The 54,983-nt window shown below is 75.7% G+C and carries 56 protein-coding genes and 2 pseudogenes (2 of these 58 cut by a window edge); 23 read left to right on the top strand and 35 right to left on the bottom strand.

Annotated features, from left to right (window positions below; all coding sequences use genetic code 11):
• A protein-coding gene (locus O7628_RS24415) for a hypothetical protein (RefSeq protein ID WP_278133990.1) crosses the window boundary here: on the bottom strand, positions 1–954 show its 5' portion. 60 nt of this gene lie to the left of the window's left edge; 954 of the gene's 1,014 nt are visible here — the first part of the coding sequence; the start codon lies at positions 952–954; its stop codon lies beyond the left edge, outside the window.
• 182 nt (positions 955–1,136) lie between these two features.
• Between O7628_RS24415 and O7628_RS24410 the strand changes: the two genes are divergently transcribed.
• Both O7628_RS24410 and O7628_RS24405 read left to right on the top strand, forming a co-directional pair.
• Complete coding sequence (locus O7628_RS24410) at positions 1,137–1,478, top strand: PadR family transcriptional regulator (protein WP_074475975.1); 342 nt, start codon at positions 1,137–1,139, stop codon at positions 1,476–1,478.
• The gene (locus tag O7628_RS24405; RefSeq protein ID WP_278133986.1) at positions 1,475–2,428 is read left to right on the top strand and encodes a permease prefix domain 1-containing protein; all 954 of its coding nucleotides are present in this window, start codon (positions 1,475–1,477) and stop codon (positions 2,426–2,428) included. Before O7628_RS24410 ends, O7628_RS24405 begins: the two co-directional genes overlap by 4 nt.
• A gap of 69 nt (positions 2,429–2,497) precedes the next feature.
• Here the strand turns inward: O7628_RS24405 and O7628_RS24400 are convergent, their stop codons facing one another.
• The 7 genes from O7628_RS24400 to pgsA all read right to left on the bottom strand — a co-directional run bounded on the left by O7628_RS24400 (position 2,498) and on the right by pgsA (position 8,566).
• Positions 2,498–3,247, bottom strand: coding sequence for a YebC/PmpR family DNA-binding transcriptional regulator (locus O7628_RS24400; protein WP_178064271.1), 750 nt, complete (start codon positions 3,245–3,247; stop codon positions 2,498–2,500).
• A gap of 239 nt (positions 3,248–3,486) precedes the next feature.
• The gene (gene pdxT / locus O7628_RS24395) at positions 3,487–4,092 is read right to left on the bottom strand and encodes a pyridoxal 5'-phosphate synthase glutaminase subunit PdxT (protein WP_178064270.1); all 606 of its coding nucleotides are present in this window, start codon (positions 4,090–4,092) and stop codon (positions 3,487–3,489) included.
• An 83-nt stretch (positions 4,093–4,175) separates the two neighbouring features.
• Entirely contained in the window at positions 4,176–5,093 is a 918-nt protein-coding gene (pdxS, locus tag O7628_RS24390; RefSeq protein ID WP_043962916.1) for a pyridoxal 5'-phosphate synthase lyase subunit PdxS, read from the bottom strand.
• 131 nt (positions 5,094–5,224) lie between these two features.
• Complete coding sequence (locus tag O7628_RS24385) at positions 5,225–5,725, bottom strand: hypothetical protein (RefSeq protein ID WP_278133982.1); 501 nt, start codon at positions 5,723–5,725, stop codon at positions 5,225–5,227.
• Between the two features lie 87 nt (positions 5,726–5,812).
• A complete protein-coding gene (locus O7628_RS24380) occupies positions 5,813–6,973 on the bottom strand; it encodes a glycosyltransferase family 4 protein (RefSeq protein WP_278133980.1) in 1,161 nt (386 codons plus the stop codon).
• Positions 6,974–6,989: 16 nt separating this feature from the next.
• A complete protein-coding gene (locus O7628_RS24375) occupies positions 6,990–7,937 on the bottom strand; it encodes a phosphatidylinositol mannoside acyltransferase (RefSeq protein ID WP_278133977.1) in 948 nt (315 codons plus the stop codon).
• Positions 7,934–8,566 (bottom strand): phosphatidylinositol phosphate synthase, encoded by a 633-nt coding sequence (pgsA, locus tag O7628_RS24370; protein ID WP_074475966.1) that lies wholly within the window; start codon positions 8,564–8,566, stop codon positions 7,934–7,936. The genes O7628_RS24375 and pgsA overlap by 4 nt, the downstream gene beginning before the upstream one ends.
• A 250-nt stretch (positions 8,567–8,816) precedes the next feature.
• Here pgsA and O7628_RS24365 point away from each other — a divergent pair, with 250 nt between their 5' ends.
• Positions 8,817–10,940 carry an elongation factor G-like protein EF-G2 gene (locus O7628_RS24365; RefSeq protein WP_278133974.1) on the top strand — a complete coding sequence of 708 codons (2,124 nt, stop codon included), beginning with the start codon at positions 8,817–8,819 and terminating at the stop codon, positions 10,938–10,940.
• A 4-nt stretch (positions 10,941–10,944) separates the two neighbouring features.
• Here the strand turns inward: O7628_RS24365 and O7628_RS24360 are convergent, their stop codons facing one another.
• The gene (locus O7628_RS24360) at positions 10,945–12,003 is read right to left on the bottom strand and encodes an aldo/keto reductase (protein ID WP_178064267.1); all 1,059 of its coding nucleotides are present in this window, start codon (positions 12,001–12,003) and stop codon (positions 10,945–10,947) included.
• Between the two features lie 74 nt (positions 12,004–12,077).
• A complete protein-coding gene (locus O7628_RS24355; protein ID WP_278136395.1) occupies positions 12,078–12,590 on the bottom strand; it encodes an HIT domain-containing protein in 513 nt (170 codons plus the stop codon).
• Between the two features lie 149 nt (positions 12,591–12,739).
• Between O7628_RS24355 and O7628_RS24350 the strand changes: the two genes are divergently transcribed.
• Positions 12,740–13,480, top strand: a complete 741-nt coding sequence (locus tag O7628_RS24350) for a D-Ala-D-Ala carboxypeptidase family metallohydrolase (RefSeq protein WP_246384553.1) — start codon at positions 12,740–12,742, stop codon at positions 13,478–13,480.
• A 120-nt stretch (positions 13,481–13,600) separates the two neighbouring features.
• On the opposite strand, the gene thrS is transcribed toward O7628_RS24350, so the two are convergent.
• Complete coding sequence (thrS, locus tag O7628_RS24345; RefSeq protein WP_278133970.1) at positions 13,601–15,604, bottom strand: threonine--tRNA ligase; 2,004 nt, start codon at positions 15,602–15,604, stop codon at positions 13,601–13,603.
• 258 nt (positions 15,605–15,862) lie between these two features.
• Between thrS and O7628_RS24340 the strand changes: the two genes are divergently transcribed.
• On the top strand, positions 15,863–17,056 hold the full coding sequence (locus O7628_RS24340) for a YcnI family protein (RefSeq protein WP_278133967.1): 1,194 nt from the start codon (positions 15,863–15,865) through the stop codon (positions 17,054–17,056).
• 102 nt (positions 17,057–17,158) lie between these two features.
• On the opposite strand, the gene O7628_RS24335 is transcribed toward O7628_RS24340, so the two are convergent.
• Positions 17,159–18,076 (bottom strand): ADP-ribosylglycohydrolase family protein, encoded by a 918-nt coding sequence (locus O7628_RS24335; protein WP_278133965.1) that lies wholly within the window; start codon positions 18,074–18,076, stop codon positions 17,159–17,161.
• A gap of 73 nt (positions 18,077–18,149) precedes the next feature.
• Between O7628_RS24335 and O7628_RS24330 the strand changes: the two genes are divergently transcribed.
• Positions 18,150–18,839 carry a response regulator transcription factor gene (locus O7628_RS24330; protein ID WP_043962905.1) on the top strand — a complete coding sequence of 230 codons (690 nt, stop codon included), beginning with the start codon at positions 18,150–18,152 and terminating at the stop codon, positions 18,837–18,839.
• Positions 18,840–18,868: 29 nt separating this feature from the next.
• Positions 18,869–20,272, top strand: coding sequence for a HAMP domain-containing sensor histidine kinase (locus tag O7628_RS24325; protein ID WP_176734928.1), 1,404 nt, complete (start codon positions 18,869–18,871; stop codon positions 20,270–20,272).
• Positions 20,273–20,493: 221 nt separating this feature from the next.
• Here O7628_RS24325 and O7628_RS24320 read toward each other — a convergent pair whose 3' ends face one another.
• Together O7628_RS24320 and O7628_RS24315 are read right to left on the bottom strand one after the other, a co-directional pair.
• Entirely contained in the window at positions 20,494–21,519 is a 1,026-nt protein-coding gene (locus O7628_RS24320) for an adenosine deaminase (protein ID WP_278133959.1), read from the bottom strand.
• Complete coding sequence (locus O7628_RS24315; protein WP_278133958.1) at positions 21,516–22,322, bottom strand: trans-aconitate 2-methyltransferase; 807 nt, start codon at positions 22,320–22,322, stop codon at positions 21,516–21,518. The genes O7628_RS24320 and O7628_RS24315 overlap by 4 nt, the downstream gene beginning before the upstream one ends.
• 85 nt (positions 22,323–22,407) lie before the next feature.
• Between O7628_RS24315 and O7628_RS24310 the strand changes: the two genes are divergently transcribed.
• Complete coding sequence (locus tag O7628_RS24310) at positions 22,408–23,391, top strand: aldo/keto reductase (RefSeq protein ID WP_278133955.1); 984 nt, start codon at positions 22,408–22,410, stop codon at positions 23,389–23,391.
• Between the two features lie 91 nt (positions 23,392–23,482).
• Complete coding sequence (locus O7628_RS24305; protein ID WP_043962901.1) at positions 23,483–23,680, top strand: hypothetical protein; 198 nt, start codon at positions 23,483–23,485, stop codon at positions 23,678–23,680.
• Positions 23,681–23,793: 113 nt separating this feature from the next.
• Here O7628_RS24305 and O7628_RS24300 read toward each other — a convergent pair whose 3' ends face one another.
• The 7 genes and pseudogenes from O7628_RS24300 to O7628_RS24270 form a co-directional block, all read right to left on the bottom strand.
• Positions 23,794–23,997: a cold-shock protein gene (locus tag O7628_RS24300; RefSeq protein WP_007075740.1), complete on the bottom strand. Its 204-nt coding sequence runs from the start codon at positions 23,995–23,997 to the stop codon at positions 23,794–23,796.
• A gap of 293 nt (positions 23,998–24,290) precedes the next feature.
• The gene (locus O7628_RS24295; RefSeq protein WP_278133952.1) at positions 24,291–24,563 is read right to left on the bottom strand and encodes a DUF4235 domain-containing protein; all 273 of its coding nucleotides are present in this window, start codon (positions 24,561–24,563) and stop codon (positions 24,291–24,293) included.
• On the bottom strand, positions 24,560–24,913 hold the full coding sequence (locus O7628_RS24290; RefSeq protein WP_278133950.1) for a DUF3618 domain-containing protein: 354 nt from the start codon (positions 24,911–24,913) through the stop codon (positions 24,560–24,562). The genes O7628_RS24295 and O7628_RS24290 overlap by 4 nt, the downstream gene beginning before the upstream one ends.
• A complete protein-coding gene (locus O7628_RS24285) occupies positions 24,910–25,344 on the bottom strand; it encodes a phage holin family protein (protein WP_278133948.1) in 435 nt (144 codons plus the stop codon). Before O7628_RS24285 ends, O7628_RS24290 begins: the two co-directional genes overlap by 4 nt.
• 357 nt (positions 25,345–25,701) lie before the next feature.
• Positions 25,702–26,883: pseudogene (locus O7628_RS24280) on the bottom strand (mechanosensitive ion channel family protein); the annotation flags it as partial.
• Between the two features lie 109 nt (positions 26,884–26,992).
• Entirely contained in the window at positions 26,993–27,817 is an 825-nt protein-coding gene (locus O7628_RS24275) for a DUF1206 domain-containing protein (protein ID WP_278133946.1), read from the bottom strand.
• A 64-nt stretch (positions 27,818–27,881) separates the two neighbouring features.
• Positions 27,882–28,247 carry a hypothetical protein gene (locus tag O7628_RS24270; protein WP_074475953.1) on the bottom strand — a complete coding sequence of 122 codons (366 nt, stop codon included), beginning with the start codon at positions 28,245–28,247 and terminating at the stop codon, positions 27,882–27,884.
• Positions 28,248–28,444: 197 nt separating this feature from the next.
• Between O7628_RS24270 and O7628_RS24265 the strand changes: the two genes are divergently transcribed.
• On the top strand, positions 28,445–28,732 hold the full coding sequence (locus tag O7628_RS24265; RefSeq protein ID WP_278133943.1) for a GNAT family N-acetyltransferase: 288 nt from the start codon (positions 28,445–28,447) through the stop codon (positions 28,730–28,732).
• Positions 28,733–28,794: 62 nt separating this feature from the next.
• Here the strand turns inward: O7628_RS24265 and O7628_RS24260 are convergent, their stop codons facing one another.
• Entirely contained in the window at positions 28,795–30,480 is a 1,686-nt protein-coding gene (locus O7628_RS24260) for a glycoside hydrolase family 3 N-terminal domain-containing protein (protein ID WP_278133941.1), read from the bottom strand.
• Positions 30,481–30,627: 147 nt separating this feature from the next.
• Here O7628_RS24260 and O7628_RS24255 point away from each other — a divergent pair, with 147 nt between their 5' ends.
• From O7628_RS24255 to O7628_RS24240, 4 genes are all read left to right on the top strand, one after another.
• A complete protein-coding gene (locus O7628_RS24255; RefSeq protein WP_255699930.1) occupies positions 30,628–30,753 on the top strand; it encodes a hypothetical protein in 126 nt (41 codons plus the stop codon).
• Between the two features lie 135 nt (positions 30,754–30,888).
• A complete protein-coding gene (locus O7628_RS24250) occupies positions 30,889–32,520 on the top strand; it encodes a RecQ family ATP-dependent DNA helicase (protein WP_278133938.1) in 1,632 nt (543 codons plus the stop codon).
• A gap of 113 nt (positions 32,521–32,633) precedes the next feature.
• Positions 32,634–33,137 carry a hypothetical protein gene (locus O7628_RS24245; protein WP_074475950.1) on the top strand — a complete coding sequence of 168 codons (504 nt, stop codon included), beginning with the start codon at positions 32,634–32,636 and terminating at the stop codon, positions 33,135–33,137.
• A gap of 214 nt (positions 33,138–33,351) precedes the next feature.
• Positions 33,352–34,377, top strand: coding sequence for a helix-turn-helix domain-containing protein (locus O7628_RS24240; RefSeq protein ID WP_278133935.1), 1,026 nt, complete (start codon positions 33,352–33,354; stop codon positions 34,375–34,377).
• 213 nt (positions 34,378–34,590) lie between these two features.
• Here the strand turns inward: O7628_RS24240 and O7628_RS24235 are convergent, their stop codons facing one another.
• The 8 genes and pseudogenes from O7628_RS24235 to O7628_RS24200 all read right to left on the bottom strand — a co-directional run.
• Complete coding sequence (locus O7628_RS24235; RefSeq protein WP_278133933.1) at positions 34,591–35,574, bottom strand: DNA topoisomerase IB; 984 nt, start codon at positions 35,572–35,574, stop codon at positions 34,591–34,593.
• A complete protein-coding gene (locus O7628_RS24230; protein WP_278133931.1) occupies positions 35,558–36,532 on the bottom strand; it encodes a glycosyltransferase family 9 protein in 975 nt (324 codons plus the stop codon). Before O7628_RS24230 ends, O7628_RS24235 begins: the two co-directional genes overlap by 17 nt.
• A complete protein-coding gene (locus O7628_RS24225; protein WP_178064251.1) occupies positions 36,529–37,230 on the bottom strand; it encodes an SDR family oxidoreductase in 702 nt (233 codons plus the stop codon). The genes O7628_RS24230 and O7628_RS24225 overlap by 4 nt, the downstream gene beginning before the upstream one ends.
• On the bottom strand, positions 37,227–38,711 hold the full coding sequence (locus tag O7628_RS24220; RefSeq protein WP_278133927.1) for a PfkB family carbohydrate kinase: 1,485 nt from the start codon (positions 38,709–38,711) through the stop codon (positions 37,227–37,229). The genes O7628_RS24225 and O7628_RS24220 overlap by 4 nt, the downstream gene beginning before the upstream one ends.
• Before the next feature lie 12 nt (positions 38,712–38,723).
• The gene (locus O7628_RS24215) at positions 38,724–39,497 is read right to left on the bottom strand and encodes an SIS domain-containing protein (RefSeq protein WP_347405216.1); all 774 of its coding nucleotides are present in this window, start codon (positions 39,495–39,497) and stop codon (positions 38,724–38,726) included.
• Entirely contained in the window at positions 39,497–40,714 is a 1,218-nt protein-coding gene (locus O7628_RS24210) for a glycosyltransferase (RefSeq protein WP_278133925.1), read from the bottom strand. Before O7628_RS24210 ends, O7628_RS24215 begins: the two co-directional genes overlap by 1 nt.
• Positions 40,699–41,673, bottom strand: a complete 975-nt coding sequence (locus O7628_RS24205; RefSeq protein WP_278133923.1) for a glycosyltransferase — start codon at positions 41,671–41,673, stop codon at positions 40,699–40,701. Before O7628_RS24205 ends, O7628_RS24210 begins: the two co-directional genes overlap by 16 nt.
• Before the next feature lie 155 nt (positions 41,674–41,828).
• Positions 41,829–43,460: pseudogene (locus O7628_RS24200) on the bottom strand (HAD-IIIA family hydrolase); the annotation flags it as partial.
• Positions 43,461–43,658: 198 nt separating this feature from the next.
• On the opposite strand from O7628_RS24200, the gene O7628_RS24195 reads away from it, so the two are divergent.
• Both O7628_RS24195 and O7628_RS24190 read left to right on the top strand, forming a co-directional pair.
• Positions 43,659–44,087, top strand: a complete 429-nt coding sequence (locus O7628_RS24195; RefSeq protein ID WP_347405215.1) for an SRPBCC family protein — start codon at positions 43,659–43,661, stop codon at positions 44,085–44,087.
• A gap of 147 nt (positions 44,088–44,234) precedes the next feature.
• Positions 44,235–45,002, top strand: coding sequence for a polyprenol monophosphomannose synthase (locus O7628_RS24190; protein ID WP_074475942.1), 768 nt, complete (start codon positions 44,235–44,237; stop codon positions 45,000–45,002).
• 18 nt (positions 45,003–45,020) lie between these two features.
• Here O7628_RS24190 and O7628_RS24185 read toward each other — a convergent pair whose 3' ends face one another.
• Positions 45,021–46,658 carry an NAD(P)/FAD-dependent oxidoreductase gene (locus O7628_RS24185; protein ID WP_278133918.1) on the bottom strand — a complete coding sequence of 546 codons (1,638 nt, stop codon included), beginning with the start codon at positions 46,656–46,658 and terminating at the stop codon, positions 45,021–45,023.
• 72 nt (positions 46,659–46,730) lie between these two features.
• Here O7628_RS24185 and O7628_RS24180 point away from each other — a divergent pair, with 72 nt between their 5' ends.
• A complete protein-coding gene (locus O7628_RS24180; protein ID WP_278133916.1) occupies positions 46,731–48,164 on the top strand; it encodes an aldehyde dehydrogenase family protein in 1,434 nt (477 codons plus the stop codon).
• Positions 48,165–48,238: 74 nt separating this feature from the next.
• On the opposite strand, the gene O7628_RS24175 is transcribed toward O7628_RS24180, so the two are convergent.
• Positions 48,239–48,643, bottom strand: coding sequence for a ChaB family protein (locus tag O7628_RS24175; RefSeq protein ID WP_178064242.1), 405 nt, complete (start codon positions 48,641–48,643; stop codon positions 48,239–48,241).
• Between the two features lie 174 nt (positions 48,644–48,817).
• Between O7628_RS24175 and O7628_RS24170 the strand changes: the two genes are divergently transcribed.
• The 4 genes from O7628_RS24170 (at position 48,818) to O7628_RS24155 (ending at position 51,151) form a co-directional block, all read left to right on the top strand.
• Positions 48,818–49,801, top strand: coding sequence for a YihY/virulence factor BrkB family protein (locus O7628_RS24170; protein WP_278133912.1), 984 nt, complete (start codon positions 48,818–48,820; stop codon positions 49,799–49,801).
• Between the two features lie 58 nt (positions 49,802–49,859).
• Entirely contained in the window at positions 49,860–50,276 is a 417-nt protein-coding gene (locus tag O7628_RS24165) for a DUF2795 domain-containing protein (protein WP_074475939.1), read from the top strand.
• Positions 50,277–50,328: 52 nt separating this feature from the next.
• Positions 50,329–50,790: an SRPBCC family protein gene (locus tag O7628_RS24160; RefSeq protein WP_077937211.1), complete on the top strand. Its 462-nt coding sequence runs from the start codon at positions 50,329–50,331 to the stop codon at positions 50,788–50,790.
• 97 nt (positions 50,791–50,887) lie between these two features.
• Positions 50,888–51,151 carry a hypothetical protein gene (locus O7628_RS24155; protein ID WP_074475937.1) on the top strand — a complete coding sequence of 88 codons (264 nt, stop codon included), beginning with the start codon at positions 50,888–50,890 and terminating at the stop codon, positions 51,149–51,151.
• 38 nt (positions 51,152–51,189) lie between these two features.
• Here O7628_RS24155 and O7628_RS24150 read toward each other — a convergent pair whose 3' ends face one another.
• Entirely contained in the window at positions 51,190–52,377 is a 1,188-nt protein-coding gene (locus tag O7628_RS24150; protein ID WP_278133908.1) for an MFS transporter, read from the bottom strand.
• A 163-nt stretch (positions 52,378–52,540) separates the two neighbouring features.
• On the opposite strand from O7628_RS24150, the gene O7628_RS24145 reads away from it, so the two are divergent.
• A complete protein-coding gene (locus tag O7628_RS24145; protein WP_074475935.1) occupies positions 52,541–52,753 on the top strand; it encodes a hypothetical protein in 213 nt (70 codons plus the stop codon).
• 451 nt (positions 52,754–53,204) lie between these two features.
• On the opposite strand, the gene O7628_RS24140 is transcribed toward O7628_RS24145, so the two are convergent.
• A complete protein-coding gene (locus O7628_RS24140; RefSeq protein WP_278133906.1) occupies positions 53,205–53,648 on the bottom strand; it encodes a hypothetical protein in 444 nt (147 codons plus the stop codon).
• Between the two features lie 167 nt (positions 53,649–53,815).
• On the opposite strand from O7628_RS24140, the gene O7628_RS24135 reads away from it, so the two are divergent.
• Positions 53,816–54,190, top strand: coding sequence for a DUF6401 family natural product biosynthesis protein (locus O7628_RS24135; RefSeq protein ID WP_278133904.1), 375 nt, complete (start codon positions 53,816–53,818; stop codon positions 54,188–54,190).
• Between the two features lie 130 nt (positions 54,191–54,320).
• On the opposite strand, the gene O7628_RS24130 is transcribed toward O7628_RS24135, so the two are convergent.
• A protein-coding gene (locus O7628_RS24130) for a hypothetical protein (protein WP_278133902.1) crosses the window boundary here: on the bottom strand, positions 54,321–54,983 show its 3' portion. The gene runs 213 nt beyond the window's last position; 663 of the gene's 876 nt are visible here — the last part of the coding sequence; its start codon lies beyond the right edge, outside the window — the gene reads right to left on this strand; it ends in the stop codon at positions 54,321–54,323.

Raw genomic sequence — 54,983 nt, 5'->3', positions numbered from 1 at the left:
GACCATCCCGGTGCCCAGGCCCAGCGTCCACCACAGCCCCGTTCCGCTGTCGCCGGTCACCGGCAGGTGCGGGTGGTGCGTCGGGTACGGCGACGCGGTCGGCGACTGCGTCGGCTGGGTGGGCGACGCCGTGGGCGTCACGGTGGGCGACGCCGTGGGCGTCACGGTGGGCGACGCCGTCGGCTGGGTCGGCGACGCCGTCGGCGTCACGGTGGGCGAGGCCGTCGGCTGCGTCGGGGTGGCCGTCGGCGACGTCGGGGCCAACGGCCGCTCGCAGTTGGCCTCGGCGAGGATGACGGTGCCGACCGGGATGTCGACGACCTGGCCGCCGTCGACCGAGCCCGTCAACTGGACGGTGGCCAGCACCGCGACCGCGGCGGCGGTGTCGGCGGTGGTCTCCTCCACCGCGGTGAGGGTGACGGTGAGGCTGGCCTCGGTCAGGCCGGGCACCACGACGGCGGCGCTGGCGGTCACCCCGGGGGTGTTCGGCACCAGCACGGCGGGCGCGCCGAACAGGGTCAGCCCGACGACGTTGGTGTCGGCGGTGAGCGCGCCGCTCTGCGGGCAGTTCACCTCGGCGGTGATCAGGTCGGCGGCGACGACCGGAACGCCCAGGATCCCGAGCGCCAGTTCGGCGATGTCGGCGTTCGCCGACGACGCCGTCGGCCCACGGGTGGCGCTGACCTCCAGCACGGTGCCGCTGGCGGTGACCCCCACCGCGCCGGGGATCGTCACGGCGAGCCCGGTGGTGGTGTCGGTGCCGCCGCCGGGCGGCGCGGTCGCGCTGCCGATGGTGGCGTTGGCGGTGATGACCGGCACCCCCAGGACGCTGGCGGAGAGATCCACCACCACACCACGGGCGCTGGCGTCACCGGGTGCCGCGACGGCGGGACCACCGGTCGTCAGGGCGACGAGCCCCGCCATCCCCGCTCCGGCGACGGCAACGGTCGCCACTGATGCCATTCGTCTTACCAGTTTCACGCTCTGCCTCTTGTCCATCTGCCCTCCCGCCCTCGGAAGGAGTACGCCACATGAGGAAAACAGATCTATGCCCTAACAATGCGTTAAACGGACAAAACGGCAACGGCGGCCCCGGTGGCTAGCAATATTGTGTGCCACACACTATCGTGTGAGCCGTGGTAAGCGACGACATCCTGCGCACCCATCTCCAGGAGCTGCGCCGGGGCACGGTGGTGGTGGCGAGCCTGGTCGCGCTGCGCCGACCCGACTACGGCTACGCCCTGCTCCAGCGGCTCACCGACCACGGCTTCCCCGTGGACGCCAACACGCTCTACCCTCTGCTGCGCCGACTGGAGGAGCAGGGCCTGCTGACCAGCGAGTGGAACACCGAGGAGAGCCGGCCCCGGAAGTTCTACCGGACCAGCGACGAGGGGGAATCGGTGCTGCGCCTGCTGCTCGCCGACTTCTCCGCCGTGCAGAGATCCCTCACCGGCCTGATCGAAGGAGTGGCCCGATGAGTTCCCTGACCGACCGCTACCTCGCCGCCACGCTGCGGGCGGTGCCCGCCCCGCGCCGGGCGGAGATCGCCGACGAGCTGCGGGCCTCCATCGCCGACATGATCGACGGCCGCACCGACGCCGGCCAGGACCGCGAGACCGCCGAACGCGAGGTGCTCACCGAGCTGGGCAACCCCGAACGGCTGGCCGCCCGGTACGCCGACCATCGCCTCCAGCTCATCGGCCCCACCTACTACCTGGCCTGGCGGCGGCTGCTGCGGCTGCTGCTCGCCACCGTGCCGATCGCCATCGGCGCCCTGGTGGCCGTGCTCGACGCCGTCGACGGCGGCAGCGTGGGCTCGGCCATCGGCGTCGGCGTCACCACCGGCATCGAGGTGGTCGTCCAGGTCGCCTTCTGGGTCACGCTCACCTTCGCGGTCGTCGAGCGGCTGAGCCTGCCGGTCCACCTGCCCCGGTGGACCGTCGACCAGCTCCCCGAGGACCGGCCGGCCGGGCGCGCCGCCCCACTCGCCGACACGGCCGTGTCGATCGCGGCCCTGGTGCTCCTGATCGCGTTCCTGCCCTGGCAGCACTTCCGGTCCTGGGTACGCGACGACGCGGGCGACCACATCCCGGTGCTCGACCCCGCGCTGTGGCGGTTCTGGCTGCCGGCGCTCATCGCCCTGCTGGTCGCCGAGATCGCCCTCCAGGTGGCCAGGCACCGGGCCGGCCGCTGGACCTGGCCGCTGGTCGCCACGAAGGTCGCCCTCGACCTGGCGTTCGCGGTGCCGGTGGCCTGGCTCGTCCTCACCGACCGGCTGCTCAACCCCGAGTTCGTGCAGCGCGTCGACTGGCTGCGCGACGGCGCCAACCTCGACGTCGTCTACACGATCGCCCTGGTCGCGGTGGTGGCGTCGCTGGTGCGCAACACGGTGGCCATCGCCGGGCAGGCCCGCCGCCGGGCCGCCTGAGGCCCCGCGCCCGGGCCGGTCCGCCACCTGCGGGCCGGCCCGGGCGGCGCGCCGCCCGGGCGCGAAGGGTCAGCCGACCGCCGCCATGACCTCGTCGGAAACATCGAAGTTCGCGTAGACGTTCTGCACGTCGTCGCAGTCCTCCAGGACGTCGATCAGCTTGAAGACCTTGCGCGCGCCGTCCTCGTCCAGCTGCACGTTGACGCTGGGGACGAGGGACGACTCGGCCGACTCGTACTCGATGCCGGCGTCCTCCAGGGCGGTGCGGACCGCGATCAGGTCGCCCGGCTCGGAGACCACCTCGTACGCCTCGCCGAGGTCGTTGACCTCCTCCGCGCCCGCGTCGAGGACGGCCAGCATCACGTCGTCCTCGCTGGTGCCGGCCTTGGGGACGATCACCACGCCCTTGCGGGAGAACATGTACGACACCGAGCCGGCGTCGGCGAGCGAGCCGCCGTTGCGGGTCAGCGCGGTGCGCACCTCGGTCGCCGCCCGGTTGCGGTTGTCGGTGAGGCACTCGATGAGCATCGCGACGCCGTTCGGGCCGTACCCCTCGTACATGATCGTCTGCCAGTCGGCGCCGCCGGCCTCCAGGCCGGAGCCGCGCTTGACCGCCCGGTCGATGTTGTCGTTCGGTACGGAATTCTTCTTCGCCTTCTGGATGGCGTCGTAGAGCGTCGGGTTGCCGGCCGGGTCGCCGCCGCCGGTGCGGGCCGCGACCTCGACGTTCTTGATCAGCTTGGCGAACATCTTGCCGCGCTTGGCGTCGATCACGGCCTTCTTGTGCTTGGTGGTCGCCCACTTTGAGTGGCCGGACATCTGCTACCTCCGTCTGTTGATCACGCCGGCGTCGACTGCCCGCGCCAACTCCACTTCTCCACCGGCGCACGACGGGCCGGTCGGCTCTGCGTGGATGGCCGCGGCGGGCGCGGGGCCCTGCCGAACCGCGGCAATCCTACCGAGGTGGCACGCGGCGGTGTCACACCCGGCACCGGCACGCCCGGCTGCGGACACGCCGAGGGCCCGCCCGGGTGTCCGGGCGGGCCCTCGGCCACGGCTCAGGCGGCGCGCACCAGGTCCACGAAGTAGCGGTGCAGCCGCAGGTCGCCGGTCAGCTCGGGGTGGAAGGAGGTGGCCAGCAGGTTGCCCTGCCGGACCGCGACGATCCGCCCGGCGGCCGGCCCCTCGGTCACCTCGCCGAGCACATCGACGCCGACGCCGACGCGCTCGACCCAGGGCGCCCGGATGAACACCGCGTGGAACGGCTCCCCCGCGACCCCGGCGATCGCCACCGGGGCCTCGAACGAGTCGACCTGCCGGCCGAACGCGTTGCGCCGCACCGTCATCTCGATGCCGGCGAAGCCCCGCTGGTCGGGGCGGCCGTCGAGCACCTCGGTGGCCAGCATGATCATGCCGGCGCAGGAGCCGTAGACCGGCATGCCGGCGGCGATCCGCTTGTCGATCGGCTCGCGCATGTCGAAGATGTCGGCGAGTTTGCTGATCGTGGTGGACTCGCCGCCCGGGATGACCAGGCCGTCGACCGCGTCCAGCTCCCGCGGCCGGCGTACGGGACGGGCGTGCGCGCCCGCGCCGGTCAGGGCCGCCACGTGCTCCCGGACGTCGCCCTGGAGCGCGAGCACACCGATGGCGGGTGCTGCCGTCACGTTCGCTCCTCTCCTTGGCCGGTTGGTCGGGAAGGGGCCCTTCCTATGCAGAATGCGTTAACAGGGGGCCCCTCCTTGCACCGTCACCAGCCGCGTTCGGCCAGGCGGTGCGGCTGCGGGATCTCGTCGACGTTGATGCCGACCATCGCCTCGCCGAGGCCCCGGGAGACCTTGGCCAGCACGTCCGGGTCGTCGTGGAAGGTGGTGGCCTTCACGATCGCGGCGGCGCGCTGCGCCGGGTTGCCGGACTTGAAGATGCCGGAGCCGACGAAGACGCCCTCCGCGCCGAGCTGCATCATCATCGCCGCGTCGGCCGGGGTGGCGATGCCGCCGGCGGTGAACAGCACCACCGGGAGCTTGCCGGTCTCGGCGACCTCCCGGACCAGCTCGTACGGCGCCTGGAGCTCCTTGGCCGCGACGAACAGCTCGTCGGCCGGCAGGGAGCTGAGCCGGGCGATCTCCTGGCGGATCCTGCGCATGTGCATGGTGGCGTTGGAGACGTCGCCGGTGCCGGCCTCGCCCTTGGAGCGGATCATGGCCGCGCCCTCGGTGATCCGGCGCAGCGCCTCGCCCAGGTTGGTCGCCCCGCACACGAAGGGGACGGTGAACGCCCACTTGTCGATGTGGTTGGCGTAGTCGGCGGGGGTCAGCACCTCGGACTCGTCGACGTAGTCCACGCCGAGGGCCTGGAGGACCTGGGCCTCGACGAAGTGGCCGATGCGGGCCTTGGCCATGACCGGGATCGACACGGCGTCGATGATGCCGTCGATCATGTCGGGGTCGCTCATCCGGGACACCCCGCCCTGGGCGCGGATGTCGGCGGGGACCCGCTCCAGGGCCATCACCGCGACGGCGCCGGCGTCCTCAGCGATCTTGGCCTGCTCGGGGGTGACCACATCCATGATCACGCCGCCCTTGAGCATCTCGGCCATGCCGCGCTTGACGCGGGCGGTCCCGACGACGGGGGTGGCGCTGGCGTTCGGGGAGGTGGTTTCGGGCACGGGTCATCGCTCCTCGGCGTGCTCGGGGGGTGACGGCTAGCTGAATGCTACGTCGGGTGCAACGCCGCTCCGACAGCCAATCAGACCCACGGTGGCCTGCCCTGTGGCCGTCGTCACCCGGCCGGCGCGGCTCAGGCGGGCACGTCGGCCGGGAGCTCCAGGGTCGGGTCGTCGATGTCGAAGTAGCGCGGCCAGGGGTGCCGCCGCCCCATCCGCAACAGCCGCACCAGGGGTCGGCCGCGCGCCGAGCGGGCGTCGCGGACCAGGTCGGTGTGCACCTGGCGGGCCAGCGCGAGCCGCCGGCTCGCGGCGATCACCGCCTCGCAGTCCGGGTCGGCCGGGTCCAGCCGCACCGCCCGCAACTGCCGGGTGAGGTCGTTCTCGGCGGCCTCCCGCTCCTGCGGCTCGGCGTCGAGCGCGATCCGGGCCGCCGCGTACAGCTCGACGCCGTAGCGCCGCTCGGCCAGCACGGCCGCCGCCGCCGCGCGCCGCAGCAGGTGCGCGTCGAGGGCCCGGGCGGCGGACTCCGCGCGGACGCGCAGCCGCTCGACCCGGCCGGCGGTCCAGATCAGGTACGCCGCGACGAGCCCGACGAACAGGCTCGCGCCCACCACCCACCACATGCCCGGCATCGTAGTGCTGCTCCGTTCGCCTCGTCCGGGGTGCGGCCGACGCGGCCGGCGTCACTCCCGTCACGGAAGCCACCCCGGTCACACCACTCAGCCGGGCCCCGCCCATTCCTGGTCGATGACCCGCCCGTCGGTCGCCTCGATCGCCGCCGCGTAGACCTCCAGGACCCGGCGGGCGACCACGGGCCAGTCGAAGTGCGCCACCACCTGATCGCCGCAGGCGGTCAGCTCGGCCCGCCGCGCCGGATCGTCGAGCAGGCCCGTGAGGGCCGCCCGCAGCGCCCCGGCGTCGCCGGTGGGGAAGAGCTGCCCGGCCCGGCCGCCGTCGAGGACCCGGCGGAAGGCGTCGAGGTCGCTGGCGACGACGGTCGTGCCGGCGGCCAGGGCCTCGGTGAGGATCATCCCGAACGACTCGCCGCCGGTGTTCGGGGCCACGTAGAGGTGGACGCTGCGCAGCATCCGCGCCTTGTCGGCCTCGGAGACCAGGCCGAGGAACGTGACCCGGTCGCGCACCGGGGCGGGAAACCGGTCGAACAGGTCGTCCGGGTCGCCCGGCCCGGCGACCAGCAGCCGCAGCCCGGGCCGGACGGCGGCCAGCTCGACGAACGCGTCGCGCAGGATCGGGAAGCCCTTGCGGGCCTCGGTGAACCGGCCGAGGAAGCCCAGCGTGCCGCCCTCGCCGGGCCCGCACTCCCCGGGCCAGCCGGGCAGCGGGGCCGCGTGGCTGAACTTGGCGACGGTCACGCCGTTGGGGATCTCCACCGCGCCGCCGTCCATGTGCTCGACCTGGACCTTGCGGGCCAGCGCGCTGACCGCGATGCGGGCGGTGATCCGCTCCAGCACGATCTGGAGCACGCCCTGGGCGGCGGCGAGCACCCGGGAGCGGGTCATCGCGGTGTGGAAGGTGGCCACCACCGGCCCCTTGGCCGACAGCACGGCCAGCATCGACAGGCTCAGGGTCAGCGGCTCGTGCACGTGCAGCACGTCGAACTCGCCCCGGGCGATCCAGCGCCGGACGCGGGCGGAGGAGACCGGGCCGAAGGCGATCCGGGCCACCGACCCGTTGTACGGCAGCGGCACGGCCCGGCCCGCCGGCACCACGTACGGCGGCAGCGGCGAGTCCTCGTCGGCGGGCGCGAGGACGCTCACCTCGTGCCCGAGCCCGAGCAGCGCCTCCGCCAGGTCCATCACGTGGTTCTGCACGCCGCCGGGCACGTCGAAGGAGTATGGGCACACGATGCCGATCCGCATTCCGCGCCCCTTCGCCTCAGGCCGTCCCGGTGGCGGCCGGCGGGCCGGCGGCGGGCCGGGACCCGTCGCCGGTGCCGCGCTGGTCCAGCCACATCCGCTGCAACATGTGCCAGTCTTCCGGATGCCGGGCGATGCCCGCCGACAGACCGTCGGCAATGTGCTGGGTCAGCACCCGGACCCGCTGGTCCAGCGGCCCGCTGTCGGCGTCGGGCAGGGGCAGCGGGCCGGCGATCGAGGCGCACGCGGCGTCCGGTTCGTACCACATCGAGGCGACGTAGAGCGGGGCGCCGGTGCGGATGGCCAGCAGGGCCGGGCCGGCGGGCATCCGGGTGCGCGCGCCGAAGAAGTCGACCTCGATCCCCCGGGCCGAGAGGTCCCGGTCGGCCAGCAGCGGCACCACCGCGCCGCTGCGCAGCCGGTCGACCAGCACGTCGAAGGCGGGGCGCTCCCCGCCGTGGGTGGGCAGGATCTCCATGCCGAGGCCCCGGCGGAAGGCGAGGAAGCGCTGGTAGACGCCCTCGGGCTTGAGCCGCTCGGCGACCGTGGTGATCGGCCAGCCGGTGGCGGCCACCCAGGCCCCGGCGGCGTCCCAGTTGCCGGCGTGCGGCAGCGCCACCACCGCGCCCCGGCCGGCGGCCACGTCGGCGGCGAGCCGGTCGACGCCGTCGGGGGCGAGCCGGAACCCGGTGAGGATCTGCGCGCGGCTCAGCGCCGGCAGCCGGAACGCCTCCATCCAGTAGCGGGCGTAGGAGCGCAGGCCGCGGCGGACCAGGTCGTCCAGCTCCGCCTCGGGCAGCTCGGGGCCGACGACCCGGCGCAGGTTGGCGCGCAGCCGGGCCGTGCCCCCGCCGCCGGCGCGGTGGGCGCGGTCGGCGCCCGCCCGGAAGGCCGCGGCCACGACGGGCCGGGGCAGCGCGCGGGCCAGGCGCCAGCCGGCGACGTAGCCCAGCTCGGTGAGGTTCACCCCCGGGACCCGCTCGGCGTGCTCGCCTGCGCCTGCCGGTAGACGTGGGCCATCCGCTGCCCCACGGTGAAGATCGAGACGGCGGCCAGCAGCCAGAGGGCGACCTGGAGGGCGTACGGGACGCCGACGCCGGTGAGCAGGCCGCCGACGCCGACGATGAGCAGCCGCTCGGTGCGCTCGGCGATGCCGACGTTGCAGGTCATGCCGAGGCCCTCGGCGCGGGCCTTGACGTAGGAGACGAGGCCCCCGGCGGCCAGGCAGAGCAGCGCGGCGGCGACGCCGGCGTGGTCGCCCTCGGTGGCCAGCCAGTAGGCGACCGCGCCGAAGACGGCGCTGTCGGCGACCCGGTCCATGCTCGAGTCGAGGAACGCGCCGAACCGCGTCGAGCCCCCGCTCATCCGGGCCATCGTGCCGTCGAGCAGGTCGGTGAGCGCGAAGAACGTCACGACCAGCGCGCCGGCGACGAGGTGGCCGCGGGCGCCGAGGCCGAGCGCGCCGACGAGCACCCCGAGGGTGCCGGTCACGGTGACGGCGTTCGGGGTCACGCCCGCGCGGAGCAGGCGGCGCGCGATCGGCTCGACGACGCGGGTCATCCCCGCGCGGGCCGACACTTGGAAGATCTTCGCCATGGCGGTCCCACGATAACGGCCGGCACCCCGGGACGGTACGCCCCGGTCGCCGACCCGCCCGAGGAAGTCTTGTGCCGGCTCCGCAAGAGGTGTGAGATCGAGCGTGGGGGTGAGTTAGCTCACCCGCCGGACCGTCCCGTGCCCGCCGTGCGGCGGATCACCGGAGGATGTCGCCGCGGCAGCGGCATCGGGCCGCTTCCCGTCGCGCGCGGCGGTCGCCACCCACCACCGGCCAAGGGAGGTGCGCCCCATGGCGCAGAAGAGTCAGGACAAGGGGGCCGTCGGCGGCGCGCCGACGGTGACCGAGCCCGACGGGGTACGCAACGTGGTGCTCGTCGGGCACTCCGGGGCCGGCAAGACGACCCTGGTCGAGGCGCTGCTCGCAGCCACCGGCACGATCGGCCGGGCCGGCTCGGTCGCCGAGGGCACCACGGTCTGCGACCACGACCCGGCCGCCGTGCGCCAGCAGCGCTCGGTGAGCCTGGCCTGCGCCCCGCTGGTGCACCAGGGCGTCAAGATCAACCTGCTGGACACCCCCGGCTACGCCGACTTCGTCGGCGAGCTGCGCGCCGGCCTGCGGGCCGCCGACGCCGCCCTGTTCGTGGTCTCCGCCGTCGACGGGATGGACGCCACCACCGCCGCGCTGTGGGAGGAGTGCGCCGCCGTCGGCATGCCCCGGGCGGTCGCGGTGACCCGGCTGGACCACCCGCGCGCCGACTTCGACGAGGCCGTGGCGCTGTGCCAGCGGGTCTTCGGCGACAACGTGCTGCCGCTGCACCTGACGATGCTCGGCGACGACGGCGAGTCCGTCGCGGGGCTGCTCGGCCTCGTCACCCGCCGGGTCCTCGACTACACCGCCGGCCTGCCGGCGCAGGTGCGCGAGCCGGACCCGGAGCACCTGCCGGCGATCGCCGAGTCCCGCAACGAGCTGATCGAGGGGATCATCGCCGAGAGCGAGGACGAGTCCCTCATGGACCGTTACCTCGCCGGCGAGGAGATCGACACCGCCGTGCTGGTCGCCGACCTGGAGAAGGCCGTCGCCCGGGGGCACTTCCACCCGGTGCTGCCGGTCTGCGCGGCGACCGGGGTCGGCCTGGACGTGCTGCTCGACGGCCTGGTGTCGGCGTTCCCCTCGCCGCTGGAGCACGAGCTGCCCGCCGTCACCGGGGTCGACGGCTCGCCCCGGCCGCCGCTGGCCTGCGACCCGTCCGGCCCGCTCGTCGCCGAGGTGGTCCGCACGACCGTGGACCGGCACGTCGGGCGGGTGTCGCTGGTCCGGGTCTTCTCCGGCACCCTGCGCCCCGAGCTGACCGTGCACGTCGCCGGGCACGGCATGGCCGAGCGGGGGCACCCCGACCACGACGCCGACGAGCGGGTCGGGCACGTCTACACGCCGCTGGGCGCGAGCCTGCGCGAGGTGGGCGCGTGCGTGGCCGGCGACATCTGCGCGATCACCAAGTCGGGCAGCGCGGAGACCGGCGACACCATCTCCGCCAAGGACGACCCGCTGCTGGTCGCCCCGTGGGAGATGCCCGAGCCGCTGCTGCCGGTCGCCGTCGTCGCGCGCAGCCGCGCCGACGAGGACGCCCTGGCCCGCAACCTCGCCCGGCTCGTCGCCGGCGACCCGACCCTGCGGCTGGAACGCAACCCGGAGACCCACCAGCTCGTGCTGTGGTGCATGGGCGAGGCGCACGCCGACGTGGTGCTCGACCGGCTGCGCGGCGGCGGCGTCGAGCTGGACACCGAGCCGGTGCGGGTGCCGCTGCGGGAGACCCTCGCCGGGCCCGCGAAGGGGCACGGCCGGCACGTCAAGCAGTCCGGCGGCCACGGCCAGTACGCCGTCTGCGACATCGAGGTCGAGCCGCTGCCCCGGGGCGCGGGCTTCGAGTTCGTCGACCGGGTCGTCGGCGGCGCGGTGCCGCACCAGTACGTCCCGTCGGTGGAGAAGGGCGTCCGGACGCAGCTGGAGCGGGGCCTGGTCGCCGGGCACCCGGTGGTGGACCTGCGGGTGACCCTGGTCGACGGCAAGGCGCACAGCGTCGACTCCTCCGACGCGGCGTTCCAGACCGCCGGGGCGCTCGCGCTGCGCGACGCCGCCGAGAAGGGCCAGCCCGTCCTGCTGGAGCCGGTCGACGAGGTGGTCGTGCGGGTGCCGGGGCACACCGTCGGCGCGGTGCTGGGCGACCTGGCCGGGCGGCGCGGCCGGGTGCTCGGCACCGAGCCCGACCCGGACGCCGAGGGGCACGCGCTGGTGCGCGCCGAGGTGCCGGCCGTCGAGCTGCTGCGCTACGCCGTCGAGCTGCGCTCGCTCACCTCGGGAACGGGCACCTTCCGCCGCCGGTTCGCCCGCTACGACCCCGCACCCGCCCACTGACCGGTCAGGGGCGGGTGGGCGGGGTCGGCGGCATCGGCCAGTAGGGGCGGTCGGCGGAGCGCAGGGCCGCCGACCGCAGCGCCGCCAGTCGGCGTTCCACCTCGGCGAAGTGGTCCGGGGCCAGCGGGCCGAGGGCCAGCGCCGCGGCGTTCTCCTCCACCTGGGCGACCGTGCGGCAGCCGGGGATCGGGACCGCCCGGCCGCTGCGGGCCCAGAGCCAGCCCAACGCCCCCTGGGCGAGGGTGCGGCCGTCGGCGGTCAGCGCCGACCGGACCGCGCCGACCCGGCGCAGCCACTCCGGGGCGGGCCGGCCGCTGCGGAACCACTCCAGCCAGGTCGCCGTCGCCCCCCGCACGTCGTCGCGGGGCAGGGTGGAGCCGGCGGCGTACTTGCCGGTGAGCAGGCCCATGCCCAGCGGGCCGCGGTTGATGCTGGCCAGGTCGTACTTGTCGCAGACGGCGAGCATGTCGGGGGTGTCGCGCAGCACCGACAGGTCGTGCTGCACGGCGGTGCCGAGGCGGGCGCCCTGGCCGAGGGCGTCGGCCCGGTCCACCCGGTCGGTGCTCCACCCGTACGCCCGGATCAGCCCCTCGGCGACGAGGTCGTCGCAGGCCGCGAAGAGCGCCTGCGCGCGCGGCACCGCCAGGTCGCCCAGGTGCAGCTGGTAGAGGTCGATGCGGTCGGTGCCGAGGCGGCGCAGCGAGTCGGCCACGGCCCGGCGCAGGTACGCCGGCGAGGCGTCCCGCCCGGTGGCCTGGCGGGTCGAGGGGTCGAAGGTGTAGCCCCACTTGGTGGCGATCACGGCCTCGTCGCGGCGGCCGGCGAGGGCTCGGCCGAGGACCTGCTCGCCGTGGCCCGCGCCGTACGTGTCGGCGGTGTCGAAGAGGGTCACGCCGAGGTCGAGCGCCCGGCGGACCGCCCGGACCGACTCGGCGTCGTCGACCGCGCCCCAGCCCAGCGGCTGGACGCCCTCGGCCCAGGGGCCGCCGATGGCCCAGCAGCCCATGCCGAGGGCGCTGACCTCGATGCCGCTGCGACCCAATGTCCGTGTCGTCACTGCCACCGCCAGATCGTGCCACTCGGAGCGCCGCCGCGGACGGCCGTTTCACCGGAACGAGACGAACCGGCCACGGAGGGTCAGCCGGGCCAGGCGTCGCGGAACAGGTCGCGGGTGTCGGTGAGCAGCTGCGGCAGCACCTTCGTGCGCCCGATCACCGGCATGAAGTTGGCGTCGCCGCCCCACCGAGGCACCACGTGCTGGTGCAGGTGCTCGGCGATGCCGGCCCCGGCGACGCCGCCCTGGTTCATCCCCAGGTTGAACCCGTGGGCGTTGCTGACCCGCCGCACCACGCGCATGGCGGTCTGGGTGAACGCCGCCAGCTCGGCGGTCTCGGCGAGGTCGAGGTCGGTGTAGTCGGGCACGTGCCGGTAGGGGCAGACCAGCAGGTGCCCCGGGTTGTAGGGGTAGAGGTTGAGCACCGCGAAGACCCGCTCGCCCCGGGCCACCACCAGGCTCTCCTCGGCCGGCAGGCCGGGGGCGAGGCAGAACGGGCAGCCGCCGGGTCGGTCGTAGCCGCCCTCCGGGCGGTCGGAACCGGAGACGTACGTCATCCGGTGCGGGGTCCAGAGCCGTTCCAGCCCGTCGGTCATGCCGTCGCCCGTGTGCCGTTCCGCCCCTGTCACGCCGTCGATCCTACGTTCCCGGCGGCGGATAGGGGGTGAAGAATCTTGACGGAGAGACGTTGATCGATGAAGCTTCCAGTCAGGAAAAGGCTCGACAACCGTCGATGGGAGATCACGTGAAGACCGCACTCCGCCGGCTCGGCAGGGCCCTGGCCGCCTGCGCTCTCGCCGCCACCACCACCCTGGTCGGGCTGACCGTGACGACCGGTGCCGCGCACGCCGACGGGTGCTACACGTGGGGCCGGTCGCTGGCCTCCGGCGCCACCGGCGAGGACGTCCGGCAGCTCCAGATCCGCCTCGCCGGCTACCCCGGCTACGGCGCGGTCCTCGGCATCGACGGCTCGTTCGGCCCGGCCACCCGCTCGGCGCTGATCCGCTTCCAGCAGGCGTACGGCCTGTCCGCCGACGGCGTCGCCGGCCCGCAGACCTTCACCAAGCTGTACGCGCTCCAGGACGACGACTGCACGCCGGTCAACTTCAGCTACGCCGAGCTGAACAACTGCAACGGCGACTGGTCCGGCGGGGCGGTGTCGGCGAGCACCGCGCGGTTCAACGCCCTCGTGTCGATGTGGAAGCTCCAGGCCCTGCGGCACGCGCTCGGCGACCAGTCGATCCGGATCACCAGCGGCTTCCGCAGCTACGCCTGCAACAGCGCGGTCGGCGGCGCGTCCAACAGCCGGCACCTCTACGGCGACGGCGTCGACATGGGCTCCGGCCCGCACTCGCTGTGCCGGCTGGCCCAGCAGGCCCGCAACCACGGCTTCGCGCAGATCCTCGGCCCCGGCTACCCGGACCACAACGACCACGTCCACGTCGGAGCGGCGGGCGGCTGGTCGGCCCCGAGCTGCGGCATCTGACCCGCCCTGGGCGGGAAGGGTCCCCCTCGCCCGGCAGCCGCCGAGCGCCTCACCGGCGGCCGCCGTGAGAGGGGGACCCTTCTCTACCGAATGCGTTAAGAGGGGGCCCTTCCTTGCGCCTTACCCCTGCGCCGACGGGCCGGCGTTGGTGCGGGAGTTGACCACGTCGAGCACGTGGGCCACCGCCTCGTCGACCGGCACGCCGTTGCGCTGCGAGCCGTCCCGGTAGCGGAACGACACCGTGCCCGCGGCCACGTCGTCGTCCCCGGCGATCACCATGAACGGGATCTTCTGCTGCTGGGCGGTGCGGATCTTCTTCTGCATCCGGTCGTCGCCCGCGTCCACCTGGGCCCGGATGCCCTCGGCGCGCAGCGCCGCGACGAACCCGTGCAGGTAGTCGGTGTGGTCCTCGCGGATCGGGATGCCCACCACCTGCACCGGGGCCAGCCAGGCCGGGAACGCCCCCGCGTAGTGCTCGGTGAGCACGCCGAAGAACCGCTCGATCGACCCGAACAGCGCCCGGTGGATCATCACGGGTCGCTGCCGGCTGCCGTCGGCCGCCTGGTACTCCAGGCCGAAGCGCTCCGGCAGGTTGAAGTCGACCTGGATGGTGGACATCTGCCAGGTCCGGCCGATGGCGTCCTTGGCCTGCACGGAGATCTTCGGCCCGTAGAAGGCCGCGCCGCCCGGGTCGGGCACCAGGTGCAGGCCGGACTCCTGCGCCGCCGAGCGCAGCGCCTCGGTCGCCCGCTCCCAGTTCTCGTCGGTGCCGACCGACTTCTCCGGGTTGCGGGTCGACAGCTCCAGGTAGAAGTCGTCCAGGCCGTAGTCGCGCAGCAGTTCGAGCACGAAGGCGAGCAGGGACTTCAGCTCCCCGGCCATCTGCTCCTCGGTGCAGAAGATGTGCGCGTCGTCCTGGGTCATGCCCCGCACCCGGGTCAGGCCGTGCACCACACCGGACTTCTCGTAGCGGTAGACCGTGCCGAACTCGAACATCCGCAGCGGCAGCTCCCGGTAGGAGCGGCCCCGGGACCGGAAGATCAGGTCGTGCATGGGGCAGTTCATCGGCTTGAGGTAGTAGTTCGCGCCCTCGACCTCCATGGGCGGGAACATCCCGTCGGCGTACCAGTCGAGGTGCCCGGAGACCTCGTACAGGTGGCCCTTGGTGATGTGCGGGGTATTGACGAAGGAGTAGCCGGCCTGCTCGTGCTTGATCCGCGAGTAGTTCTCCATCTCCCGCCGGATGATCCCGCCCTTGGGGTGGAAGACCGCCAGGCCGGAGCCCAGCTCGTCGGGGAAGCTGAACAGGTCCAGGTCGACGCCGAGCTTGCGGTGGTCGCGCCGGGCGGCCTCCTCCAGCAGCCTCAGGTACGCCTTCAGCTCGTCGCGGGTCGGCCACGCGGTGCCGTACACCCGCTGGAGCTGGGGGTTCTTCTCGCTGCCCCGCCAGTAGGCGGCGGCCGAGCGCATCAGCTTGAACGCGCCGATCAGCCGGGTGTTCGGCAGGTGCGGGCCCCGGCACAGGTCCGACCAGCAGACCTTCTCCTCCTTGGCGTCGAGGTTGTCGTAGATGGTCAGCTCGCCACCGCCGACCTCCATCACCTCGGAGGAGTCCAGCCCCTCGCCCTTGACGTCGATCAACTCCAGCTTGAACGGCTCGGCGGCCAGCTCGGCCTTCGCCTCGTCCAGGCTCGCGAACCGCCGCCGCCGGAACCGCTGCCCGGACTTGACGATCTCCTGCATCCGCTTCTCGAGCTTCGCCAGGTCGTCGGGCTGGAACGGCTTGCCGACGGCGAAGTCGTAGTAGAAGCCGTTCTCGATCGGCGGGCCGATGCCGAGCTTCGCCTCGGGGAACACGTCCTGCACCGCCTGGGCGAGCACGTGCGCGGTCGAGTGGCGCAGCACGTTGAGCCCGTCCGGGGTGTCGAGGGCGACCGGCTCGACGACGGTCTCCTCGGCGGGCGCCCAGTCCAGGTCGCGCAGGTTGCCCTGCGGGTCGCGGACCACGACGACCGCCTTCGGGCCGCTGGACGGCAGCCCGGCCGCGGCCACCGCGTCGGCCGCCGTCGTCCCGGCGGCGACGACGACGGGGTCGGCCACGACGGGGGTACGGGGTGCGGACACGGTGACTCCTCCAGAGGACGACAGACGCGGCCGGCTGGCCGCCCCCGCTGATGCTAGCGGGCAAGGAAGGGCCCCTTCTTATCGCATTCGGTAGTGGAAGGGCCCCTTATTAACGCCGAGGGCCGGGCAACGCGGCGCACGGCGGCCGGCCGCGGGCGGGGCGCCGGATTGAACCTTTCGGCCGCGCCAGCCGAACTACCGGGTGGGGCCGGTGGCACAGGCGGCCGGAGGAAGACGAAGGGTGGGGCGAGGGTGGCGATGATCCGCACGTACGAACGAGGGCTCCGGTTGGCGGCGTCGGCCGCCGTGGCCGTCGTCGCCGCGACGCTGGGCTGGGCCGGCACGGCGCTGGCGGCGGACGTGACGAGCACCCCGGAGCAGGCCCGCCAGGGCGACCCGGTACGGCTGGAGATCGTCGTGCCCGAGGAGCGCCCCGGTGCCCGCACCGAACGGATCGAGCTGCGGCTGCCGGCGGCGGCGCCCGTGGGCGAGGCGTACCCGATGTCGGTGACCGGCTGGGCCCCCCTGATCACCACCCGGAAACTGGCCGAGCCCATCCCCGGCATCCACGGCACGACGATGGACACGGTCACCGCCTCGGTGGTCTGGACCCGGGCCAAGGGCGCGCCCGCCGGTCCCGCCCGCCTCGCCGTCTCGATGGGGCCGCTGCCCCAGGCCGAGAAGATGGTGTTCGAGGTGGTGCAGACGTACTCCGACGGCACGGTCGTGCGTTGGGCGGACCCGGCCGGCGGCACGCGGCCCGCCCCGGTGCTGACCCTGCTGCCGGCAGCGGCGGGCGGGCACGGCGGGGACGGTGCCGCCGGTGCGCACGGCGGGGGCCCGTCCGACACGACGGCGGCCGGCGAGGCTCCCACGCCGGCCGTCGCCCTGTCGGACGGCGCCGCGGCAGGCGACCGCGGGATGACCGATGCCCTGCTGGCGGCGGGTCTGGTCGCGGGGCTCGGCGGGGGCGCCGCGCTCGGTTGGCTGGCGACCCGGTGGCGGCGGCGGACCGACCAGACGGCGGCGACCACGTCGGACGGCGACGACCTGCGCCGCATCCTCGACGGCGACCTCCCGCCGCCGGACGCAGGCGAGCCGGCCGAGACCGCCGACGGAACGACCGCCACGCACGCGCCGGCCGGGACCGCCGACGGAACGACCGCCACGCACGCGCCGGCCGGGACCATCGGCGGGGCCGCTGCGGACGAGCCGGCCGGGGCCGCCGACGGGACGACCGCCACGCACGCGCCGGCCGGGACCATCGGCGGGGCCGCTGCGGACGAGCCGGCCGGGGCCGCCAGCGGGACGACCGCCACGCACGCGCCGGCCGGGACCATCGGCGGGGCCGCTGCGGACGAGCCGGCCGGGGCCGCCGACGGGACGACCGCCACGCACGCGCCGGCCGGCGCGGTCGGCGCGGTGGTGGAGCCGCAGCCGGCGGGCCGGTAGCCCGGCGACGGCTCCGCGAGGCAGGCGACGCGCCGACGCCCGGCCCGGCAGCCGGGCCGGCGACCGGCCCTGCGACCCGGCCCGGTGGGAGACGCCCGCCGGTCAGGCGATCCAGTCGGGCAGGGGCTCGCGGGCGGCGAGCCAGTCGGCGGGTACGCCGCCCGGCGCGCCGACGCCGGTGTGGGCGGCCACGACCGCCCCGACGATGGCGGCCGTGGTGTCGACGTCCCCGCCCGCCTCGACGCAGGCCCGGATCGCGGCCGGGTAGTCGTCGAGGTGGGTCGCCGCGACCCAGAGCGTGAACGGCACCGTGTCCTGCGCGGTCACCCGGGAGCCGTTGCCGAGCGCGTCCACGGCGACCGCGAGGGGGCGGCCCAGCAGGCCTGCGGCACGGCGTACCCCCTGGTGCACCTCGCCGGGGTCGAGGGCCGCGGCCACGGCGGCGAGCAACCGCGACGGCGGCGGGCGGTCCCCGTCGAGGCGGGCCCGGGTGGCCAGCGCGGCGGCCACCGCGACCGCGACGGCGCCGGCGATGCCCTCCGGGTGGGCGTGGGTGACCTCGGCGGAGGCCCGGGCCTGGGCCGCCGCCTGCCGGGTCGAGTCGGCGAACCACGCCCCGAGCGGGCCGACCCGCATCGCCGCGCCGTTGCCGCACGAGCCCTGCCCGTCGAACGCGGAGGCCGCGGCGACGGGCCACGGCGTGCCGGTGCGGATCAGGCGCAGGATGGTCACCGCGCCGGTCCCGTAGCCGCGGTACGGCTCGCAGCGGTGCGCGAAGGCCAGCGCGAGCCGGTCCCGGTCGATCTCCCCGGCCCCGGTCAGCTCGGCCACCACGGAGCAGGCCATCTCGGTGTCGTCTGTCCACTGCCACGGCGTCGGCGGGAGCCGGCCGGCGGCGAGGTCGGCGGGCCGCCGGCCCGGCACGAAGAACTGCGAGCCGAGGGCGTCGCCGACGGAGAGGCCGTGCAGGCTGTCCCGGGCGAGCGCCGCGCGGGTGTCCGCGAAGAGCGTGAATGCCATGGCCGTACCAGCTTGCCCGGTCGCCGGGTGCGCCGCAACGCGCCCCGCTTGCCATCACGAGTACGGTGCTGACGTGGCCACGGTGCTCCTGGTCGAAGACGACCACGTCGTACGCGGCGCGATGCTGCGGTCCCTCGCCGACCGTGGGCACGCCGTGCACGCCGTGGGCACCGCGCTGGACGCGCTGCGCCGGGTCGCGGCCCAGACCCCCGACCTGGTGGTGCTGGACCTGGGTCTGCCCGATCTCGACGGCTCGGACGCCCTGCGGATGCTGCGCGGGATCACCGACGTGCCGATCATCATCGCCACCGCCCGCGACGACGAGCAGTCGGTGGTGCGGCTGCTGCGGGCGGGGGCCGACGACTACATGGTCAAGCCGTTCACCGGCGCGCACCTGGACGCCCGCATCACCACCGTGCTGCGCCGCGCGGGCCGGGCCAGCCGGACCGTGCAGCCGGCCGTGCACACCGTCGGCGGCCTGCGGGTGGACGTCGGGGAGCGCAGCGCCCTGCTCGACGGGGTGCCCCTCGCGCTGACCCGCAAGGAATTCGACCTGTTGGCGTATCTCGCCGCCCGGCCCGGGCGGGTAGTGTCCCGCCGGGAACTCTTGGAGGAGGTATGGCGGCAGCCGTCGGTCGGCGAGGACCAGACCATCGACGTTCACCTCTACTGGCTACGTCGCAAAATGGGCGAGTCCGCGGCGAAGCCGCGCTACCTGCGCACCGTGCGGGGGGTGGGCTTCCGGTTGGTGGCCCCGGACTGAGGGCCGCGCTGGCCTGGCTCACGGCCGGCATGTGCGGCCTCGTCGCGCTCGCCTTCCTGGTGCCCCTCGGCATCAGCCTGGGCGAGCGGACCCGCGAGGAGGCCATCGCGGACGCCGCCCGGCGCAGCGCGCTGGTCACCGGGACCCTCGCGGTCAGCACCGAGCCGGCCGTCGTGCAGCGCGCGGTGGAGGCCAGCGGCGAGGACCCGGCGACCCGGCCGGTGGTGCACGGGCTGGGCGGCGACGACACGGCCGGCCGGGCCGACGGGGCGGCGCTGGCCCGGGCCGCCGCCGACCGGCGTTCCGTGGTCACCGACGTGCCGGGCGGGGTGCTGCGGCTCGACCCGGTGGTGCTGGGCGACTCGGTGGCCGTGGTCGAGGTGTTCGTCCCGGACGCCGCCCTCGACGAGGGCGCCACGGGCCGCTGGCTGCTGCTGGGGGCGGTGGCGGTGGCGCTGGTCGGCGCCGCCGTGCTGGTGGTGGACCGGGTCGCGGCCCGCACGGTCGACTCGACCCGGGGGCTGGTGCAGGCCGCCCTCGCCGTCGGCGACGGCGACCTGGGGGTACGCGTCGAGCCGACCGGCCCGCGCGAGCTGGCCGAGGCCGGCTACGCGTTCAACCGGATGGCCGACCGGCTGGTGGCGGCCCGCACCGACGAGCGGGAGCTGGTGGCCGACCTGTCGCACCGGCTGCGGACCCCGCTGACCGTGCTGCGGCTGGACGCCGACGGGCTCGACTCGGACGACACCAGCGTCGGCTCGTTCACCGAGGCGGAGCTGGACCGCCGGCGGGCGATCCGGCGGATCCGGCAGGCGATCGTCACCCTGGAGGGCGAGATCGACGTGCTGATCAACACGACCCGCAAGGCGGTCGCGCACGAGGCCGGGCCGGCGATGTGCGACGTCAGCGAGGTCGTCCGGGACCGGATGGTGTTCTGGTCGGCCCTCGCCGGCGACCAGAACCGGCCGCACCGCGTCAGCGGCGCGCAGCTGCGCATCCCGGCGCCGGTGCCGCGCGCCGAGCTGGCCGCCGCGCTCGACGCGGTGATCGGCAACGTGTTCCGCTACACCCCGCAAGGCACCGCGTTCGAGGTGGCGGTCTCCCGCCGCGACGGGTATGTGGCGATCCGCATCGACGACGCCGGCCCCGGCATCGCCAACCCGGACCGGGCGCTGCGCCGGGGGGCCAGCGACCAGGGCTCCACGGGGCTGGGGCTGGACATCGCCAAGCGGGTGGCGTTGCAGGCCAACGGGTCGGTCAGCATCGACCGGGCCCGGCTCGGCGGGGCCAGCGTGGTGATGCTGCTGGCCGACCCGGAGGCCACCCCGCGACAGGTCAGCCGGTTCGGCCTGGTCGGGCGGATGGCCCGGGACGCGCGGGAGCCGAAGGCCGAGGGCCGCCGCTGGCCCCGCCGACGCCCGTCGGACGGCTGACCCGGCGACCGGCCGGGACCGGCCGGTTGTGCGCAGACGCAAGTCTTCCTTAGATCCGGATTAACCACGGCGGCACATCGAACGCCCGGTGGCAGGATCTGGGACGAACCCATCAGTTCCACCGGCCAGTTCCGGGTTTCCACCGGTCGGTGGAGCCGTGCGCGCGGCGGGAGTGCGGTCCCCCCACAACCTCCTCCCGCCGCGCGCCAGCCCGGAAGTCGTCAGCCGGCCGTCGCGGCCAGGTAGCCGTCGATCTCGGCGGCGAGCCGCGCCTTCTCCCCCGGTGCCAGGAACGACGCCGTGACCGCGTCGGTGGCCAGCGCCGCCAGCCCCTGCGGGCCGAGGTCGAGCAGCCGGGCCGCCACCGCGTACTCGTCGTTGAGGGTGGTGCCGAACATCGGCGGGTCGTCGGAGTTGATGGTGACCAGCACGCCGGCCTCGACCAGCCGGGGCAGCGGGTGGACGTCGAGCGAGGCCACGGCCCGGGTGCGCACGTTGGAGGTGGGGCACACCTCCAGGGCGATGCGGTGCTGCGCCAGGTGGGCCAGCAGCTCGGGGTCCTCGGCGGCGGAGATGCCGTGGCCGATGCGTTCCGCGCCGAGGTCGCGCAGCGCGTCCCAGACCGTCTGCGGGCCGGTGGTCTCGCCCGCGTGCGGGACCGAACGCAGCCCGGCCGCCCGCGCCCGGTCGAAGTACGGCGTGAACTGGGGCCGGGGCACGCCGATCTCGGGGCCGCCCAGGCCGAAGCTGATCAGGCCGGCGGGCTGCTCGTCGAGGCAGATCCGCAGGGTCTCCTCGGCGGCCGGCAGCCCCGCCTCGCCGGGGATGTCGAAGCACCAGCGCAGGGCGATGCCGAAGTCGGCCTCGGCCCGCTTGCGGGCGTCCTCGATGGCCTCGCAGAAGGCCGGCGCGGGGATGCCCCGGCGCACGTGCGAGTACGGGGTGACGGTCAGCTCGGCGTACCGGACCTGCTGTCGGGCCAGCTCGCGGGCCACCTCGTGGGTGAGCAGCCAGACGTCCTCGGGGTCGCGGACCAGGTCGACCACGCTGAGGTAGACCTCGATGAAGTGGGCGAAGTCGCGGAAGGCGAAGTAGTCGGCGAGGGCGTCCGGGTCCGCCGGCACCGGGCTGGCCCCCTCGTGGCGGGCGGCCAGCTCGGCCACGATGCGCGGCGACGCGGAGCCGACGTGGTGCACGTGCAGCTCCACCTTGGGCAGACCGGCGATGAAGGCGGACAGGTCGGTCACGGGCTCTCCTCGGGAGGGTGCGGCGGACGGGCACCGGTGCGGGCGACGACGAACACGCGGCGGAACGGGAAGCACGCCCGCCCCTGCCGGACCGGGTACGCCGCCGCGAGACGGGCGGCGAGCTGGGCGCGGAAGTCGGCCCACCGGGCGTCGTCCAGGGCCGCCCGGACGGGGCGCAGGGCGGTGCCCTCCATCCAGGTCAGCACCGGGTGGTCGGCGTCGGCGGGAGCCGGCAGCAGGTGCACGTACGTAGTCTCCCAGGCGTCGACCGCGCAGCCGGCGCGGGTCAGCAGCGTGGCGTAGCCGACCGCGTCGTCGACCGGGTCGGCGCGCAGCGCCGGGGCGAGGGTGGCGGCCCACGGCCCGCCCCGGGCCACCGCGTGCAGCGCCCGGTGCGAGGGCGCGCCGAAGTTGCCCGGCACGGCGAAGGCGAGCCAGGCCCCGGCGGGCAGCTCGGCGGCCCACCGGGTCAGCAGCTCCCGATGGCCGGGCACCCACTGGAGCAGCGCGTTGCTGACCACCACGTCGACGTCGGCGTCGGGACGCCAGTCGCGCACGTCGCCGACCGCGAAGTCGACCGGCGCGGCCAGGGCGGCGGCCCGCCCGATCATCTCCGCCGAGGCGTCGAGGCCGGCGACGCGGGCGTGCGGCCAGCGGGCCGCCAGGCCGGCGGTCAGCGTCCCGGGCCCGCAGCCGAGGTCCACCACGGCCCTCGGCCGCTCGGCCGGGACCCGCGCGAGCAGGTCGTGGAAGGGCCGCCCGCGCTCGTCGCGGTAGCGCAGGTACGTCGCCGGATCCCACATCGCGCCTCCAAACCGTACGTCCGTCTTGTTTTCAAGATACGGCCCGCCGCACGGCCGGACAAGCCCGATCACTAGGCTCGGGGGCATGGAGCAGCGCACCTTCACCCGGCTCGGACGGCACGTCGGCGTGGTCGGGCTCGGCGCCTGGCAGCTCGGCGCGGACTGGGGCCGGGTCGACGAGGCCGACGCGACGGCCGTCCTGACCGCCGCCCTGGACTCCGGCGTCACGTTCGTCGACACCGCCGACGTCTACGGCGACGGGCGCAGCGAGCAGATCATCGGGCGGTTCCTGCGGTCCCACCCCGACGCGGGGCTGACCGTGGCGACGAAGATGGGCCGCCGGGTCGAGCAGCGGCCGGAGGCGTACACGGCGGAGAACTTCCGGGCCTGGACCGACCGGTCCCGGGCCAACCTCGGCGTGGACACCCTCGACCTGGTCCAGCTGCACTGCCCGCCCACCGCCGTGTTCGCCGACGACCGGGTCTTCGACGCCCTCGACGCCCTCGTCGCCGACGGGCGGATCGCCGCGTACGGGGTCAGCGTGGAGACCTGCGACCAGGCGCTCACCGCGATCGCCCGGCCCGGCGTGGCCAGCGTCCAGATCATCCTCAACGCGCTGCGCCTCAAGCCGCTCGACCGGGTGCTGCCGGCCGCCGCGGCCGCCGGGGTCGGCATCATCGCGCGGGTGCCGCTGGCCAGCGGCCTGCTCTCCGGCCGGTACGACGAGCACACCACCTTCGCCGCCGACGACCACCGCACCTACAACCGGCACGGCGAGTCGTTCGACGTCGGGGAGACCTTCTCCGGGGTGGACTACGGCACCGGGCTGGCCGCCGTGCGCCGGCTCGCCCCGTTGGTCGGCACGGGCCGCACCATGGCCCAGTTCGCGCTGCGCTGGGTGCTCGACCAGCCGGGCGTCACGGTGGTCATCCCCGGGGCCCGCGACGCCGAGCAGGCCCGGCGCAACGCCGCCACGGCCGACCTCGCGCCGCTCACGCCCGACGAGCTGGCCGCCGTCCGGGACACCTACGACGAGCTGATCCGGCCGCAGGTGCACGACCGGTGGTGACCCGCCCGGCGGCGGTGCTCGCGCGCCGCGGCGACGACGCGCATGCTGGACCGGGCCGGCGCGTCCGGCCGGCGAGCGGAGGGGGGACGCGATGAAGGGGTGGCTCCGGCTCACCCTCGGCCTGCTCGCGGTGGTCGTCGGCGCCGTCTGGACGGTGCAGGGCCTCGGCTACGTCGGCGGGAGCATGATGACCGACCAGCGGATCTGGGCGCTGCTCGGCCCGGTGCTGGTCCTCATCGGACTCGCGACCCTCTGGTACGGCCTGCGCGCCCGACGCCGCCGCCCGTGACCCCGAGCACGACGGGTCGGGCACGTGAAAAGCCCCGCATCCCGAACGGGACACGGGGCTTGACTTGATCCGGGTCGGATCATCCCCTCGGCCGGCGGGCCGGCCGCGGCTGCTCAGATCGGGCGGACCTGCTCAGCCTGCGGGCCCTTCTGACCCTGGGCGATCTCGAACTCCACCCGCTGGTTCTCCTCCAGCGTACGGTAGCCGCTGGTCTGGATGGCCGAGAAGTGGACGAACACGTCAGCACCCCCGCCGTCGACGGTGATGAAGCCGAAGCCCTTGTCTGCGTTGAACCACTTCACGGTTCCCTGCGCCATGTGTATCTCCTTCTAAAACTGGCGGCCGAGCACGCCGTGCGGCCGATTGGCCGTTTTCGAGCAGCGGCGCCTGAGGCGGCCCCCTGTGCAGGAGACTTCTCTCAACCCACGCCATCTCGCAACAGCGTGGAACAGCAAACCACGTAGCGAAAACTCTGCACAGCCTACCCGACGAAATTCTTCGACATGTGACCTGAAGGACGCCCGAATTCCGACCTCCCGGGCCCTTCCCGCACGCACGAAGACCCCCTTCCCGGTCACCCGGAAAGGGGGCCCACGCCTGTCTTGGCTGGTCAGTCGGGCCAGCGGCCGGTCAGCCGGCGTACGCCCACCGCGCCGCCGCGGTCGACGGCCGCGCGGACCACGGAGAAGATCGCGCCCTGGAGGGCGGCGGCGGCAAGGATCTCGCCCCAGCCGCGGTCCTCGTCGGTCGCGCTCGGGGCCTCGCCGTCGCCGGCCGTCATCTTCCAGACCTGCCGGAAGATCACGCCCGCGACCGCGCCGGCCGCCAGCCCCATCAGCACCCCGACGGGCTTGTAGGCCGCCCTGCCGATGCCCTTGCTCACCTGCGCCTCCCCCGGACGATCAACAGCACGATCATGGTAGCCACCGCGCCGGCGGCGACCGCCGCCCACGGCACCGGGCCGCGGCCCAGCTCCGCGCCGGCGGCGGCCCGCTCCCGGGCGGCCTCGGCCCCCTGGGCGGCCTGCCCGCGCACCCGGGCCACGGTCTGCGCGGCCTGCTCCCGCACCCGCCCCTTCGCCTGCTCGGCGGAGGAGCGCAGCCGGGCCTTGACGTCGGCCTTCGCGGCCAGCGCCTCCATCGTCTCGCCGAGCTCCACCCGGGTGCGCCGGATCTCCTCGCGCAGGGCCTCCGTGTCGCCCGTGCCGTTGCGGCCGTTCGCGCTACCCGTCATGCCCGTCCCCTGTCCTTCACCGCGGCGGTGACGGTGTCCACGTCCGCCCGGACGCTGCGCACCGCCGCCGCCGGCACCGGCGGGACCGCCTGGCCGACCTGCTTCTTGCCGACCAGGGCGAGGACCCCGGCCAGCAGGAAGAGCGCCACCGCGACGATCAACGCGGCCGCCCAGGCCGGCACGACCAGCGCCAGCAGCAGGATCGCGGCGGCGACCAGCGCGCCCAGGCCGTAGAGCGCCAGCGCGCCGCCGCCGCCGAAGAGGCCGATCCCGATGCCGGCGTGCTTGCCCTTCTGGGTCAGCTCCGCCCGGGCCAGGGCCAGCTCGTCGCGGACGAGCCGGGAGACCTGCTCCGTGGCCCGCTGCACGAGCTCGGCGGTGGACGGCTCGCTCCCGGTCCGCGACGTGCGGTGATTCGCGACGTCAGCCATGCTGTCCTCCTTTCGTCATCACCGCGCTGTATGCCCGGAGTCGCCGCCCGTCAATCCTGCGCGGGCACGGCCGGTCGCACCGGCCGCGCCGCGCAGCAGTCCCCGGGAGACGGCCGTTCAAACCCGCCGGGCCCCGCGACGGGCCTCCGGCGGTTCAACGCGCCGCCACCGGCGCAGGACGCGCCACACCGGCCGTCAGCGCCCGGCGGCGGCGTGGTTCCCGGACGGGGCGGGGACGTCGCCGGACCGGGCCGGGGCGTCCTTCGGCGTCGGCCCGGCGGCACGGGGCGGGGCCGGGCCGTCGGCGGCCGACGGCCGGGCGTCGCCGGCCGACGGGGCCGGGGCGTCCGGGCGGGCGGCTGGCTCGTCCGGGCCCACGAACGCCTCGCTGCGGGCCGCGCCGTCGTCGCTGCCGCCGAAGACCCGGGCGTCGTCGGGCACGTCCGCCTCGGCGCGGCGGCGCGCCGGGCGGCGGGGCTGCACCGCCTGCCAGGGCAGCGCGCCGGACGCGTCGCCGACCTCGGCGCGCATCCGGGGCAGCGCGGTCGGGCGGTGGTCCCGCACCCAGCCGACCAGGTGCTCCCGCACCAGGCAGCGCAGGTCCCACAGGCTGCCGGCGTTCGCCGCGCTGACCAGCGCCCGCACCTTGATCAGGCCGCCCGTGGCGTCGGTGACCTGCAGGACGCAGACCCGGCCGTCCCACAGCTCGCTGCCCTCCACCAGCCGGCGCAGCTCCTCCCGCATCGCCTGCACGTTGATCGACCAGTCGACGTCGAACTCGGCGGTGCCCAGCACCGCCGCCTCCGTGCGGGTCCAGTTCTGGAACGGCTTGCTGGTGAAGTACGAGGTGGGCAGGATCAGCCGGCGGTCGTCCCAGATCTGCACGACCACGTAGCTGAGGGTCAGCTCCTCGATGCGTCCCCACTCCCCCTCGACGACCACCACGTCGTCGAGGCGCACCGCGTCGCTGAAGGCGAGCTGGAGGCCGGCGAAGACGTTGCCGAGCAGGCTCTGCGCGGCGAGCGCGGCCACCACACCGACCACACCGGCGGAGGTCAGCACGCCGGCCCCGACGCCCCGGACGCTCGGGAAGGTCATCAGCATCACGCCGACGGCGAGGATCACGATCACCGCGATGGTCAGCCGGCGCAGCATCACCACCTGGGTACGCACCCGGCGGGCGTGCCGGTTGTCCGGCACGTCCACCCGGAACCGGGCCAGGGCGACGTCCTCGACCACCACCAGCAGCGAGGCGACCAGCCAGGCCAGGGTGGCGATGATGCCGAGCACCAGCGCGTGCAGCACCACCTGCCGCCACGGGGTGCCGACGGCGTAGCCGGTGGAGAACCGGACGGCGAACTGCACGGCGAGCACGGTCGCGGCGACCTGGAACGGGCGGTGCGCGTGGTCGGTCAGCTCGGTCATCAGCAACGAACGCCGGCCGAGCCGGCGGGTCGTCCGGTGCACCACCTCGGCCAGGAAAAGGGCGATCGCCGCCGCGGCGAGCGCGGCGACGATCGTCATGAGGTAGCTCTGCACGGGTGTCTCTCCCCCTTCGGCGGGTCCCTCGATCCGGGCAAAGGCCCAATGGTGCCCGCTGTCCGCCGTGTCGGCCAAGCCGGGCCGGAACCGGCCGGGCCGGTCCGGATCACACCTTGCGGTACCGGGACTGGAGGAAGCAGTACACGCCGAAGCAGGCGATGCCCAGGGCGACCAGGGCGAGCAGGAACGGGCCGTACGACTGGTCGCGCAGGGTGCGCAGCGCGGCGTCGAGGCCGCGGGCCTTCTCCGGGTCGTAGTTGACCGCGGCGACGACCACCAGCAGGCCGGCGATGCCGTACGCGACGCCCTTGGCGACGTAGCCGGCCATGCCGAGGCGGAGGGCCAGGGTGCGGGTGTGCGCGTCCATCTCGCCGGTCTTGAGGTGCTTGCGGAACTTCTTCTTCCAGCCGTAGATCACCAGGCCGACGCCGACCGCGGCGAGCACCAGCCCGGCCAGGCCGACCAGCAACCGGCCGCCGCCGGACTCCATCAGCTTGCCGGTGAGGGCCTCCTGCTGGTCCGCGCCGCTCGACCCGGCGTTGGAGAAGACCTTCCAGGCGGTCCAGGCGAAGTAGAGGTAGACGAGGGTACGGGCGGCGGAGGCGATCCGCTCGAAGACGCGCTCCCGGCCGCGCTCGGCGCGGTGCCCGACGGCGGCCTCCAGCGCCTGCCAGATCGCCATGGCGAGCATGCCGACGGCGATCGCGACGCAGAGGAACTTGCCCATGGGCTGCTCGGCCAGGGTGCTGAGCGCACCGGTCTGGTCGCCGTCCTTGCCGCCCGAGTCGCCGAAGGCGATCTGCAGGGCGAGCCAGGCGAACAGCAGGTGCACCACGCCGTAGCCGATGAAACCGGCCCGGGCGAGTAGTTCGAGCCACCGGCTGTTCGCGGCCTGCGAGGCGGTGGCTTCGGCGTTTCGGGTGAGTGACATGGCGCCTCAATCTCCGATTGCGGAGATCCCCAAACGTCGGCCACCGCCCGGGCGGCCCTCCCGGTCAGCCGTTGGGGTTGCGCGAGACGCGGATCTTGACCTGCTCGTCGGTGACGCTGTCCAGGGTGACCGCGAAGCCGCCGACCTCGGTGGCCTGCTGCCCCACGGTCAGCGAGAGCTGCTCGCCGGCCACCTCGACGGTCACCTGGTCGCCCTGGGCGCCGACCAGCTTGGCCTCGACGCCGAGGATGGTGGCGCTGGCCTCGACGCCCCGGTCGAAGGTCACCGTGCAGGCGTCCAGGCCGCAGTCGGTGGAGGCGCCCTCGGAGCTGCACCCGGCGAGCAGGGCGACGCCGAGTGCCAGGCCGGCCAGCAGGCCGGCGGCCCGGCGGGTGGGGGTGGACGGGAAGGTGCCGCGTCGGTTCGTCACGCGATCAAGGGTACGAGACCCCCGCGACCCGCCCGACGTGCAAGGAGGGGCCCCTTGTTAACGCCTCCGGTAGAGAGGGGCACCCTTCTCACACCCCCAACGGGGCGGCGGCGGGGGCAGGGCAAGACGGCGGGCGGGGCGGGGGCGACTGGCGACGAATCGGGCCGGGCGGCGGGGGGCCAGGGCAGAATGGCCGGGTGAGCTTCCTGGTCGAGGACAATCCCGCCCGCCACCGCTTCGAGATCCTGGTCGACGACGCGCTGGCCGGGTTCACCGCGTACCTGCCCCGGGGCGAGGTGCTGATCTTCACCCACACCGAGGTCGACGCGAAGTTCCAGAACATGGGTGTCGGGGCGGCGCTGATGCGGGCCACCCTGGACCAGGTCCGCGAGCGCGGCGGCCGGGTGGTGCCGAGGTGCCCGTTCATGTCGGCCTACATCGAGCGCCACCCCGAGTACGCGGACCTGGTCACCCCCGCCCCCTGACGGCCGCAACGGCACCTGATCCGGCCGGGCCCGGCCGACCGTGGACCCAGCAGCCCAGGAACTCAGCCGACCACGGGCTCGGCCACACCGGCCAGCGGCCTCGCGGCGACGCGGCCCGTGCCGGCCAACAGCTCGGCGGCGGCTAGGGCACCGGCCCGGGTCGCGCCGTGGGTGGCGACGTGCACGGCCCCCGTGACCAGGGCCGGCACGCCCAGCTCGACCACCACCGCGTCCGGGCGGACGGCGAGGGCCCGGGCCACCGCGGCGCGCATCCAGTCGTGCCGGTGCAGGTCGCGGACGACCAGCACCAGCGGCCGGCCGGCGGCCCCGGCGACAGCACCGGCGAGAGCCCCGACGACGGCAGCGGCAGGAGGCACCGCGACAGCACCGGCGGAAGGCGCGACCGCAGCGCCACCGGACGCCACGACGGCGGCACCGGCAGAAGGCGCGACGGCGGCGCCGCCTGACGCCCCGGCCCGGGGCTCGGCGAGGTCGGCCGCGCCGAGACGGACCGCGGTGGTGCCCGGGAGCAGGGCGGCCAGCGGGGCGGCGATCCCCCACGGGGTCTCCGCGCCGATCGCGATGTTGCGGGGCGGCTCGAACTCGACCACGTGCGGCGCCCCGGCCAGCGGCAGGACCCCGGCGGCGCTCGCCGTGACCCGTACGGCGCGGCGGGCGGCGGCCAGCCCGATCGGGGAGCCGCCCGGGGCGGCGGTGGGGCGGGACGGTGCGCCGGCCCGGGCGGCCACCGTCCAGGCGGCGAGCTGGCCGACGCGCTTGGCCGCCTCGGCCAGCCGCTGTTCGGGCAGCTCGCCGGCGACGACGGCGGCGACGATCGCGTCGCGCAGCTCGCGGGCGGCGTCCTCGTCGGCGCGCTCGCCGCCGACGCAGATCGCGTCCGCCCCGGCGGCGAGGGCGCGGACCGCCGCTCCGGCGAAGCCGTACCGGTCGGCGACCGCCCGCATCTCCACCGCGTCGGTGACGATCACGCCCGAGAAGCCCAGTTCCTCGCGGAGCAGACCGCCGAGGATGCGGGGGCTGAGGGTGGCCGGCAGCCGCGGGTCGAGCGCCGGCACGAGCAGGTGGCCGGTCATCACGGCCTGCACGCCGGCCGCCACGGCGGCCCGGAACGGCACCAGCTCGGCGGCGTCGAGCTGCTCCCGGCTGCCGCCGATGCGGGGCAGGTCGTGGTGGGAGTCGACGCGGGTGTCGCCGTGGCCGGGGAAGTGCTTGGCGCAGGCGGCGACCCCGCCGGACTGGAGTCCGCGTACCCAGGCGGCGGTGTGCCGGGCGACGAGGGCCGGGTCGGCGCCGAAGGCGCGTACCCCGATCACGGGGTTGGCGGGGTTGGAGTTGACGTCGGCGTCCGGGGCGTAGTCGAGGGTGACGCCGACGGACGCCAGGTCGCGGCCCAGGTCGCGGGCCACCTCGGCGGTCAGCTCCGGGTCGTCGACGGCGCCGAGGGCGAAGTTGCCGGGCCGGGAGCTGCCCCGGCCGGACTCGATGCGGGTGACGTCGCCGGCCTCCTCGTCGATGGCGACGATCACGTCGGGACGCTCGGCGCGCAGCGCGGCGGTGAGCGCGGCGACCTGGTCGAGGTCGACGATGTTGCGGGCGAAGAGCACCACCGAGCCGAGTCCGTCGCCCAGCCACCGCAGGACCCACGGCGGCGGGGTGGTGCCGACGAATCCGGGTTGCAGGACGGCGGCCGCCAGGCTCGCCAGGTTTCCCGTCGGTGCGCTGCTCATGCGGCTGCCGTACCCCCGTCTTGGGCCGTGTCGGACCGGCCGCGGGCCGCGGCGGTGCTGCCATGGTCACACCACCGCCGGCAAATAGTCAATAAACCTTACTGTTACTGTCTGGCGCGGTCCGGCCCTTCGTGGGAGAGTTCCCACATGCCTGTCCCGCCGCTCGCCGACGCCAGCAGCGCGGCCGACGTGCCCGGCGTCCGCCTGCTCGGCCTGATCGTCGGTGGCCTCCTGCTGCTCGCCGCGATCCGGGCCATGTTCGGCCGCCGCTGACCTCACGGTGCCGCCGGCCCCGCCGACGCCTGGGTTAGGAAGGGCCCCCTGTGCAACAGAATGCGTTAACAGGGGGCCCTTCCTTCCGCTCCGTCGGGTTTCGGGGGTGATCGGGTCGGGTACCTCCGGCCCTCGATGAAGCTGTCCACGCACTCGATGACGTTGCGCCGCGCGGCGCGGAGCCTCTTCGGCTGGAAAGCGCTGCGGCCCAACCAGCTCGCCGCCATGCGCGCGGTGATGAAGCGACGCGACGCCCTGGTGGTGCTGCCCACCGGCGCCGGCAAGTCGGCGATCTACCAGATCCCGGCCAGCCTGATCCCCGGCCCGACCGTGGTGATCTCCCCATTGCTCGCCCTCCAGCAGGACCAGATCGCGGCCCTCAACGAGCGCCGCCGCCCCGAGCTGCGGGCGGTGCGGATCAGCTCGGACGAGACGCCCGCCCAGCAGGCGGAGGCGATCGACGAGGTCCGCGCGGGCCGGGCCGAGTTCCTGTTCATCACGCCGGAGCAGTTGGCCAACCCCGACCGGATGGCCGAGGTCAGGTCGCTCAGGCCGGCGCTCGTGGCGATCGACGAGGCGCACTGCATCTCGGCCTGGGGGCACGACTTCCGCCCCGACTACCTGGCGCTGGGGCACCTCATCGAGGGCATCGGCCGGCCCCCGGTGGTGGCCCTGACCGCCACCGCCTCCCCGCCGGTACGCGACGACATCGTCGCCCGGCTGCGGCTGCGCGACGCCGAGGTGGTCGTCTCCGGGCTGGACCGGCCGAACCTGTTCCTGGAGGTCGCGCACTGCCCCACCGAGGACTACCGGTGGCGGCGGCTGCTCGCCCTGCTGCGCGAGGACGGCCGCCCCGGGATCATCTACGTGCCGACCCGGCGGGCGGCCGAGGAGCTGGCCGCCCGGCTCACCGACGCCGGCTTCCCGGCGGAGTTCTACCACGGCGGGATGCCCGCCGGGGCGCGCGGCGAGCTGCACGAGGCATTCCTCGCCGACCGGGTGCCCATCATGGTGGCCACCTCGGCGTTCGGCATGGGCATCGACAAGCCGAACATCGCCTGGGTGGTGCACATGGCGCTGCCGGACTCGCCGGACAGCTACTTCCAGGAGATCGGCCGGGCCGGGCGCGACGGGGAGCCGGCCCGGGTGCTGCTGCTGTGGCAGGCCGAGGACGTCGGCCTACAGCGCTTCTTCAGCGGCGGGCTGCCCGACGCCACCGAGCTGCGCGACCTGGCGGCCCTGCTGCGGCGCAAGCCGGCCAGCAAGAAGGAGCTGCGGGAGGCCACCGGCCTGGGGCCGCGCAAGCTGGGCCAGTACCTCGCCCTGCTGGAGCAGGTCGGCGCCGCCGAGCCCCGGTCGCGGCAGCGCATCGGCGCGCCCCGGTACTCGCCGACGCCGGTCGAGGCCGGCGACGCGGCGCGGGCCGAGGCGGAGCGCCAGCAGACCGTCACCCGGTCGCGGACGGACATGATGCGGGCCTTCGCGGAGACGACCGGATGCCGGGGGCAGGCGCTGCTGGCGTACTTCGGCGAGCAGATGACACGGGTCTGCGGGCACTGCGACAACTGCCTCGCCGGCACCAGCGTCGCCGACGACGGGGCGAGCGGACCGTTCCCGGTGCACAGCCAGGTGCGCCACCCGGAGTGGGGGCCCGGCATGGTGCTCAGCTACGAGGAGGACCGGATGACGGTGCTCTTCGAGGAGGTCGGGTACAAGACGCTGTCGGTGCGCGTGGTGTCCGAACAGGGTCTGCTGACCCTCGACTAGCCTGAGCCGGGCCACCAGGCCACGGCAGCGGGACGGACCACCGTGCCCACGGCACCGAAGAACAGGCATCGTGCCCACGGCACCGAGACAGGACAGACGAGAGGAGCGCGGTCGTGATCGAACAACCGGCGTACACCGGGTTCGGTTTCTCCGACGAGGAGTGGGGGCTGCTGGTCGGCCTGCCGCAGTCGGTGCTGACCGCGGCGAGCGCCGCCGAACACGACAGCGCCCGCCGCACCATGGCCGAGAACGCGGCCGGGTTGGAGAGCATCGCCACGGGCCGTGAGTCGGGCAGCCCGCTCGTGGCCGCCGTGGCCGGCGAGATCGTGGCCCGGGTGGGCGACCCCGAGGCCGGCGAGGAGCTGCCGGTGATCGCGCCGGCGGACCCGCGGGCGGTGATCGAGGACGTGCTGAACCGGGCGGCCTCGGCGGCCCGGCTGCTGGCCGAGAAGGTCGACGAGGGCGAGGCCGGCGCCTACAAGCACTGGCTCGTGGAGATCGCCGAGCACGTGGTGAGCGCGGCCTCCAGCGGCGGGATCCTGGGCCTCGGCGGCGACGTGGTGAGCGACTCCGAGCGGCGCTTCCGCGACCGGCTCTCCCAGGTCCTCAACGACTGAGCCGACGACGGGCGTCCGCTCGTCCAAATGCCGCTGGCGGCTGCCGCCCCACGGACAGCGGACGGTCGGACGCCTCCCCGGGTGCCCGCCCCGCGCCCGACCCGGGTCAGCCGCCGGCCTTGTCCAGCTCGACCATGTCGTCGGAGCGGGCGAGGCCCGACGGCCCGCGCCGCGTCCGCCCCGGTGGCGCTCCCCGCCGAGCCGGACGTCGACAATGGAGGGAGGCGACGACGGGGAGACGCTGATGGGTGGGTTGCGCGCCGAGAGGCTGGACACGACGGCGCTGCCGGCGCCGGAACGCTGGCCGTTCTTCACGGAGCTCGCCTCCCGTGCCTCCGCCCCGATGGCGATGGACAGCGAGCACACGGCGGACTTCCGGGCCGACGTCGACATGGTGGCGCTGGGCGAGGTGGAGCTGTGCCGGTTCCACTACCAGTCCCTGGTCGGCCGACGCACCCCGCGCCTGATCCGGCAGGCCGATCCGGAGGTCTTCCAGATCGCCCTCACCCTCGCCGGCACCAGCGTCATCGGCGCCGGCCGGGACACGAACGCGATCCCCGTCGGCGACCTGACCCTGGTCGACTGGGCGCGTCCCCACCGGCTCGTGCACTCGGGCCGGGGCGACGAACGGGCCCAGGCCAGCGCCGTCACCGCGCTGGTGCCCCGCGCCCGCCTGCCGCTGCACCCCGACCGGGTCGGCGGGCTGAGCGCGGCGCGGATGTCGGGCACCGAGGGCCCCGGCGCGCTGCTGGCCCAGCACCTGCTCCAGATCACCGGGCATCCCGAACAGTTCCGGGCCGCCGACGCGCCCCACCTGGCCGACGTCACCCTCACCCTGATCTCCCTGCTGCTGGCCCGCCACCTCGACGCCGAGCCCCGGCTCCCGGCCGAGATGCGCCAGCAGGCGCTGCTCACCCAGGTCCACGACTTCATCGACCGCCACATCGACGATCCGGACCTGTCGCCCCGGGCCGTCGCCGACGCCCACCACGTCGCCCTGCGTACCCTGCACCGCCTCTTCGCCGACGGGGAGGAATCGGTCGGCGGGGCCATCCGTCGCCGTCGGCTGGAGCGCTGCCGGCGGGACCTGGCGGACCCGATGCTGCGCGACCGGCCCGTCCAGGCCATCGCCGCCCGCTGGGGCTTCCGCGACAAGGCGCACTTCAGCCGCGCCTTCCGTGCCGCGTACGGCCTCAGCCCCCGGGCCTGGCGGGAGAGCGCCCGGCCGGGGACCGGCTGACCCGGGGCGCGGTGGCGCCCACCCGCGCGGCACGGATCGTCAACCACCTGGCACGCTGGGTCAACTCCCCGGCCGGTTCCGCTCAGATACTGGGTACGGGCCGGACTCGGGGCAACCCCGCGGCGGCCCGCACGTAACGGGGGCCGCGGCGAGCGCCCGCGACAACCCGGTCGCGGGCGGCCGCCCGGTGCCGCCAGGCCGCTGGGCGGGGCGTCAGGCGTCCGCCAGCAGCTCCAGCACCCGCCGCTCCGCCTCCGCGCGGGGGGTCCCCGGCACGACCGGGGCGACCACCCCGTCGTGGAACAGGTCCACCACCCGGGGGTCCACGTACGAGGTGCGGGCCACGGTCGCCGTGTTGCCCAGCAGCTCCGCGACCTGCCGCATCACCGCCGCCACCGCCCGGCGGCGGGCCGTCACGGAGCGGGCCGGCACGTGGCCGGCCAGCTCGGTGGCCGCCAGCACGGTGGCGTGCCAGGTGCGGAAGTCCTTCGCGGTCATCTCGCCGCCGCTGGCGTCGCGCAGGTAGTCGTTGACCTCGTCGCTGCGCACGTCCCGCCAGCCCCGGCCGTCCCAGTAGCCGAACAGCCGGTCGGCGGCGCGCCGGCGGCGGCGCAGGTTGGCCAGCACCCGGCACAGCTGCGGGTCCTCGATGCGCCGCACCTGTTCGACGCCGCCCTTGGCGGGGAACGCGAAGACCACGCAGCCGCCCCGGCTGCGCGCGTGCTCGGGGCGCAGCGTGGCCACGCCGAAGGTGGCGTCGTCGCCGACGGCGTACTGGTCGCTGCCGACGCGGAACGTGCCCATGTCGAGCAGCCGGGTGACCGTGGCCAGCACCCGGTCCCGGTTCAGCCCCCGGCCGGTCAGGTCCCGCCCCACCCGCTCGCGCAGCACGGGCAGCCGCCGGGCGACCTCCAGCACGTGGTCGAACTTCGCCTCGTCGCGCTGCTGCCGCCAGCGGGGGTGGTAGAGGTACTGCTTGCGCCCGGCCGCGTCGACCCCGGTGGCCTGGATGTGCCCGTTGGGGTGGGGCGAGATCCACACGTCCCGCCAGGCCGGCGGGATCACCAGCTCCCGCAGCCGGCCCAGCTCGTCGGGGTCGCGCACCGGGTCGCCGGCCGGGTCGAGGAACAGCCATCCCCGGCCACGCCGCAGGCGGCCGTATCCGGGTCTGCCCGGGTCGCTACGCCGTAACCGCACCGGCAACTCGCACCGCCTGTTCCGCCTCCGCCACGGCGGCCAGCACCTCGCCGACGCCGATCGCCGCCAACGTCGAATCGGTTCCTACCCCGCCGGACGGGGACCAGTCCCCCGCCGGACCGCCGCCGCGGGGCGTCCCCGCCCACAGCGCCCGGTGCCACGGCCGCTCCGGCGGCGGCCCCCACCGGCTTGGCGGGACCGGGCCGAACAGGACCACCGACGGGGTGCCGTAGCCGGTGGCGAGGTGGGCGACGCCGGTGTCGCCGCTGACCACGAGGCGGGCGTGCGCCACCAGGGCGGCCAGCCCGCCGAGGTCCGTGCGGCCGGCGAGCACCGCGTCCGGGGCGAGCCCCGCCCGCCGGGCCACCCGCCCGGCCAGCGCCCGCTCGTCGGCCGACCCGGTGACCACGACCCGGTGACCGCGCCCGGACAGGGCGCGGGCCACCGCCGCGAAGCGTCCGGGGGGCCAGCGCTTCGCCGGGATCTTGCTGCCCGGGTGCACGATGCTCACCCCGGCCGGGAGCGGGCCGGCGGGCGGGCGGCGCAGGGCGAGGTCGGCGCGGTCGGCGGGAATGCCGTACCAGGCGAGCAGGCGGCACCAGCGGTCGACCTCGTGCTCGTCGGGCCGCCAGTCGGGGCCGTCGACGTGCCCGGCGTCGAGGCTGGCGAACGCGAGCAGCCGGCGCGGCCGGGTGGCGGCGAGCAGCCGGTGCGACTGCGGGCCGCGCCCGTGCAGGTTGACGGCCAGGTCCGGGGGCGGGTCGGGCCGGTCGAGGGGGGTCAGTCCGGCCGCCGGCACGAGCCGGTCGACGCCGCCGACGAGGTCGACCAGGGGGGCCAGCCAGGCGGGCGCGGCCAGGGCGAGGTCCCGGTCGGGGTGGGCGGCGCGCAGCGCGCGCAGCGCGGGCACGGCGGTGGCGAGGTCGCCGACGCCGAGGGCGCGCAGGGCGAGGATCACGGGTACGACGACTCCCGCTCGGCGCAGACGACCAGCTCGCGCACGGCGCTGCCGGGCGGCTGGGAGAGGGCGAACAGGACGGCGGCGGCCGTGTCGGCGGGGTCGTTGAGGCTGGCGTCGGGGCCGGGCCGGTACTGGGGATCGCGTTCGTCGAAGAACGCGGTGCGCATGCCGCCGGGGACGAGCAGGGTGACGCCGACGGAGCCGGCGAGTTCGGCGGCGAGGGCGCGGGTGAAGCCGACGACGCCGAACTTGGCGGCGCAGTAGGCGGTGGCGTCGCTGACGGCCTTGACGCCGAGGGTGGAGGCGACGGTGACCACGTTGCCCCGGGCCGCCTCCAGCCAGGGCAGGGCGGCCCGGACGACGGCGGCGGTGGAGAGCAGGTCGACGGTGACGATGCGGTCCCAGGTGTCGCCGGGGACGTCGGCGAGCCGGCCGGGCACGTCGATGCCGGCGGCGGTGACGACGGCGTCGAGGCCGCCGGAGCGTTCGGCGAGGTGCCGGGTGGCGTCCTCGGCGGCGCGCGGGTCGGCGAGGTCGCACTCGACCCAGGGCACCCCGTCGGCCGGCGCCTGCCGGTCCAGCACCACCGGCCGTCCGCCGGACTTCGCCACGGCGGCCACCACGGCCGCCCCCAACCCGCTGGACCCGCCCGTGACCAGGACGGTCGGCCCGGCTCCCGGTGCGCTCGCGCTCATCGTGCCCCCTTGATCGTCGTGCCGTCCACGTCGACGCCCACCCGCAGGTCCGGCGTCCGCGCCCCGCCCGTCCCGCCGGTGGCGCGGGCGGCGGCGATCATGTCGGTAGTCGAGCGCCCGTCGAGGTACGGCACGACCACCGTGTGCCCGCCCCAGCGGCGCAGCACCTCCGCCTCGGGCAGCGCCGGCCCGCCGCCGCCGGCGTAGTCGCCGCCCTTGACCCACACGTCGGGGCGCAGCCAGGTCAGCGCCGCCTCCGGGGTGGGCTCGTCGAAGACCAGCACCGCGTCGACGCAGCCCAGCGCCGCCAGCAGCCGGCTGCGGTCGCCCTGCGGCACCACCGGCCGGTCCGGGCCCTTCAGCCCGGCCACGCTCGCGTCGGAGTTGACGCAGACGACGAGGCAGTCGCCGAGTTGCCGGGCGGCTTCCAGGGTGGCCACGTGTCCGGCGTGCAGCAGGTCGAAGCAGCCGCCGGTGGCCACCACGGTGCCGCCGGCCGCGCGTACCCCGGCGACGACCTCCGCGGCGGCGGCGACCCCGATCCGGGGCCCGCCGGGGCGCGACGGCGGTGCGGCGGCGGCCCGGACCGGGGCCGGCAGGGCGGCGGCCACTCCCCCGGCGGCGACGTACCCCGACGCCTCGGTGACGGCCGCCTGCACCGCCTCGGAGACCAGCGCGCCCCGGGACAGGGCGATGGTGGCGGTCGCGGCGAACCGGTCGCCCGCGCCGCAGGTGTCGCCCTCGGCGCTGGCCGGCGCGGGCACCACCAGCGGCGTGGAGCCGGCGTGGCAGAGCAGCGCCCCGTCGCCGCCCAGGGTGACGGTGACCGCCCCGGCCCGCCAGCGCCGGCGCAGCTCCTGCGCGCCCCGCGACGCGGTGGCCAGCCGGGACCCGCCCGGCGCGGCCTTCACCAGCTCGCGCACCTCGGACTCGTTCGGGGTGGCCAGGTGCACGCCCGGCACGGCGGCGGGGCCGCGCGGGTGCGGGTCCCACACCACGGGGGCCCGGGTGGCCGCGAGCGCCGCCCGCAGGGCCGGCTGCCGGGCCACCCCCCGGCCGTAGTCGCTGACCAGCACGGCGGACGCGGCGGCCAGCAGCCGCAGCACGGCCTCGCTGGGCTCCCCGGGCGCGCCGGCCGCGCCGCCCCGGTCGTGGCGCAGCAGCACCCGGCCGCGGGCGTGCAGCCGGATCTTCTCGCAGGTGGCGCCGCGCAGCGGCAGCGCGTACACCTGCACCCCGGCGGCGGCGAGCAGCTCGGCCAGCCGTGCCCCGCCCGCGTCGTCGGCGAGGGCGGTCACCAGCGCCACCTCGGCGCCCTGCGCCGCCGCGAAGACCGCCGCGAGGCCGGCACCGCCGGGCCGGTCGACGGCCGTGGACTCGTCGAGGACGGGCACCGGCGAGTCCGGACAGAGCCGGTTCACCACCCCCTCGACGTCCCGGTCGAGCAGGATGTCACCGACCACCACCACGGGTCCCGTCATCAGCTCGCCTCCTCATCCCGCCTCGGTCTGCCGGCCCGTACCGTCGTCGAGCACCACCTCGACCCCGGCGCGCACCGCAGGGTCCGGCGCGTCGGCCGCCACGGCGCGGCCCGCCGCCGCGAGCGCGGCGGGGAGCACGCGGTCGACGTACTCGCAGAGCACGTGGGTGGAGACCAGGTGCAGCTCCTGGACGACCTGGCTGTCGGGGGAGGCGATGGCGAGGGTGTCGTGGCAGGCGTCGGCGAGGGGGTTGGGGGTGGGCCCGGTGAACGCCCAGCAGCGCAGCCCGGCGGCGCGGCCGGCGTGGGCGGCGGCGACGAGGTTGGCGCTGGCCCCGCTTGTCGACATGAGCAGCAGGATGTCGTCGGGCCGGCCGTGCGCGCGGACCTGCCGGGCGAAGACCTCGTCGTAGCCGTAGTCGTTGCCGATGGCGGTGAGCGCGCTGGTCTCGGCGTGCAGGGCGAGCGCCGACAGCGGCTCGCGGTCGTCGCGGAGCTTGCCGACGAGTTCGGCGGTGAGGTGCTGGGCCTCGGCGGCGCTGCCACCGTTGCCCGCGACCAGCAGCCGGCCGCCGGCGGCCAGCCGGTGCGCCAGCTCCCCGCCCCAGCGGGCCAGCAGCTCCTCCGCGCGCCGGTAGGGCAGCAGCGCGGCGGCGAGGGCGGCCAGGTGCGCGTCGAGCACCGACGCGCCGGGTCCGGCGGGCCCGGCGGAGCCGGTGGCGGGGCGCGCCTGACCGGCGGTGGAACCGGCGGTGCGGGCCGGGCGGGCCGGGCGGGCGGCGGCCATCAGGCGACCACCCGGGTGGGCCGGCGCACGGCGGCGACCTCGCCGTACACCTCCGCCAGCCGCTGCGCGGTGGCCGCCCAGGAGTAGCTGCGCCGGGCCCGGTCGCGGGCCGCGCCGGCGTACGCGAACCGGCGGATCCGGTCGTCGAGCAGGCCCCGGATCGCGGCGCCCAGCGCGCGCGGGTCCCGGGCGGGCACCAGGTCCCCGGTGACCCCGTCGAGGACGGTGTCGGTCAGCCCGCCGACGGCCGTGCCGACCACGGGCACGCCGCAGGCCATGGCCTCCAGCGGGGTCAGCCCGAACGGCTCGTACCAGGGGGCGGCGACCAGCACGTCGGCGGAGCGGTACCAGCGGCCCATCTCCTCCCGGGGCACCGCCCCGACCAGGCGCACCCGGTCGGCGACGCCGCACTCGCGGGCGAGGGCCCGCAGCCGCCGGGCGTGCGGGTCGGTCTCCAGCAGCCCCTCGGGCGGGCCGCCCACCACCACGCACTCGGCGTCGGGCACCAGGGGCATCGCGCGGATCACGTCCTGGAAGCCCTTGCGTTCCACCAGGCGGCCGACGGTGAGCACGCGGGCCCGGCCCGGGTCCCGCCCGACCGCCGGGCCGAGCGGGGCGAACGTGGCCAGGTTGACCCCGGACGGGACCACGCTGATCCGGTCCCGGGGGACGCCGAGGCGGACCAGCTCGGTCACCTCGTCCTGGCACTGGGCCACGACCCGGTCGACGGCCCGGCCCAGGTCCCGCTCGTCGCGGATCCGGCCGGGCGGGCTGGTGTCCTGGGCGCCCTGGTGCCGCCGCTTCACGGTGCCGAGGGCATGGTACGTCTGCACCACCGGCACGCCGGTGCGCCGGCCGGCGGCCAGCCCGGCCAGCCCGCTCATCCAGAAGTGGGCGTGGATCACCTCGGGTGTCCAGTCCCCGCCCCGCCACCGCTGGGCCAGCCAGCGGCCGAACGCCGGCATGTGCGGCAGCAGCGCGTCCTTGGCCATCGGCTCGGCCGGGCCGGCCGGCACGTGCACCACCTCGTAGCCGTCGGGGGCACGGACTGCCACCGGCAGGTCCACCGCGTCGCGGCGGGTGTAGACCCGCACGTCGTGACCGGCGGCGGCGAGCGCGGCGGAGAGCTCCGCGACATGCGTGTTCTGGCCGCCGGCGTCCTCGCCGCCGAGGACGGCGAGCGGGCTGGCGTGCTCCGAGATCATCGCGATGCGCATACTTCCTCCTCCAGCAGCCGGTCCCAGTCGGCGAGGAAACGCTCCAGCCCGTAGCGGTCCCGGGCGGCCCTGCGCGCCGCCGCGCCCGCCCGAGCGGCGGCGGCGGGGTCGTCGAGGAACCGGCGGGCGGCCCCCAGCAGGTCGTCGACGCGGGTGGAGAGCGCGCCGGCCTCGGGCGGGACGGCCACCACCGCCTCGGTCGCGGCGAGCGCGACGACGGGCATGCCGATGGTCATGGCCTCGACCAGGCTGAGCCCGAGGGAGGTCCACCGGCACAGGTGCAGGTACGCCCGCCGCCGGCCCAGCTCGGCGTGCATCCGCTCCTGCGGCACGTCGTCGTGGCTGGTGACGCGGTCGACGGGCAGCCCGAGCCGGTCGGCCAGCCCGGTCACCCCCATGCCGAAGACGTCGAGGGGGGCCAGCTCGGCGAAGCGGGGCAGCAGGTCGGTGCCGGTGACCCGCCAGCGGCGTACCGGCTCGTTGATGACGACGGCGAGCCGGTCGAGCTCGCCGGTCCACTCGACGGCCGGGGCGACGACGCCGTGCTCGACGACGGCGGTGCGGGTGGCCCCGTTGTCCCAGAACAGTTCGTTGAACCCGGTGACGTGGGTGAGCAGCAGGTCGTCGCGGTCGGCCATCGGGTGCCGGGTGTTGGGCACGTCGCCCTTGGGGGTGTTGTGCTCGACGTAGATCGCCGGCACGTCCCGGCCGACCCGCCGGCCCAGCCAGTCGCAGGCCAGGTCGAACTCCTCGGGGCGCTGGAGGACGACCAGGTCGACGTCGGTCCGGCGCAGCTCGCGGGGGCTGACCTCGACGGCGCTGGCGGGCCACGGGTAGGTGCGGGCCCGGCCGAGGCCGTAGGGGCCCCGGTCGGGGGTGACGGGCACCAGGTAGCGGTGCCTGCCGTGCACGAAGGACGTGGTCCAGGAGCCGTGCACGTGCCACACCAGGACGTTCATCGGCCGCCCCCGCCGCCGGCCGGCACGGCCATCCGGTCCGGCGCGCCGGCCGTCGCACGGCGCGCGCCGCCCGGGTCGCCGTCGGGGCCGGGCGCGCCGGCCGGGCCGCCGTCGGGGCGCGGCGCGCCGGCCGGGCCGGCGGGCGCGTCGGCGCGGACGCCGAGCAGGCGCAACGCGTCGAGGACCGCGCCGGGGTCGATCCCGGCCAGGCAGGGGTGCCCGGGGACGGGGCAGCTGGCGGCGCGGGTGTCGCGGCAGGCGGCCCCGGCGTCGCCGAGGCGCACGGTGGGCACCCGGTAGGGCCCCCACTGCCCGTACGGGACGGTCGGGGCGAACAGGCTGACCACGGGCACGTCGAGCGCGGCGGCCAGGTGGGCGGGGCCGGTGTTGCCGACGACGAGGGCGGCCGCGCCGGCGATGATCCCGGCGAGCTCGGCGAGGCCGGTGCGCCCGCCGAGGTCGACGCCGCCGGCGGCGGCCACCCGGGCGGTGAGCTCGCGTTCGCCGGGTCCGCCGGTGACCACGACCCGGTGGCCCGCCCCGGCGAGCGCCCGGACGATCCGGGCGGCCAGTTCGGGCGGGCAGGCGCGGGCGCTGGCCGTCGAGCCGGGGTGCAGCACCACGTAGCCGGGCCGGTCGAGTCGCGGCGGCGGGGCGGGCACCGCGTCGCGACGCAGGCGCAGCCGGGGCTGGTCGTCGCCGGGCAGGGCGTGGCCGGCGGCGGCGGCCAGCGACAGGGCCCGCTCCGGCTCGGGCACCCCCGCCGGCACCCGGTGGCGCACGTCGAGCAGGCTGCCGGGGTAGTCGTCGCTGATCGCGGCGATCCGGGGCACGCCGGCCAGGCGCAGCAGCAGCGCCAGCGGCAGCGGCGACTGGTGGAAGCTGGTGAAGATCACCGCCTCGTCCGCGCCCACGGCCGCGAGGCGGCGCACCAGCCGGCGGGTCCGGTCCGGGTCCACCGGGCCCGGGTCCGGGTCGATCCACTCCAGGGGCCACTCGACGATCTCGTCGATCCCGGGCAGCAGTTCCGCCGCCGCCCGGCCGCGCGGCCCGCACAGCAGCACCACCCGCCGCGCGTGGGCGGCCACCGCGCGGATGCCGGGCCCGGTGACCAGCACGTCGCCGGCCGAGTCGCTGCGCACCACCAGCACCGTGCCGGCCGCGCGGGGCGCGCCGGGGGCGACGGCGGCCTGCCGGCGCAGGATCTCGTCGACCGCCGCCGGCAGGGTGGGGCGTACGCAGGGGGCGGCGGCCACCTCCTCGGGCCGGGTCACGGGCGTCGGCACCAGCACCCCGTGCGCCCCGGCGGCGAGCGCGGCGGCCATGTCCCGCCCGATGTCCCCCACCAGCACGCAGCGCTGCGGCGTCGTGCCCAGCCGGGCCGCCGCGGCGTGCACGAGGCCCGGGGCGGGCTTGCGGCAGTCGCACCCGGCGGCGTCGTCGTGCGGGCAGACGTGCCAGGAGTCGAACGGCCCCAGCAACTCCTCGACGCGTGCGTGCACCCGGTCGAGCTGTCCCGCCGTGAAGCAACCCCGGGCCAGTCCGGACTGGTTGGTCACCACGGCCAGCCGCAGGCCGGCGGCGCGCAGCCGGTCCAGGGCCTCCCGCGCGCCCGGCAGCGGGCGCACCTTGTCGGGGTCGCCGTTGTACGGCACGTCCTCCACCAGCGTGCCGTCGCGGTCCAGCAGCACCGCGTCGAACAGGACACCGCCGGACCCGCCCCGGCCAGGACCCGGGTCGACCCGGGCTGACCTGCGCTGATCCGGCTCACTCTGGTCCCGTCGCACGGGCGGCGGGTTCCCTGCGCCCCGGGGAGTAAACGTCGTCGGCGGCGCGGTGCCCGCCGCCGTCGGTGCGGCGGTGCCGCCGTCGGGCCACCGTCCTCCGGTGCCGCGATACCCGCCGCCACCGAGAAGCTAACCCGCCGGGCTCGTTAGGGGCCGCCGGGAGCGGGGTACGGGGGCGCGGTGGCGATTGTGGAGAAAGTGATCCAGGCACCCCCGCAGCAGGTGTTCGACGTGCTCGCCGACGGCTGGACGTACAGCGACTGGGTGGTGGGCACGGTGCACGTGCGCGACGTGGACGACGCCTGGCCCCGCGTCGGCGCGCGGCTGCACCACAAGGCGGGACCGTGGCCGTTCTCCCTCCAGGACGCCTCGACCGTGCTGGCCTGCGAGCCGCCGCACCGGCTGGTGCTGAAGGCCGGGCTGTGGCCGGCGGGCGAGGCGACCGTGGTATTCACCCTGGAGCCCGTCGGCGACGGCGCGACGCGGGTGCGCATCGGCGAGGACTTCGCCGCCGGCCCGCTGCGCTGGGTCCGCACCAGGCTCAACGACCTGGTGCTGCACCAGCGCAACAAGGAGACGCTGCGCCGGTTGTCGGACATCGCGACCCGGCAGAGGTCGAACCGCTGACGCGCCGGGGCCGGTTCCGGCGCGTCGCCGGGCTCCCCGCCCTGCGCACGGCGTGTCGCGCGCGGCGGACGGGGAGCCATTACGACATGGAACGGGCAACTGGCTACCCTCTCAGGTAAACCTGTCGGCAAACCGAGGATGTCCGTCATGATCGAACCCGTGCAGTTGCCCGCCCCCTGGCGGGACGCACGCCTGACCGTCGTGGTTCCCACCTACAACGAGGCGGGGAACCTCCCGGTCCTGGTCGAACGGCTCCTCGCGCTGCCGCTGCCGGGCCTGAAGGTGCTGGTCGCCGACGACAACTCCCCGGACGGGACGGGCGAGGTGGCCGACAAGCTGGCCATCGAGCACCCCGACCGGGTGGAGGTCGTGCACCGCGCCGGCAAGGAGGGCCTCGGCCGGGCGTACGTCGACGGCATCGGCCGGGCCCTCGACGGCGGCGCGGAGTACGTGGCGCAGATGGACGCGGACCTGTCGCACCCGCCGGAGGCGCTGCCCGGCATGCTCGGCGCGCTGCTGTCCACGCAGGCGGGTGTGGTCATCGGTTCCCGCTACGTGCCGGGCGGGCAGCTCGACGAGGCGTGGCCGCTCTACCGCCGCGCGCTCAGCGGCTGGGCCAACCTCTACGTGCACACGCTGCTGCGGGTGCGCATCCGCGACCTCACGGCGGGCTTCAAGATCTGGCGGGCCGACGCGCTGCGCGACATCGGGCTGGACCGGGTGCAGTCCAACGGCTACAGCTTCCAGGTGGAGATGCACTACCTGGCCACGAAGCTGGGGCACACCATCCTGGAGGTGCCGATCCGGTTCGAGGAGCGCCGCGACGGCGCCTCGAAGATGACCACCGCCACCAAGATCGAGAGCGCGCTGATGCCGTTCAAGCTGCGCAGCCGGCACCGCAACATCGAGGGCTGACGGGCCACCGGGCGGCGCTCAGCGGTAGACCGCCCGGTGCGCCGCGCCGATCACGCCCGCGTACAGGCCGCCGGTGAGCGCCCGGTCGCGGGCCAGCGCGGCCCGCGCGGCGTTCGCGCCGGGCGCGCCGTGCACCCCGCCGCCCGGGTGCGCGGAGGCGCTGGCCAGGTACAACCGGTCCACCGGGGTGTCCGCGCGGCCCAGGCCGGGGATCGGCCGCAGGAAGAGCTGCTGGTACGCCGCCGCGGTGCCGCCGCCCAGCGCCCCGCCGACCAGGCTCGGGTCCCCCCGTTCCAGGTCGGCCGGGCCGGCGACGTGCCGGCCGAGGATCCGCGCGCGGAACCCCGGGGCGGCGGCCTCCAGCACGTCCTCCATCCGCGCGACGTGCGCGGCGACGTCCTCGGCCCGCCAGTCGCGCCGGAACGGCAGGTGGGTGTACGCCCACAGCGACTCGGTGCCCGGCGGGGAGTGGCTCGGGTCGGCGACGCTCATCTGCCCCACCAGCAGGAACGGGTCGCGGGGCACCTGGCCCCGGGCCAGCTCGGCGGAGTAGGTCGTGAGCCCGTCGAGGTCCGCGCCGAGGTGCACGGTGCCGGCGCCGGCCACCGCCGGGTTGGTCCACGGCACCGGCCCGGACAGCGCCCAGTCGACCTTCAGGGTGGAGCCGTCCCAGCGGAAGTGCGCCAGGTCCTCCACCAGCCGGGGCGGCAGCGCCGCCGCGCCGACCAGGTCGAGGAAGAGGGCGGGCGCGGGGACGTCGGCGAGGACGGCCCGCCGGGCCCGCCAGGCCCGGCCGTCGACGGTGCGTACCCCCATCGCCCGGCCCCGGGCGGTGAGCACCCGGTCGACGCGCGCGTCGTGGACGATCCGGCCGCCCCGCCGGGTGAGCCGGTCCACCAGCGCGTCGGTGATCCGCTGCGCCCCGCCGACCGGCACCGGCCAGCCGACCTGCTGGCCGAGCATGGCCAGCAGCCAGCCGTAGACGCCGGAGCCGGCCTCCTCCGGCGAGAGGTCGGTGTGCAGGGCGCAGCCGGCCAGCAGCAGCGTGCCGCCCTCCCCGTCGAACAACTCGGACCCGAGCTTGCGCACGGGCACGACGAGCCGGCGGGCCAGCCGCAGCGCCCCGCCGACCTTGAGCCGGCGCAGCAGGCCGACGCCGCCGCGCACCGGCGGGAAGGGGGTGGTGATGGTGGCCAGCATCGGCCCGGCCACGTCGAGCCAGTCGGCGTACGCGTGCCGCCAGCGCTCGCCGTCGGCGGGCGCGAACGCGGCCAGCGACGCGGCGGTGGCGTCGAGGTCCCGGTTGAGCACGGCGGCGCGCCCGTCGGGCAGCAGGTGGGCCAGCACGTCGGGGGCGTGGGTCCAGCGCAGCCCGTGCCGGTCGAGGTCGAGGCCGGCGAGCACCGGCGAGGCGTACCCGAGGGGGTAGAAGGAGCTGTAGAGGTCGCTGAGGTAGCCGGGGGCGGTCACCTCGGCGGAGCGCACCGCCCCGCCGGGCGCGCCGGTCGCCTCCAGCACCAGCACGTCCCAGCCGGCGTCGGCCAGCAGGTTGGCCGCCACCAGGCCGTTGTGGCCCGCGCCGACGACGATCGCGTCGGCGCGCTCCGGGCCGGTCGGCCCGCCGGACGCGGCGGTGGGGAGGCCGGTCGAGGTCATCCGACCCGCCTACCCGGGGCCGCCCGGGGCGAAACGCGTTTGCCGGGGCGGGGGCGGGGGATGCACCGCCGCATGTACACGGTTGCGCAGCTCATCGGTGGGGTGTGGGGGGCCGGCGGCGCGGGGGGCGAGCTGGTCGTCCACGATCCGGCCGACGGCTGCCCGGTCAGCACGGTGCCGGTGGCGACGGCGGACGAGGTCGGCAAGGCGGTGGAGGCCGCGCGGGGCGTCGCGCCCGGGTGGGCGGCGACGGACCCGGCGGAGCGGGCCGCCGCGCTGCACCGGGCCGCCGACGCGGTGCAGGCCGCGGCGCAGGAGCTGGCGGCGGCGGTGACGGCGGAGATGGGCAAGCCCCTCGCGGACGCCCGGGGCGGCGTCGAGGCGGGCGTCGGCACCCTGCGACAGTACGCCGAGCTGGCCCCGGTGCGGGGCGGGCGCACGCTGCTCGGCGGCGCGGGGTCGATCGACTTCATGACGCCGCAGCCGCGCGGCGTGGTCGCCGCGATCACCCCCTGGAACGACCCGGTGGCGGTCTCCTGCGGGCTGCTCGGCGCGGCCCTGGTGACCGGCAACGCGGTGCTGTACAAGCCGAGCGAGCGCACCCCGGCGACGGGGTGGCTGCTGGCACGCGCGCTGGACGAGGTCCTGCCGCCGGGGGTGTTGTCGCTGCTCACCGGCGGCGGGGAGGTCGGCGCGGCGCTGGCCGGCGGCGACGTGGACGTGGTGGCGCACGTGGGCGCGACGGCCACCGGCCGCCGGATCGCCGCGGCGGCGGCCCGCACCGGGGCGAAGGCGCTGCTGGAGAACGGCGGCAGCGACCCCCTCGTCGTCGACGCCGGGGTCGACCCGGTCTGGGCGGCGGAGCAGGCGGCGCTGGGCGCGTTCGCCAACGCCGGGCAGATCTGCGTGGCGGTGGAGCGGATCTACGTGCACCGGGACGTGGCGGAGGACTTCGTCGACGCGCTGGTGCGGCGGGCCGGGGCGCTGCGGGTCGGGCCGGGGCGGGACCCGGCCACGGAGCTGGGGCCGCTGGTCGACCGGCGGCACCGCGACCACGTGCACGGGCAGGTGACGGCGGCGGTGGCCGGCGGGGCGCGGCTGCGCGCCGGCGGGGCGCTGCCGGACGGGCCGGGGGCGTTCTACCCGGCGACGGTGGTCGTCGACTGCCGGCACGAGATGACGCTGGTGCGCGAGGAGACGTTCGGGCCGGTCGCCCCGGTGGTGGTGGTCGACTCGTTCAGCGAGGCGCTGCGGTGCGCGGCCGACTCGCCGTACGGGCTGGCGGCGACGGTGCTCACCGGCTCGATGAGTCACGCCCAGCGGGCCTGGCGGGAGCTGCCGGTCGGCACCGTGAAGGTCAACGCCGTGTTCGGCGGCGCGCCGGGCGGGGCGGCGCAGCCGCGCCGGGGCAGCGGTCAGGGCTTCGGCTACGGCCCGGAGCTGCTGGACGAGTTCACCGCCACGAAGGCCGTGCACATCGAGGCACCGGGCGGCGGCCACTGGTGACGTACGGCGGAGGGCCCGGGACCTGACGGCCCCGGGCCCCTGCGCCGTGATGGGTGCTCAGCCGTGGTGGCCGGTCAGCGGCCCCCGCGCGCCTTGCGGGTGGCGTTGTCGTTGGCCTTCTCGATGGCCTTGACCAGCTCCGGCTTCGTCATCCGGGACCGGCCGGGCACGTCCAGCTTGCGGGCCACCGCCAGCAGGTGGTCCTTCGTGGCGTTGGCGTCGACGCCGCCCGCCGTGGGCGCGCGCCGCGCCGGCCCGCCGCCGGCCGCCTGCCGGTCGCTGGGCCCCTTGCGGCCCTTCGGCTCCCAGTGGTCGCCGACCTTCTCGAACTCGTGCTTGACGGCGGCGAACGCGGTGCGGTGCGCCCGCTCCCCCTCGCCGTACGTCTCCACCGCCGAGTCGTGCGTCTTCTCCCAGGTGCGCTGCGCCTTCTCCGGGGAGCGCCGCAGCGTGCTGGGCAGTACCTCGCGCCCGGGCATGTCGTCCTCCTCCGCGTCGACTGCTTCCCGATGACCGTTCCCCCGGCGCGGGCGGGCAAACCGCCGGCCGTCCCGCCCCGTGTCGGGTTTGTCGATTTCCGGCGCTGGGTACGGGCGGGGCCAGGCGAACGCCGGGTGCCGGTCACCCGGCCGCCCGGGGCGCAGGGGGCGGTCATGGCAGCGACGACGGAACCGGACACGGCGGTCCTCGACGAGGGGCGGGCGCGGCGGCCCCGCCGGGTACGCCAGCTCAGCTGGTCCACCTGGCGGGGGGTGCTGGTGCGCAGCGGCCGGAACTTCGTCAAGGACAACTGCGCGGACTGGGCCGCCGCGCTCACCTACTACGGGGTGCTCGCGCTGTTCCCGTCGACGATCGTGGTGGTCGCCCTGGTCGGGCTGGTCTCCGACGGGGAGCGGACGGTCGACACGGTGATCGACCTGGCCCGGGACGTCGGGGCCGGGTCGGTCGTCGGCAACGAGGGCTTCGTCAGCGTGGTGCGGGGCGTGGTCGACCAGAGCAGCGGCGCGAAGACCCTGCTCAGCTTCGGCCTGCTGGGCGCGCTGTGGTCCGCGTCGGGGTTCATCGGCGCGTTCACCCGGGCGTCCAACGCCATCTACGGGGTGCAGGAGGGGCGGCCGGTGTGGAAGCTGCGCCCGTTGCAGATCGGGCTGGCCGCCGTGACGCTGGTGCTGCTGGCCGTGGTGGCGACGGGGCTGATCGTCAGCGGCCCGGTCACCGACGCGGTGGGCGACCTGGTGGGCGCGGGCGGGCTGGCCCGCACGGTGTGGGGCGTGGTCAAGTGGCCGGTGCTGGCCATGGTGATGATGGTGCTGCTGTCGCTGCTGTTCTGGATCGCCCCGAACGTGCGCCAGCCCCGGTTCCGCTGGCTCACCCCGGGCGGCGCGGTCGCCCTGGTCTCCTGGGCGCTGGCCTCCTTCGGCTTCGGCCTGTACGTGGCGAACTTCGGCTCGTACGACGTGACGTACGGCAGCCTCGGCGCGGTGATCGCGTTCCTGGTCTGGCTCTACCTGTCCAACTCGGCGCTGATGCTGGGCGTGCAGATCAACGCCGAGCTGCAACGGGGCCGGGCGTTGCAGGCCGGTGAGCCGGACCCGGAGGAACCGGTGCTGCCGCCGCGCAGCCCCGCCGCTCCGTGACGGCCGGCGGGGCGGCCGTGTCGGTTTACCGGCGTCCGCCCCGGGTAGCGCAGAAGGCATGGAACGTGGCAGCAGCAAGCACAGCCCGAGGGTCGACGAGCAGATGAGCCAGGAGGTCAGCGGCCTGGTCCAGGGCCCCGGCGTCGGCGGCTCGCGGGTCGACGAGTTCCGCCAGCCCGAGCCGGCCGGCGAGGACCAACCGGAGGCCACCACGGCCCCGGCGGGCGAGCTGCGCACCGGCGCGCCGCAGGGGATGAGCCCCGCCGACGTGGAGCGGCGCAGCCGGCTCGGGCGGTTCATCACGATGACCGCCCTGCCGGGCGACCGGGAGGCGCTCGTCGCCAACGCGCGCGACAACGACGCGCCGGCCGACCTGGTCGCCGCCCTGGAGGGGCTGCCGCCGGGCACCCGCTACCAGACCGTCTCCGAGGTGTGGGCCGCCCTCGGGCACAGGAACGAGACGACGCGTTGGTGAGGGGGACCGTCCCCCGGCCCGCCCCGCACCCGCGCACTGAGGAGGATTGCTGATGAGTGGCGTCACCGAGCACGTGGACGTGTCCGTCCCGATCCGGACCGCGTACGACCAGTGGACGCAGTTCGAGGAGTTCCCGCACTTCATGGAGGGGGTGCAGGAGGTCCGGCAGCTCAACGACACGAAGACCCACTGGACGGTGGAGATCGCCGGGGTCAAGCGCGAGTTCGACGCCGAGATCACCGAGCAGCTGCCCGACGAGCGGGTGGCCTGGCGTTCCACCGGCGGCACCCAGCAGGCCGGGGTGGTGACCTTCCACCGCCTCGACGAGGCGAACACGCGGGTGACCCTCCAGTTGGAGTTCGAGCCGCACGGCGTGGTGGAGCAGGCCGGCGACAAGCTGGGCGTCGTCGACCGCCGGGCCAAGGGCGACCTGGAGCGGTTCAAGCAGTTCATCGAGCGGCGCGGTCAGGAGACCGGCGCCTGGCGCGGCAGCGTCGACCGGCCCCAGCCCTGACCGTCCCCCGCACGAGCTGACGATGGCCGCCGGATGCCGGCGGCCATCGTCGTGACCGGGGCCGTTTGCGCCCACCGGGCCCGGGTACGGCGAAGGCATGACCGACAACGACAGCCACGTGTGGCGCGACGAGCAGCGGCTCCCGTTGGAGGAGCTGGACCGGGCGCTGGCCCGGTCGACCCTCGACGGGCAGGCCGACGACGTGACCGGCAACGACGCCGGGGAGGAGGCCGCGTTCGGGCACGGCCCGGAGGCGGTGGACCGGGGCGCATCGCCAGCCGGCCGGGAGCGCGAGCGCACCGACGCGGAGCGGGCGTACCGGCCGTCGACCACGGGACGGACCGGCCCCGACAGCATGTGACCGGGGCCGGCGGCCCGGGTGGCGGCCGGTCGGGTCGGTCAGGGCCGGCGGGACGCGACGGCGTGCAGGGTGGTCAGGGCCGCGGCGAGGACCACGAGCGCCGGCCCGAGGGCCTCCACCGAGGTGTACGCGACCAGCGCGCCGATGCCGCTGGGCACCAGCGCCCCGCCCAGCCCGGCCGCCGCGATCTGCACGCCGATGGTCCGGTCGGCGTGTGCGGCGCCCACCCGCTCGGCGGTGCCGAGGGTGAGCAGCGGGAACACGGGCGCGGCGGCGAAGCCCAGCACCAGCAGGCCGGCGACCGCCACCCAGGCCGGCGCGGGCAGGGCGATCAGCACCGCGCCGGCGACCATGCCGAGCAGGCTGGCGCGCAGCACCCGCCCGGTGCCGAGGCGCTCGGCGACGAAGCCCTGCACCACCCGCCCCAGGAACAGGCTCCCCCAGTACCCGGAGACGCACACGCCGGCCACCCCGGCGGCCAGCCCACGCCCCTCGGTGAGCAGCAGGAACGCCCACAGGCCGGCGGCGATCTCGATGGCGACGTACACGGCGAAGGCGAGGGAGCCCAGCCAGACGGCCGGCAGGCGCAGCGTGTCGCGGACCCGGACGGGGTCGGTGGTGGGCAGCGGGGCCGGGCCGGCGGCGGGCGGGGGCGGCGCGGCGCGGTCGGCCCAGGCCCGCACGGTGAGGGCGAAGGCGGTGCCGAGGGCGAGCTGGGCGGCGGCGACGATGCCGTACCCCCAGCGCCAGGAGATGCCGGCGCTGAGCACGGCGGTCATGATCAGCGGGCCGATGGCGACGCCGAGGCCGAAGAAGGCGTGCATCCAGTTCATGTGGCGGGGGCCGAACGCGTTGGCCGCGTACGCGTTGAGCCCGGAGTCGATCGCCCCCGAGCCGAGCCCGAGCAGCAGCGCGCAGCCGGTCGTGACGGCGAGCCCCGGGCTGGACGCGTACCCGGTGAGCGCGAGGCTGGCCAGCAGGGTGCTGCCGGCGAGGAGCCGGCCGACGCCGAGCCGGGCCAGGGAGAACCCGGCCAGCACGCTGGCGGTGAGGTATCCGGTGGTCCCGGCGGTCAACATCAGGCCGACGGCCTCGGTGGGCACCTCGAAGTCCGCCCGCATGGACGGCCAGCCGACGCCGAGCAGCCCGTCGGGCAGGCCGAGGCTGACGAACGCGAGGTAGGCGAGCAGGAGCAGGGCGGGACGGGGCGACGCGGGGCGGGACACGATCGACCATCCTGCCGCACCCGGACGAAAGCAACCAGCGGCTTTCCACGCCTCCCCCGAAACGGCAAAAAGTGCGGCACCTACGGCCGGAAACCCGGACAGGTCATCCAGAATCGTCCGATCGGGTGACGGCGATCCCGGCGCGTCGCGCAAGACTTTCCGAATGCGACAGGGCTCCGGCTTCCTCACCGTCCGTCAGCGTCGTCTCGCCTGGCTCGGCTTCCTCCTCGCCGCCGCCCAGGCGCCGGTCGCCGCCAGGTTCGCCACCGACGACTCGTGGCTGTTCAGCCTCTGCGTCGCCCTGATGGTCGCCACGGTGATCATCGCCGACGACGCCTCCCGCCGTCGCCCGGCGAACGCGCCCTCCTCCGACTAGCGCAGCGGCGCCGCCGACCCCTCGACCGCACCACCGGTTCGGTCACCGAAGGTCACGACGACGGCATCGACGCGCGGGCCGGTCACGTCTCACGCTGGGTCACCTCCAACCCGGCTCGCCCACCAGCACCCCGCTCTTTGCTCTGCACCCACCCACGCAACACTCGGCCCGAGCTGGGGATGTCCGAAGTCCCGCCGGCGAAGTCCGCCGCGTGCGGTTGCGCTGAGTGAGCCGTTGCGTATCCGGGTGCAGAGCAAAGGGGTTCCACCGCGACCGCGCCGCCCTTCCCCGTGGGCACAACGCAGGGTGACGGCCCGGCGGGCGGACATGCGCGCCCGCCGCAGGCGGACGGCCCGTGCTCCCGCGCCCCCACCGGGTCGGGCCGGACCTCGCGCTGGTCCGCCGCCACGCGAGCGCCGCCAGCCCGGCTCGCCGCCAGCCCGGCTTGGCGTCAGCCGCCCGCCGGGCGCGCCTCGTGCCCGGGGCGGCCCCGGGTGCGCCGCCGCTCCTTCAGCTCCGCCTCGTACAGGTGCCGCCGGCCGCCGACCAGCTCGTCGCGGGCCTGCCGGTCGAGGTCCCGGAACAGCGCGTAGTACCCGTCGTCGAAGTCCTCGACGATCTGGAAGGTCCACCGGCCGGCGATCACGTTGCGGCCGAGCAGGTCGGTGGCGATCCGGTCGGCGATCGCGTCGTGCCCGGCCGCGCGGAACTGCGCGACGGCGTCGTCGAGCATCAGGTCGGCGTGGCCGACGAGCTGGTGCAGCGCGTAGAGGTGCCCGCGCGCCCGCTCGACGGTCTCCAGCGCCTCGCTGAGCTTGCCCAGCGCCTCGACGGTGCCGTCGCTGACCCCGGCGGGGCGGCGGTGCCGCCCGTCGGGTCCGTCCTGCTGTCCCATGCGTTCCTCCACGGTGCCGGTCGCGCCGGTGTCGACCCGCCCTCCCTTCTGCCCCGCACCGGCCGGGTCAATCCCGGCGGCCGGGGTGCCGGCCGACCGGTGGAGGACCGGGGACCGGCCGAGCGGTGGAGGCGCGCGTGGTTACCGGCCGGTTAGCCTCGGTCCTCATGCGTCTGCCGTCGAACCGGGCCCCGGGCCGCACCGTCGTGGACTCCGCCAGCTCCGCCCTCGCCGTGCTGACGGTCTCGATCGGCACCGCCGGGCTCGCCGCCGCCGCCACCCGCCCCGGGCTGCTGGCCGAGGTCGACCAGCACGCCGCCGCCGTCCGGGACGCCCTCGGCGGCGACCGCCGGCCGCTGACCCCCGCCGCGCTCGCCGGCTACGCCGAGGGCGTCCGCGACGCGGCGCGCGAGCACGGCTGGCAGCCGCCCACCCGCTCGGCGGACTTCGCCGAGCCCGACTGGCTGCTCGTCCGCCTGCTCGCGGTCTGCGCCCTGGCCCGTGCCCTGGACACCCACCCGGCCCCGCTGCCGACGCTCTGACGCCCCGCGCCGCGCGGCGACGCGGCCGCCCCCGGCAACGACCCGACCGCCCCCGGCGACGACCCGACCGCTCCGGGGCACACGGCGGAGGGGGCCCGCGCGGGCCCCCTCCGTCTCGTGCTCACCCCGGTCAGCTACCCGGGCGGCCGAACTGCTGGGTCTCGTCGCCCGGCATGTTGCCGGAGCGGTACGTCCCCTGCCCGCCGCGGGCGCCGGTCATCGACCCCTCCGGCATGGCCCGGGCGCGCTCGCCGCCCCGGTCGGCCATCCGCCGCTCGACGTCGCCCCGGCCGGTGGCCTGCGCCTGGCGGTGCTCCCGCAGCGCCCGGGACTCCTCGGCGGCCCGGTCGAGCCACCCCTCCCAGCGGTTCTGCATCGGCCGCACCAGGCCGCCGCCGACGCCGACGATCAGGATGCCGGCCACCGTGGCGAGCACCGCGATCAGCACCGGCGTGGTGACCGTGGTGGCGATGCCCACCTGGTTGAGCGCGGCGATGACACCGAGCGCCAGGATGAAGATCGCCGTCAGGTCGGCCAGCACCCGGCCGTAGGACAGCCCGCCCAGGAAGCCGGTGACCAGGTCCCGCACCGCGTTGGCGATCGCGGCGGCCACCACCACGATGACGATCGCGATGAACGCCCGGGGCAGCCACGAGACCACTCCCCGGATCAGGTCGCTGATCGCGTTCGGCCCCCACACCCCGAAGGCGAACTGCAGGGTGAACAGCAGCACGGCGTAGTACGCCAGTTTCGCCAGGATGTCGCTGGCGTCGTACTTGGTGCGTTCCAGCGC

The organism is Micromonospora sp. WMMD956 (genome assembly GCF_029626125.1).
GTDB lineage: Bacteria > Actinomycetota > Actinomycetes > Mycobacteriales > Micromonosporaceae > Micromonospora > Micromonospora carbonacea.
This window is presented reverse-complemented; position numbering and strand designations above follow the sequence as displayed.

What these genes read in the sequence shown, in the direction of transcription:
- O7628_RS24170 (WP_278133912.1), top strand. Translation starts at nt 48,818, where the DNA reads ATGGCAGCGACGACGGAACCGGACACGGCGGTCCTCGACGAGGGGCGG.
- O7628_RS24160 (WP_077937211.1), top strand. Translation starts at nt 50,329, where the DNA reads ATGAGTGGCGTCACCGAGCACGTGGACGTGTCCGTCCCGATCCGGACC.
- pgsA (WP_074475966.1), bottom strand. Translation starts at nt 8,566, where the DNA reads ATGGCGAAGATCTTCCAAGTGTCGGCCCGCGCGGGGATGACCCGCGTC.
- O7628_RS24155 (WP_074475937.1), top strand. Translation starts at nt 50,888, where the DNA reads ATGACCGACAACGACAGCCACGTGTGGCGCGACGAGCAGCGGCTCCCG.
- O7628_RS24315 (WP_278133958.1), bottom strand. Translation starts at nt 22,322, where the DNA reads ATGTGGGATCCGGCGACGTACCTGCGCTACCGCGACGAGCGCGGGCGG.
- O7628_RS24380 (WP_278133980.1), bottom strand. Translation starts at nt 6,973, where the DNA reads ATGCGGATCGGCATCGTGTGCCCATACTCCTTCGACGTGCCCGGCGGC.
- O7628_RS24290 (WP_278133950.1), bottom strand. Translation starts at nt 24,913, where the DNA reads ATGACGGGTAGCGCGAACGGCCGCAACGGCACGGGCGACACGGAGGCC.
- O7628_RS24165 (WP_074475939.1), top strand. Translation starts at nt 49,860, where the DNA reads ATGGAACGTGGCAGCAGCAAGCACAGCCCGAGGGTCGACGAGCAGATG.
- O7628_RS24305 (WP_043962901.1), top strand. Translation starts at nt 23,483, where the DNA reads ATGAAGGGGTGGCTCCGGCTCACCCTCGGCCTGCTCGCGGTGGTCGTC.
- O7628_RS24285 (WP_278133948.1), bottom strand. Translation starts at nt 25,344, where the DNA reads ATGGCTGACGTCGCGAATCACCGCACGTCGCGGACCGGGAGCGAGCCG.
- O7628_RS24205 (WP_278133923.1), bottom strand. Translation starts at nt 41,673, where the DNA reads ATGAACGTCCTGGTGTGGCACGTGCACGGCTCCTGGACCACGTCCTTC.
- O7628_RS24210 (WP_278133925.1), bottom strand. Translation starts at nt 40,714, where the DNA reads ATGCGCATCGCGATGATCTCGGAGCACGCCAGCCCGCTCGCCGTCCTC.
- O7628_RS24215 (WP_347405216.1), bottom strand. Translation starts at nt 39,497, where the DNA reads ATGGCCGCCGCCCGCCCGGCCCGCCCGGCCCGCACCGCCGGTTCCACC.
- O7628_RS24405 (WP_278133986.1), top strand. Translation starts at nt 1,475, where the DNA reads ATGAGTTCCCTGACCGACCGCTACCTCGCCGCCACGCTGCGGGCGGTG.
- O7628_RS24145 (WP_074475935.1), top strand. Translation starts at nt 52,541, where the DNA reads ATGCGACAGGGCTCCGGCTTCCTCACCGTCCGTCAGCGTCGTCTCGCC.
- O7628_RS24400 (WP_178064271.1), bottom strand. Translation starts at nt 3,247, where the DNA reads ATGTCCGGCCACTCAAAGTGGGCGACCACCAAGCACAAGAAGGCCGTG.
- O7628_RS24180 (WP_278133916.1), top strand. Translation starts at nt 46,731, where the DNA reads ATGTACACGGTTGCGCAGCTCATCGGTGGGGTGTGGGGGGCCGGCGGC.
- O7628_RS24365 (WP_278133974.1), top strand. Translation starts at nt 8,817, where the DNA reads ATGGCGCAGAAGAGTCAGGACAAGGGGGCCGTCGGCGGCGCGCCGACG.
- O7628_RS24175 (WP_178064242.1), bottom strand. Translation starts at nt 48,643, where the DNA reads ATGCCCGGGCGCGAGGTACTGCCCAGCACGCTGCGGCGCTCCCCGGAG.
- O7628_RS24310 (WP_278133955.1), top strand. Translation starts at nt 22,408, where the DNA reads ATGGAGCAGCGCACCTTCACCCGGCTCGGACGGCACGTCGGCGTGGTC.
- O7628_RS24240 (WP_278133935.1), top strand. Translation starts at nt 33,352, where the DNA reads ATGGAGGGAGGCGACGACGGGGAGACGCTGATGGGTGGGTTGCGCGCC.
- O7628_RS24325 (WP_176734928.1), top strand. Translation starts at nt 18,869, where the DNA reads ATGTGCGGCCTCGTCGCGCTCGCCTTCCTGGTGCCCCTCGGCATCAGC.
- O7628_RS24135 (WP_278133904.1), top strand. Translation starts at nt 53,816, where the DNA reads ATGCGTCTGCCGTCGAACCGGGCCCCGGGCCGCACCGTCGTGGACTCC.
- O7628_RS24340 (WP_278133967.1), top strand. Translation starts at nt 15,863, where the DNA reads ATGATCCGCACGTACGAACGAGGGCTCCGGTTGGCGGCGTCGGCCGCC.
- O7628_RS24250 (WP_278133938.1), top strand. Translation starts at nt 30,889, where the DNA reads ATGAAGCTGTCCACGCACTCGATGACGTTGCGCCGCGCGGCGCGGAGC.
- O7628_RS24335 (WP_278133965.1), bottom strand. Translation starts at nt 18,076, where the DNA reads ATGGCATTCACGCTCTTCGCGGACACCCGCGCGGCGCTCGCCCGGGAC.
- O7628_RS24275 (WP_278133946.1), bottom strand. Translation starts at nt 27,817, where the DNA reads ATGTCACTCACCCGAAACGCCGAAGCCACCGCCTCGCAGGCCGCGAAC.
- O7628_RS24260 (WP_278133941.1), bottom strand. Translation starts at nt 30,480, where the DNA reads ATGAGCAGCGCACCGACGGGAAACCTGGCGAGCCTGGCGGCCGCCGTC.
- O7628_RS24255 (WP_255699930.1), top strand. Translation starts at nt 30,628, where the DNA reads ATGCCTGTCCCGCCGCTCGCCGACGCCAGCAGCGCGGCCGACGTGCCC.
- O7628_RS24225 (WP_178064251.1), bottom strand. Translation starts at nt 37,230, where the DNA reads ATGAGCGCGAGCGCACCGGGAGCCGGGCCGACCGTCCTGGTCACGGGC.
- O7628_RS24140 (WP_278133906.1), bottom strand. Translation starts at nt 53,648, where the DNA reads ATGGGACAGCAGGACGGACCCGACGGGCGGCACCGCCGCCCCGCCGGG.
- O7628_RS24185 (WP_278133918.1), bottom strand. Translation starts at nt 46,658, where the DNA reads ATGACCTCGACCGGCCTCCCCACCGCCGCGTCCGGCGGGCCGACCGGC.
- O7628_RS24220 (WP_278133927.1), bottom strand. Translation starts at nt 38,711, where the DNA reads ATGACGGGACCCGTGGTGGTGGTCGGTGACATCCTGCTCGACCGGGAC.
- O7628_RS24190 (WP_074475942.1), top strand. Translation starts at nt 44,235, where the DNA reads ATGATCGAACCCGTGCAGTTGCCCGCCCCCTGGCGGGACGCACGCCTG.
- O7628_RS24300 (WP_007075740.1), bottom strand. Translation starts at nt 23,997, where the DNA reads ATGGCGCAGGGAACCGTGAAGTGGTTCAACGCAGACAAGGGCTTCGGC.
- O7628_RS24385 (WP_278133982.1), bottom strand. Translation starts at nt 5,725, where the DNA reads ATGCCGGGCATGTGGTGGGTGGTGGGCGCGAGCCTGTTCGTCGGGCTC.
- O7628_RS24355 (WP_278136395.1), bottom strand. Translation starts at nt 12,590, where the DNA reads ATGACCGACGGGCTGGAACGGCTCTGGACCCCGCACCGGATGACGTAC.